46 protein-coding genes and 1 pseudogene (2 of these 47 cut by a window edge) are annotated in these 57,671 nt (G+C 30.2%); 3 read left to right on the forward strand and 44 right to left on the reverse strand.

What is annotated here, in order from left to right; translation table 11 throughout:
• The 12 genes and pseudogenes from KQI42_RS10345 to KQI42_RS10405 all read right to left on the reverse strand — a co-directional run.
• Nucleotides 1–1,618, reverse strand: partial view of a phosphoenolpyruvate carboxykinase (ATP) gene (locus tag KQI42_RS10345; RefSeq protein WP_216519509.1) — the 5' portion only. It extends 35 nt beyond the left edge of the window; only the first 1,618 of its 1,653 coding nucleotides appear in the window; its start codon is at nucleotides 1,616–1,618; its stop codon lies off the left edge, out of view.
• A 174-nt stretch (nucleotides 1,619–1,792) separates the two neighbouring features.
• A complete protein-coding gene (gene recQ, locus KQI42_RS10350; RefSeq protein WP_216519511.1) occupies nucleotides 1,793–3,952 on the reverse strand; it encodes a DNA helicase RecQ in 2,160 nt (719 codons plus the stop codon).
• Between the two features lie 199 nt (nucleotides 3,953–4,151).
• Nucleotides 4,152–4,655, reverse strand: a complete 504-nt coding sequence (locus tag KQI42_RS10355) for a gamma carbonic anhydrase family protein (RefSeq protein WP_216519513.1) — start codon at nucleotides 4,653–4,655, stop codon at nucleotides 4,152–4,154.
• 48 nt (nucleotides 4,656–4,703) lie between these two features.
• Nucleotides 4,704–6,890: a DNA topoisomerase III gene (locus KQI42_RS10360; RefSeq protein WP_216519515.1), complete on the reverse strand. Its 2,187-nt coding sequence runs from the start codon at nucleotides 6,888–6,890 to the stop codon at nucleotides 4,704–4,706.
• A gap of 35 nt (nucleotides 6,891–6,925) precedes the next feature.
• Complete coding sequence (locus KQI42_RS10365) at nucleotides 6,926–8,809, reverse strand: ABC-F family ATP-binding cassette domain-containing protein (RefSeq protein WP_216519517.1); 1,884 nt, start codon at nucleotides 8,807–8,809, stop codon at nucleotides 6,926–6,928.
• 210 nt (nucleotides 8,810–9,019) lie between these two features.
• Nucleotides 9,020–9,361, reverse strand: coding sequence for a hydrogenase maturation nickel metallochaperone HypA/HybF (locus KQI42_RS10370; protein WP_216519519.1), 342 nt, complete (start codon nucleotides 9,359–9,361; stop codon nucleotides 9,020–9,022).
• A gap of 80 nt (nucleotides 9,362–9,441) precedes the next feature.
• Complete coding sequence (locus tag KQI42_RS10375) at nucleotides 9,442–12,141, reverse strand: FAD-dependent oxidoreductase (RefSeq protein ID WP_216519520.1); 2,700 nt, start codon at nucleotides 12,139–12,141, stop codon at nucleotides 9,442–9,444.
• A gap of 37 nt (nucleotides 12,142–12,178) precedes the next feature.
• Nucleotides 12,179–12,847 (reverse strand): hydrogenase nickel incorporation protein HypB, encoded by a 669-nt coding sequence (hypB, locus tag KQI42_RS10380; RefSeq protein ID WP_216519521.1) that lies wholly within the window; start codon nucleotides 12,845–12,847, stop codon nucleotides 12,179–12,181.
• Nucleotides 12,848–13,160: 313 nt separating this feature from the next.
• Nucleotides 13,161–14,279 (reverse strand): iron ABC transporter substrate-binding protein, encoded by a 1,119-nt coding sequence (locus KQI42_RS10385; protein WP_216519522.1) that lies wholly within the window; start codon nucleotides 14,277–14,279, stop codon nucleotides 13,161–13,163.
• A gap of 60 nt (nucleotides 14,280–14,339) precedes the next feature.
• Nucleotides 14,340–15,092: an ABC transporter ATP-binding protein gene (locus KQI42_RS10390; protein WP_216519523.1), complete on the reverse strand. Its 753-nt coding sequence runs from the start codon at nucleotides 15,090–15,092 to the stop codon at nucleotides 14,340–14,342.
• A pseudogene (locus KQI42_RS20950) lies at nucleotides 15,089–16,174 on the reverse strand (FecCD family ABC transporter permease). The gene KQI42_RS10390 and the pseudogene KQI42_RS20950 overlap by 4 nt, the downstream one beginning before the upstream one ends.
• Nucleotides 16,175–16,261: 87 nt before the next feature.
• A complete protein-coding gene (locus tag KQI42_RS10405) occupies nucleotides 16,262–16,786 on the reverse strand; it encodes an FmdE family protein (protein ID WP_216519525.1) in 525 nt (174 codons plus the stop codon).
• Nucleotides 16,787–17,255: 469 nt separating this feature from the next.
• Between KQI42_RS10405 and KQI42_RS10410 the strand changes: the two genes are divergently transcribed.
• Nucleotides 17,256–18,170 carry a DUF5692 family protein gene (locus KQI42_RS10410; RefSeq protein ID WP_216519527.1) on the forward strand — a complete coding sequence of 305 codons (915 nt, stop codon included), beginning with the start codon at nucleotides 17,256–17,258 and terminating at the stop codon, nucleotides 18,168–18,170.
• 62 nt (nucleotides 18,171–18,232) lie between these two features.
• On the opposite strand, the gene KQI42_RS10415 is transcribed toward KQI42_RS10410, so the two are convergent.
• From KQI42_RS10415 to KQI42_RS10520, 22 genes are all read right to left on the reverse strand, one after another.
• Nucleotides 18,233–19,486 carry an FAD-dependent oxidoreductase gene (locus KQI42_RS10415; RefSeq protein WP_216519529.1) on the reverse strand — a complete coding sequence of 418 codons (1,254 nt, stop codon included), beginning with the start codon at nucleotides 19,484–19,486 and terminating at the stop codon, nucleotides 18,233–18,235.
• Entirely contained in the window at nucleotides 19,479–20,543 is a 1,065-nt protein-coding gene (locus KQI42_RS10420; RefSeq protein WP_216519531.1) for a helix-turn-helix domain-containing protein, read from the reverse strand. Before KQI42_RS10420 ends, KQI42_RS10415 begins: the two co-directional genes overlap by 8 nt.
• 75 nt (nucleotides 20,544–20,618) lie before the next feature.
• A complete protein-coding gene (locus tag KQI42_RS10425) occupies nucleotides 20,619–21,788 on the reverse strand; it encodes a zinc metalloprotease (protein ID WP_216519532.1) in 1,170 nt (389 codons plus the stop codon).
• Nucleotides 21,789–22,125: 337 nt separating this feature from the next.
• A complete protein-coding gene (locus KQI42_RS10430) occupies nucleotides 22,126–22,338 on the reverse strand; it encodes a hypothetical protein (RefSeq protein WP_216519533.1) in 213 nt (70 codons plus the stop codon).
• A gap of 123 nt (nucleotides 22,339–22,461) precedes the next feature.
• The gene (locus tag KQI42_RS10435; protein ID WP_216519534.1) at nucleotides 22,462–24,288 is read right to left on the reverse strand and encodes an ABC transporter ATP-binding protein; all 1,827 of its coding nucleotides are present in this window, start codon (nucleotides 24,286–24,288) and stop codon (nucleotides 22,462–22,464) included.
• Between the two features lie 181 nt (nucleotides 24,289–24,469).
• Nucleotides 24,470–25,783 carry a lanthionine synthetase LanC family protein gene (locus KQI42_RS10440; protein WP_216519535.1) on the reverse strand — a complete coding sequence of 438 codons (1,314 nt, stop codon included), beginning with the start codon at nucleotides 25,781–25,783 and terminating at the stop codon, nucleotides 24,470–24,472.
• Nucleotides 25,784–25,798: 15 nt separating this feature from the next.
• Entirely contained in the window at nucleotides 25,799–26,542 is a 744-nt protein-coding gene (locus tag KQI42_RS10445; RefSeq protein ID WP_216519536.1) for a flavodoxin family protein, read from the reverse strand.
• 277 nt (nucleotides 26,543–26,819) lie between these two features.
• On the reverse strand, nucleotides 26,820–27,767 hold the full coding sequence (locus KQI42_RS10450; RefSeq protein WP_216519537.1) for a CPBP family intramembrane glutamic endopeptidase: 948 nt from the start codon (nucleotides 27,765–27,767) through the stop codon (nucleotides 26,820–26,822).
• Nucleotides 27,768–27,863: 96 nt separating this feature from the next.
• The gene (locus tag KQI42_RS10455; RefSeq protein ID WP_216519538.1) at nucleotides 27,864–28,112 is read right to left on the reverse strand and encodes a hypothetical protein; all 249 of its coding nucleotides are present in this window, start codon (nucleotides 28,110–28,112) and stop codon (nucleotides 27,864–27,866) included.
• A gap of 280 nt (nucleotides 28,113–28,392) precedes the next feature.
• A complete protein-coding gene (locus tag KQI42_RS10460) occupies nucleotides 28,393–31,500 on the reverse strand; it encodes a lantibiotic dehydratase (RefSeq protein WP_216519539.1) in 3,108 nt (1,035 codons plus the stop codon).
• A gap of 567 nt (nucleotides 31,501–32,067) precedes the next feature.
• On the reverse strand, nucleotides 32,068–33,447 hold the full coding sequence (locus KQI42_RS10465) for an MATE family efflux transporter (protein ID WP_216519541.1): 1,380 nt from the start codon (nucleotides 33,445–33,447) through the stop codon (nucleotides 32,068–32,070).
• 320 nt (nucleotides 33,448–33,767) lie between these two features.
• Nucleotides 33,768–34,160, reverse strand: a complete 393-nt coding sequence (locus KQI42_RS10470) for an FxsA family protein (protein WP_216519543.1) — start codon at nucleotides 34,158–34,160, stop codon at nucleotides 33,768–33,770.
• 61 nt (nucleotides 34,161–34,221) lie between these two features.
• The gene (locus tag KQI42_RS10475; protein ID WP_216519545.1) at nucleotides 34,222–34,644 is read right to left on the reverse strand and encodes an acyl-CoA thioesterase; all 423 of its coding nucleotides are present in this window, start codon (nucleotides 34,642–34,644) and stop codon (nucleotides 34,222–34,224) included.
• A gap of 14 nt (nucleotides 34,645–34,658) precedes the next feature.
• Nucleotides 34,659–36,416 carry a pyruvate kinase gene (pyk, locus tag KQI42_RS10480; protein ID WP_216519547.1) on the reverse strand — a complete coding sequence of 586 codons (1,758 nt, stop codon included), beginning with the start codon at nucleotides 36,414–36,416 and terminating at the stop codon, nucleotides 34,659–34,661.
• A gap of 16 nt (nucleotides 36,417–36,432) precedes the next feature.
• Nucleotides 36,433–37,392: a 6-phosphofructokinase gene (gene pfkA / locus KQI42_RS10485; RefSeq protein WP_216519549.1), complete on the reverse strand. Its 960-nt coding sequence runs from the start codon at nucleotides 37,390–37,392 to the stop codon at nucleotides 36,433–36,435.
• A gap of 28 nt (nucleotides 37,393–37,420) precedes the next feature.
• Nucleotides 37,421–37,615 carry a hypothetical protein gene (locus KQI42_RS10490; protein ID WP_216519551.1) on the reverse strand — a complete coding sequence of 65 codons (195 nt, stop codon included), beginning with the start codon at nucleotides 37,613–37,615 and terminating at the stop codon, nucleotides 37,421–37,423.
• A gap of 85 nt (nucleotides 37,616–37,700) precedes the next feature.
• Nucleotides 37,701–41,174 (reverse strand): DNA polymerase III subunit alpha, encoded by a 3,474-nt coding sequence (locus KQI42_RS10495; protein WP_216519553.1) that lies wholly within the window; start codon nucleotides 41,172–41,174, stop codon nucleotides 37,701–37,703.
• Nucleotides 41,175–41,296: 122 nt separating this feature from the next.
• On the reverse strand, nucleotides 41,297–41,653 hold the full coding sequence (locus KQI42_RS10500; RefSeq protein ID WP_216519555.1) for a hypothetical protein: 357 nt from the start codon (nucleotides 41,651–41,653) through the stop codon (nucleotides 41,297–41,299).
• 120 nt (nucleotides 41,654–41,773) lie between these two features.
• Nucleotides 41,774–42,160, reverse strand: coding sequence for a GrdX family protein (locus KQI42_RS10505; RefSeq protein ID WP_216519557.1), 387 nt, complete (start codon nucleotides 42,158–42,160; stop codon nucleotides 41,774–41,776).
• Between the two features lie 142 nt (nucleotides 42,161–42,302).
• On the reverse strand, nucleotides 42,303–42,569 hold the full coding sequence (locus KQI42_RS10510) for an HPr family phosphocarrier protein (RefSeq protein ID WP_216519559.1): 267 nt from the start codon (nucleotides 42,567–42,569) through the stop codon (nucleotides 42,303–42,305).
• Nucleotides 42,570–42,576: 7 nt separating this feature from the next.
• Complete coding sequence (gene whiA, locus KQI42_RS10515; RefSeq protein WP_216519561.1) at nucleotides 42,577–43,530, reverse strand: DNA-binding protein WhiA; 954 nt, start codon at nucleotides 43,528–43,530, stop codon at nucleotides 42,577–42,579.
• A 26-nt stretch (nucleotides 43,531–43,556) separates the two neighbouring features.
• Nucleotides 43,557–43,961: an NUDIX hydrolase gene (locus tag KQI42_RS10520; protein WP_216519563.1), complete on the reverse strand. Its 405-nt coding sequence runs from the start codon at nucleotides 43,959–43,961 to the stop codon at nucleotides 43,557–43,559.
• Between the two features lie 155 nt (nucleotides 43,962–44,116).
• Between KQI42_RS10520 and KQI42_RS10525 the strand changes: the two genes are divergently transcribed.
• On the forward strand, nucleotides 44,117–45,154 hold the full coding sequence (locus tag KQI42_RS10525; protein ID WP_216519565.1) for a M42 family metallopeptidase: 1,038 nt from the start codon (nucleotides 44,117–44,119) through the stop codon (nucleotides 45,152–45,154).
• A 29-nt stretch (nucleotides 45,155–45,183) separates the two neighbouring features.
• Here the strand turns inward: KQI42_RS10525 and KQI42_RS10530 are convergent, their stop codons facing one another.
• Nucleotides 45,184–45,720: a DUF2284 domain-containing protein gene (locus KQI42_RS10530; RefSeq protein WP_216519566.1), complete on the reverse strand. Its 537-nt coding sequence runs from the start codon at nucleotides 45,718–45,720 to the stop codon at nucleotides 45,184–45,186.
• An 80-nt stretch (nucleotides 45,721–45,800) separates the two neighbouring features.
• Between KQI42_RS10530 and KQI42_RS10535 the strand changes: the two genes are divergently transcribed.
• On the forward strand, nucleotides 45,801–46,319 hold the full coding sequence (locus tag KQI42_RS10535) for a hypothetical protein (RefSeq protein ID WP_216519569.1): 519 nt from the start codon (nucleotides 45,801–45,803) through the stop codon (nucleotides 46,317–46,319).
• Between the two features lie 11 nt (nucleotides 46,320–46,330).
• On the opposite strand, the gene KQI42_RS10540 is transcribed toward KQI42_RS10535, so the two are convergent.
• The 9 genes from KQI42_RS10540 to uvrC form a co-directional block, all read right to left on the reverse strand.
• Complete coding sequence (locus tag KQI42_RS10540; protein WP_216519571.1) at nucleotides 46,331–47,590, reverse strand: gluconeogenesis factor YvcK family protein; 1,260 nt, start codon at nucleotides 47,588–47,590, stop codon at nucleotides 46,331–46,333.
• 12 nt (nucleotides 47,591–47,602) lie between these two features.
• Nucleotides 47,603–48,460, reverse strand: coding sequence for an RNase adapter RapZ (gene rapZ, locus KQI42_RS10545; RefSeq protein ID WP_216519573.1), 858 nt, complete (start codon nucleotides 48,458–48,460; stop codon nucleotides 47,603–47,605).
• A 13-nt stretch (nucleotides 48,461–48,473) separates the two neighbouring features.
• Nucleotides 48,474–49,214, reverse strand: a complete 741-nt coding sequence (locus KQI42_RS10550) for a PHP domain-containing protein (RefSeq protein WP_216519575.1) — start codon at nucleotides 49,212–49,214, stop codon at nucleotides 48,474–48,476.
• Nucleotides 49,215–49,218: 4 nt separating this feature from the next.
• Nucleotides 49,219–50,130: a UDP-N-acetylmuramate dehydrogenase gene (murB, locus tag KQI42_RS10555; RefSeq protein ID WP_246566373.1), complete on the reverse strand. Its 912-nt coding sequence runs from the start codon at nucleotides 50,128–50,130 to the stop codon at nucleotides 49,219–49,221.
• A gap of 74 nt (nucleotides 50,131–50,204) precedes the next feature.
• Nucleotides 50,205–51,509 carry an ABC transporter substrate-binding protein gene (locus KQI42_RS10560; protein ID WP_216519579.1) on the reverse strand — a complete coding sequence of 435 codons (1,305 nt, stop codon included), beginning with the start codon at nucleotides 51,507–51,509 and terminating at the stop codon, nucleotides 50,205–50,207.
• 214 nt (nucleotides 51,510–51,723) lie between these two features.
• Nucleotides 51,724–55,251, reverse strand: a complete 3,528-nt coding sequence (gene nifJ / locus KQI42_RS10565) for a pyruvate:ferredoxin (flavodoxin) oxidoreductase (protein WP_216519580.1) — start codon at nucleotides 55,249–55,251, stop codon at nucleotides 51,724–51,726.
• Nucleotides 55,252–55,585: 334 nt separating this feature from the next.
• Complete coding sequence (hprK, locus tag KQI42_RS10570) at nucleotides 55,586–56,530, reverse strand: HPr(Ser) kinase/phosphatase (protein WP_216519581.1); 945 nt, start codon at nucleotides 56,528–56,530, stop codon at nucleotides 55,586–55,588.
• Nucleotides 56,531–56,542: 12 nt separating this feature from the next.
• Nucleotides 56,543–56,734 carry a PspC domain-containing protein gene (locus tag KQI42_RS10575; protein ID WP_216519582.1) on the reverse strand — a complete coding sequence of 64 codons (192 nt, stop codon included), beginning with the start codon at nucleotides 56,732–56,734 and terminating at the stop codon, nucleotides 56,543–56,545.
• Between the two features lie 12 nt (nucleotides 56,735–56,746).
• Nucleotides 56,747–57,671: the 3' end of an excinuclease ABC subunit UvrC gene (gene uvrC, locus KQI42_RS10580; protein ID WP_216519583.1), read on the reverse strand. The gene runs 935 nt beyond the window's last position; the window shows 925 of its 1,860 coding nt (coding positions 936–1,860); its start codon lies off the right edge, out of view; its stop codon occupies nucleotides 56,747–56,749.

Consider the following 57,671-nt stretch of genomic DNA (forward strand, 5'->3'; position numbering starts at 1 on the left):
CTATGGCTTCATTAGGTAGCTTGTCCCTGCCACCTTTAAAAGTTTCCATAGATTTTAGAAAATCTATTCTATATTTAATACTATTTTCTAGTAATTTCTTATAATCTTCGTCTTCCATAACAGGAATAAACCCTTCAACTTCTAAATACTCTAAGTCTGTAAAGCTTCCCCATTGTTTAAATTCAGCTTTCTTTGTTACAATGTCCTCTAAAATTCCTAGAGTTACTTCCTTTGGTATTTTCTTATCTAAAAAATGCCCTGTATTTAGTATATAACATTCCACTTTTCTATTTTCAAACAATTCTTTAAATTTGCTATAATCATTTTCTAAAGGATATGTTCTAAAAGGATTTGCATAAGGTTCTATAACTAAAGCATTTATATCCACATTATCTGCTAATCTTTCTGCTGTACTTCTCTTGGTTGCTAAAGTTGCTCCCATTACTGATGCTAATACTGGATTGTTAATTTTAAGTACAGGGGGTAAAGTTGAATCCTTCATTAGCCACGCTATAGCATCTACAGGTTCATCTATTTTATCTACTCTATTTTCTGCCCAAAGCTTAGACTTTACTGCTCTACCATTTCCATTTCTTAAATCCTCTGTAACTATAACCTTCTTTCCTTCTTCATCCAATGTAACACCACAATTTTGTACTGTTATTAAATATTTATTGGATTCTGAGTTAAGAGGGTAATCTTGAGTTTTATCAAAATAAGATGGCTCTAATGCTACTGATGATCCATCTTCTGTAGATATTACATAGGCATCATCATGTAGAATTGTTATATCATATTTTCCATCATGTTTCTCATGGGTAATAGTAGATTTACCAGAACCCGATAAACCAAATACTCCTATAGTATATTTTTCATCATTATCAAAATTGTATCTTTTCATTCCACCATGACAAGATGCGAACCCATTTCTATTAGCTATTCCCCATCCTAAAGTTAAAGTACCTTTCTTATGCTCACCAAGATATCTCATACCTAAAAGAAGGGCACAATTATGTTCTGGATCAAACAGAGCAAGTCCATTTTGGTGGCTCTCTGGCTTATAGTCTGGATCAGAGTAGATATAAATATCTCCTTCATTTAATTTTATAGAATCTTTATACATTCTCATATATTCTTCAGTTATGTATTGGAAATTTAAAAGCCAACTATACATTATATTTTCATGGTTTTGTGGAATAAGTAGGTGAGCCTTTACCATAAAGTCCTTATCCAAACCAATTAGAGCTTCTGCATGGTATAATTTCTTGTACCTTCCATGGTACACTGCTTCCCTTGCTATTCCTGCAAGTTCTGGTACATTTATATTCGGTTCTCCTAGGATGACCCTTGCACCTGCAAATCTTCCTGTAATTGTACCATCATTAAATAATAAAATCTTCGAATCCTCAGTCAACCCTATTTCTTCAGGTTTATAAACAGGCATATCTGTAACTATAGTACCTGGTGAATCCTTTGCAAGCTTATAAGCTTCACTAACTGAATTAACTTTTACTACATTATTTCCGTAAAAAGCCGTTTCAATAGTAGTACGTATCTGAGAAAAAACTGGATTATCTTTTATTATATCATCTCTTTTAAATTTTGATATAGTTGCCATTTTGTTCCTCCATTAGATTTATCTTTTTTAATTAGATTTTAACAACCTTATTGTAGCATAAATAATAGACTTTTAAAAGAGAATTATGCTGTATTTTTGTTTTTTATGTTACTCTATTTGCCTCATTAATATACAATAGTATATATTATTGATTTCCAATTCAATATTTCTTAGTTATAATCCATTCTTTGCCATAACTAATCGAATATCCTCATAGCTTATTTCTTCAGGCAGAGCTTCCTTTATAGCTTTTAATCTTTCTAACCCTACTTTTTTTATAGCATCTAGTATTTTTTCTTCTATAATAGGATCTTCTATAAATTTAGACCAGTCAACATCTTGTCCATTATCTTCACATCTTTTCAAATGTTCTATAATTGTATTTGTAGTAAAATGTCTTTCTTCTGATATTTGTTTTAAAGATAGTCCCTCTAAATATAGATTATATGTTAACTCATATCTATTTGTATTATTATCCTTTATCACTTTATCTTTCTTAAATTCAATAGGATCTAGCTCTTTCTCTTTACAGTATTCGCTTATGATTTGAATAAATTCTTCTCCATAATTTTCATATTTCTTTATTCCTACCCCTTTTATCGTTAAAAGTTGTTCCTTACTTTGTGGAAAAAATGAAGCCATTTCTTTTAGTGTTGAATCGTGAAAAATCATAAATGGGGCTAAGTTTTTTTCTTGGGATAGGGAATACCTTAACTTTTTTAATTCGTTAAATAATTCTTCGTCAAATCTATCTCCTATGTCACCACTGTTTTTTAACTCTTTCCCAGTTATTGATGCTTTTCTTTCTACTAAATGTTTTTTATGATAAACTTTTATTTTCCCTCTTAAAACTTGAAGGGAATCCGAAGTTAACTTTAATAAAGGAAATTTATCTGCCGTCATGTAAATATATCCTTTAGATACTAAGGTCATAATAATTTCCCTTAAGGCTATTTCTGTATATTCTTTCATAATCCCATAAGTGGAAACCTTATCCAATCCTAATCCTAGCACCTTTTTATTCTTTGATCCTCTTAAAACATCTATGATCATATTTACTCCAAATCGTTCCTCTGTTCTATATATACAAGAAAGTATTTTCTGTGTTTCTATTGTAATATCTACCATCTCTGATTTATCTAAACAGTTACCACAATTGTTGCAACTCTGATTTTCTATTATCTCTCCAAAGTATGCTAGTATATTATTTCTTAAACAATCATTGGTATGACAATAGTCTACAAGATATTGTAGATTCTTATATAGCATAGTTTCACGATTAGGCGGCAAATTGTTGTTCTGAATTATAAGTTTTTGTTTCACTATGTCTGATGGGGAATACAACAATATACAATCACTAGGTTCTCCATCTCTCCCGGCCCTACCAGCTTCTTGATAGTATGCTTCCATGTTTTTAGGCATATTGTAGTGAATAACAAATCTTACATCTGGTTTATCTATTCCCATACCAAAAGCGTTAGTAGCTACAATTATTCTCCTTCTATTAAAAATAAAATCATCTTGATTTTTTTGCCTAAGATTCCCATCCATGCCACCATGATATTCTACAGCAGAAAAACCACCTTCATTCAGTTTTTCTACTAAAGACTCTACAGTTTTTCTAGTTGCACAATAAATTATTCCTGATTCTTTCTGAAAATTGTTTTTTAAGTAATCAATTAAGTAAGAAAACTTATTACTTACTTTAACTACCTGATAAAATAGGTTTGGTCTGTCAAAACCAATTATGGATTCTAAAGGATTTTTCAGCCCTATTAGTTCTTTTATTTCTTCTACTATTTCCTTTGTAGCCGTCGCTGTATACGCTGCTACAACAGGTCTAACCCTTAAAGAATTAATAAACTTAGGTATTTCAAGATAACTTGGTCTAAAATCATGACCCCACTGACTTATACAGTGAGCTTCGTCAATGGCAACCATAGAAACTTTTATGTCCTCTACTAAATTTATAAAAAAGCCAGTATTTAAACGTTCTGGTGCAACATATATTATTTTATATTTTCCTTCTCTTATTTCCTGGAGCCTTTCAATAAGTTCACTTTGATCAAGAGTACTGTTTATATAGGTTCCACCTATGCCAATTTCATTTAATGAATCAACTTGATCCTTCATTAAGGATATTAGAGGCGAAATAACTATGGTTAGTCCCTCTAATAAAATAGCTGGCAATTGATAACAAAGAGACTTTCCTCCACCAGTAGGCATTATACCTAAAACGTCTCTTCCCTCAATGGTTCCTCTGATTAACTTTTCTTGACCTGTTTTAAATTCATCATAACCAAAGTAGGTCTTTAATAGACTATGAATATCCATCTCTTTCCCCCTATATCAAAAACTTTTAAGTTATATTATCTTGTTCTTTCTAATTTAGTACTTAAATTATTAACATCTATATGTTCTATTTTTATCTTATCATATTCCAATATAAAGTTCTTCTAGAGTGAGTCTCTTTTGTCAAAAAATTAATCTTCTTATTTAAATAAGAAGATTAATTTTCAATATAGCTATTTAGTTATATATGTTCATTTTTCCACAATTCTTCATATCTAACTGCATTATATTTTACTGTTTCAATTTCATCTTCCCTTAGTTCTCTTTTAACTTTTCCCGGAGCACCCATAACTAAAGAATTGGAGGGTATAACTGCTCCCTCTGTAATCAAAGAACCTGCTCCAATTATACAATTGTCTCCAATAACAGCTCCATTAAGAATTACTGCCCCCATACCTATTAAACAGTTATTTCCCACTTTACAGCCATGAACTACTGCATTATGTCCAACAGTAGTATAATCACCGATTTCCAAAGGATCATTTGTATCTACATGTAAAGTAGCATTATCTTGGATATTAGTATATTTTCCAACAGTAATATAATTCATATCACCACGAGCCACTGAACCATACCACATACTACTACCTTCACCTATAGTCACATCTCCTAAAACATCTGCTGTTTCAGCAATAAAAGCATTTGGATGGATATTGGTTTTTTTATCTTTTAAATCTTTTATCATATGAATTCTCCTTTCATCTATTCTCATGTAATTCTATCACTAATTCTATTATTTTAGTTTAAGCTTAGCAAGTGCATCTGCTAATTCAGTATTTATTGATTCACTCTTTGTCTTATTTTGTTCTTTTAAATATCTAGAAACATCTTTTTTAGAAATATTATTCTTTTCTTTTTTTCTTCTCTCATTAAATGTAGAAAGCTTTTCTCTATAACCACATTTACAAGTAAATATTTGTCCTTCTCCTTCTCCTTGCAGCTCTAATCTCTTATGACAATTAGGACATCTCGCATTGGTTTCTTTAGAAATATTTTTTCTATAACCGCATTCCCTATCTTGACAAACATACATCCTGCCTTTTTTCCCTTTTACTTCTAACATATATTTTCCACATTCAGGACATTTATTTCGTGTTAAATTATCGTGTTTAAATACTTCTTCACTATTTTTTATTTCATTTACAACAGTTTTGGAATATTCTTTCATCTCATTTATAAAGATTTTTCTATTTAGTTTTCCCTTAGCAATTAACCCTAGTTTCTGTTCCCATTCTGCTGTTAAGGCTGGTGATTTTAACTCTTCTGGCACTAAATCAAGAAGTTGTTTACCTTTGGAAGTAATAAAAATATCTTTACCTCTCTTTTCGATTAGAAAAGTATTAAAAAGTTTTTCAATTATATCTGCCCTTGTAGCTACAGTGCCAATTCCACCAGTTTCTCCAATTATCTTTATTAAATCCTTGCTTTCATTAGCCATATATCTTGCTGGATTTTCCATTGCTGAAAGTAATGTACCTTCATTAAAAGGTTCTGGAGGCTTGGTCTTTCCTTGAGTTTGTATTGTAGAAGATATCTTTAGAATATCCCCTTTATTTATTAATGGTAATACCTGTTCAGTAATATCTTCTTCTTCATCTTCCTGAAAGTTGTTTGAATAGACTTCTTTCCAACCTTGAGCTACAACTCTTTTACCTTTAGCTATAAAGTTTTCATCACCAATCTTAGCTTTAATAGTTGTTTGTTCATATTCAAAAGGAGGATATAGAACTGCTAGAAATCTCTTTACAACTAAATCATATATTTTTCTTTCCTTATCATTTAATTGACTTAGAGGTACTCTTTCTTCTGTTGGAATAATAGCATGATGATCTGTTACCTTACTATTATCTACAAAAGATTTATTCCCCTTTATAGGTTTATTTAAAACTTGTGATGCCATTTTGCTATAGGGTCCAATATTACAAGCCTTTACTCTATCCTCTAAAGTCTCCACCAAATCATCAGATATATATCTAGAATCAGTTCTTGGATAAGTTAGTACTTTATGACTTTCATAAAGTCTTTGCATTATAGAGAGAGTTTCTTTTGCAGAATATCCAAAGATTTTATTTGCATCTCTCTGAAGTTCTGTTAAATCATATAGTCCAGGTGGAAAGCTTTTTTTGTGTGTTTTCTCTACATCTATTACTTTACCATCTTTTCCTTTTATATTGGTAAGAATCTGATCACATTTATCCTTATTAAAAGTTTTCGTATCTTTATTATTGCTATCCTGCCATATTAATTTTAAATTATTTGTAGAGGCAGTGATACCATAGTATTCTTTGGCTTTAAATTTTTTAATTTCTTCTTCCCTTTTTGCAATCATAAATAAAGTAGGAGTTTGAACCCTTCCACAAGAAAGTTGAGCATTATATCTACAAGTTAAAGCACGAGTAGCATTGATTCCCACTACCCAATCTGCTTCTGCTCTTGCCTGTGCAGATTCATAGAGATTTTCGTAGACTCTACCATCCTTTAAATTGTTAAACCCATCTTTAATAGCCTTATCTGTAACAGAAGAAATCCAAAGTCGTTTAATTGGTTTCTTTACACCTGCCTTCTCTATAATCCATCTAGCCACCAGTTCTCCTTCACGACCAGCATCTGTAGCTATAACAATTTCGGATACATCTTTCCTGTTCATTTGTTCTTTGACAATATAGAACTGTTTACTGCTTTGCTTAATAACTACCAGTTTTAAATAGGGTGGCAGCATTGGTAAATCTTCAATTCTCCAAGACTTATATTTTTTATCATAGGCTTCTGGATCAGCTAAAGTCACTAAATGACCTAAAGCCCAAGTAATAATATATTTATTTCCTTCTAAATAGCCATTCCCTTTTTTATTACAGTTTAACACTCTTGCAATATCTCTAGCTACAGAAGGTTTTTCTGCTAGTACTAGTATTTTACTCATAAAAACATCCTTTCAATTAAGCAAATTTTATACTTTTAAGAATTATTTTGCTCATTAATTTTGTCAGCTAACTCATTGAGATACAGCCATCTTTCCATTTTTTCATCCAATTGAAATTCTAATTTTTCTTTTTCTGCAAGTAATTCTTGTAGAACCGTATATTCACTAGAGGATTCTTCAATTTTATCGTTAACCTTTTTAATCTCACTCTCAAGTTTAGCAATTATATCATCTATCTCTTCCCATTCTCGTTGTTCATTATAGGAAAATTTTAAGGTTTTTTTAGTTTCTCTCTCCTTTTTCTTTGGTTTATTGCTATGAATAGAGACTTCTTCTAAAGTTTTCTTATTCTTCTCTTTAAAATAAGAATAATTCCCTGTATATTGAACTATTTTACCTTTTCCTTCAAAGACAAATACCTTTTCTACTAATTTATCTAAAAAATATCTATCATGGGACACTGCTACAACGGCTCCTAGAAATTCTTCCAAATAATCCTCTAAAATCGTAAGAGTTTGTATATCTAAATCATTAGTAGGTTCATCTAAAAGAAGTACATTGGGAGCTTCCATAAGTACTCTAAGTAGATGTAATCTTCTCTTTTCTCCTCCTGAAAGTTTTCCTATTGGAGTCCATTGAGCTTCTTTAGAGAATAGAAATCTTTCTAACATTTGAGAAGCACTTATCTTATCACCTTCAGCTGTTGTAAGATATTCTCCACCTTCTCTTATATATTCTATTGCTCTCATATCATTATCCATATGATAGGTTTCTTGAGAAAACACTCCAATCTTTACGGTTTCTCCTATGTCTACTGTACCAAAATCAGGTTCAATTTTCCTTGACATTATATTTATCAATGTAGATTTTCCACTACCATTGGGTCCTAATATGCCTATTCTGTCATCTCTAAGTATAATATAATTAAAATCATTTATTACCTTCTTATCATCAAAGGATTTACTAATACCTTCTAATTCTATTATTTTTTTACCTAACCGTCTACTTCCTACAGATATTTCAAGTTTTTCATCTGGAGAATCTAATTTCTTTTCACTTAATTCATAGAAACGATCTATTCTAGCTTTTTGCTTAGTAGTTCTAGCCTTGGCTCCTTGCTTCATCCAAGCCAATTCTTGTCTAAATAAGTTCTGCCTTTTTTTCTCACTAGCAGCTTCCATATCTTCTCTTTCTAACTTTTTTTCTAAAAAGTAGTTATAATTACCTTTATAAGAATAAATATTGCTATTATCTAATTCTATTATTTGGTTTACTACTCTATCTAGAAAATATCTATCATGAGTAATCATTAATAAAGCACCTTTTCTCTTGCTTAAATATTCTTCTAACCAATCTATGGTATCATTATCAAGGTGGTTTGTAGGCTCATCTAATATAAGTAGTTCTGATGGGTTTATTAAAGCACTGGCTAAGGCTACTCTTTTTCTTTGTCCTCCAGATAAATTTTCTATCTTTTCTTGAAAATTAGTAATTCCCAACTGATTTAATATAGATTTAGCTTCACTTTCTAAATCCCATGCATTTGCTATATCCATTTCATGAGTAAGTCTAATGATTTCTTCACTTGATGTCTGAGGATTACTAATGGCTTCTTTATATTTTCTAATTATCATCATGTTTTTAGAATTTCCTTTAAACACTTGCTCCACAACAGTAGCATTAGGATCAAAGGAAATATCTTGAGGAAGGTACTCAATTCTAACAGAAGTACCTTTAACAATCTTTCCTTCATCAGCCTCTTCTAAACCTGCAATTAATTTCAATAAAGTAGTTTTTCCTGTACCATTTATACCTATAAGACCTATTTTATCTCCTTCACTAATGCCAAAATTTATATTTTTAAATAATTGCTTTTCACTATAAGACTTTGAAATGTTTTCTATGGTTATAAGATTCATATTGATTCCTTTCTATATAATTTCTTTTCTTACAAATAGTATTATAACACATATGGACAAACAAGCTTATCAATTTTAAATTGCATAAAAATCTTTGTCCTGATAATTTCCAATCTCATCTATACAATAAGTATAACTTTCTTATTAAACCAAAATACCTAATTACCTTCTAAGAAGGTAATTAGGTATTTTTTCATAATAATCTCCCTTTTAATAAGCTATAATCTCTTTAATTAATAATTCTCTACCACTGAGCAACTCCCAATCCTGACTCCTGCAATCTGGACATTGTTTATTATGCTGGATCAAATTAAATACTTTATCACATTTATGACATATACAATTACCTGGCAATATCTCAATTTCCAGTTTTGTATCCTGCAATAGCGTACCATCAACTGCAGCAGGATAACAGTCTTCAACATATTTTGGTATTACGGAAGATAACTCGCCAATTTGAAGCACCAATGTATCAATATTTGTAACTCCATTTTCTTCAGCAAATCTTTCAACTGTTTTAACGATTTGAATTATAATTCCTAATTCATGCAAATGAATCCACCCCTATTTCTTTGCATATAAAGAATATAGGGTGAGTTTCCATACCCACCCCTCTTCCATTTATTGCAATATCAATTTGTCTTACTGTCTTTATTTGAACCACGGAAAGATTTTTTAATACTATGAGTAACCATTCTACCTTTACGCCCAATCATATTCTTAATAATTACTGGTTTAAGCTTTTCAAAAGGTACATTTTGAGCATCATATTTTCTTACAAGTGATATAGCGTCAAATTTACATCTAGTTGTGCATGAACCACATCCTACGCACATATATTCATCTACTGTTGTAGCACCACAACTAAGGCACCGTTCTGTTTCCTTTCTAACTTGCTCTTCTGTAAGTGTAGGACGCAAATCCTTGAAAGACGCTTTAGCCTTAGCACCATCAACATGGTTTGTTCTTTGTCTTGGGATGCGGTCATATCCTTCAAGATCTAAGTTTTCTTTATCAAATGCACGATATTCTCTTCTGTCACGTCCGAGAACCAAATCCTGTCCTGAGTGCACATAACGATGGATTGAAATCGCACCTTCCTTACCTAAAGCAATAGCATCAATGGCAAATTTAGGACCTGTTACTGCATCTCCACCTGCAAATACATCAGGCTCTCCAGTCTGAAGAGTAAAGGAATCCACTTTGATTGTATTGTTTGGATTTAATTCCATTTTTGAGTCCTTTAACAGCTCTCCCCAATCTATCCCTTGACCTATTGAAAGCAATACCTTATCTGCCTTAACAAACTTGGTTTCATTTTCATCAAATTTAGGACTAAATTTTCTATTCTCATCAAAAACTGAAACACATTTTTTAAATTCTACACCAACAACATGACCATTTTCTGTAACAATACATCTCGGACCCCAAGAATTGTTAATTCCAATATCTTCTGACAATGCTTCTTCAATTTCTTCATCAAGGGCTGGCATTTCCTTTCTACTTTCAAGACAGAACATATTAACTTTTGAAGCTCCAGCTCTTGTAGCTGTTCTTGCAACGTCAATGGCAACATTACCACCACCAATTACAATAACTTCTCCTTCAAGTTTTATGCTATTACCTAAGTTAACGTCTAATAAGAAATCAACACCTGTGATAACACCTTCTGCGTCTTCACCTTCAATACCAAGTTTTCTACCTGCTTGAGCACCAATTGCAAGATAAAATGCTTCATATCCTTGATTTCTTAAATCTTCAAGGCTTAAATCTTTACCTACTTCGACACCCATTTTAAACTCTACACCTAATTCTCTTAAAATATCAATTTCAGCATTTACTACATCTTTTTCTAATCTATAAGATGGAATTCCAAGTGTTAACATACCACCAAGTGCCTTTTGTTTTTCAAACACTGTTACCTTATAACCATCAATTGCTAAGTAGTAAGCACAAGAAAGACCTGATGGACCGGCACCAATAATGGCGATTTTATTTCCATAGTTATGTCTCAATTTTGGTACATACTGGTTATCCATGTTTAAATCTTGTTCTGCAATAAATTTTTTGATATCATCAATAGCAATTGGCTCATCAACATCGCCTCTGGTACATACAGATTCACATGTCCTTGGGCAGATACGTCCACATACTGCAGGAAAGGGATTTTGCTTCTTAATAAGTTCAAGTGCTTCTGTATATCTTCCTTGAGAAGCTAGCTTGATATAGCCTTGAATCGGAATATGGGCTGGACACTGTGTTATACAAGGACTTGTTCCAGTTTCTACAACATTTTTTCTATTGGTACGATAATCTGGATTCCATTTGTCTGGACCCCATTTCGTATTGGATGGAAAATCTTCTCTCTTCTCAATGACTTGTGCTTCAGCACATAATTTTTGACCTAATTTCAATGCATTAACAGGACAAACTGCAACACATTCTCCACAAGCAACACATTTCTCTTTATCAACATGGGAAACATAATTTGAACGCACCATGTCATTGTTCAAAAACATTCCAGCAGTTCTTAAAGATAGGCAACTACATCCACAACAGTTACAAATTGCGTGGGTTTTTCCTGGACCATCTGTATTGGGGATTTGATGCATTAAACCATTTTCTTCTGCTTTTTTTATAATTTCAAATGCTTCTTCACGGGTAATCTCCCTACCTCTACCTGTACGAATATAGAACTCAGCAGCATGACCCAGTTGAATACACATATCTTCCTTTAAATGTCCACAACCTTCTCCCATGACTTCTCTAGCTGTACGACAAGAGCAATCTGAAACTGAGAAAACTTCATGTTCATAAAGATATTTAGAAACTTCCTCATAAGATGCCCTTCTAGTTTCACCGTCAATGGCCATTTCAATGGGAATAACACGCATAAGACCTGTTCCTACAGGAAAAACACCTGCTGTTTGAGGTCCTCTTACCCTTCCATAGGCCTCAAAAGCCTCTGCAATTTGAGGGTACTTTTTAACATTTTCCTTATTGTTAACCATCATTTCCATAATGCCTGGAACCCAAATCTCAAGCCAGTATTTATCAACCCCATCCTTTTCACCAACAAAGCAAGCTCCAGCAACGGCTAATTCCCATAGAAGTTTTTTTGTTTCTTCCAAGGATTTCCCGCATAAAGGGGCCACCTCTTCTGCACTCATAGGTTTACGGAATTGCAAGCAAAGTCCTACCTCTGCCATCTCTTCTGTAACAACAGGTTCTAAAATCATATATTCAGGGTCTTTTGCCGTATATGCTGATTTTGAACCAGACTTTTTTCTACCAATATGATTAGCCAGATCCAATACTTTTTGTTTAACCATATATTTTCCCCCTAATTTGATTTTTATTATGTTCCTACTACTCTTTCCAATTTTTCACTTCAGTACGGATCCAATCTGCCCATTCATCAATACCTTCACCTGTTCTTGCAGAAATAGGGATAATCTTAATATTGGGATTCAATTTCTTTACACGTGCTTTAACTGCTTCTAAATCAAAATCAAAATAATCTATTACATCAATTTTATTAATCAATAAAACATCGACAACTGAAAACATTAAGGGATATTTTAGAGGTTTATCATCACCTTCTGGCACACTTAATATCATAGCGTTTTTGGATGCACCCGTGTCAAACTCTGCTGGACATACTAAATTTCCTACATTCTCTAAGATTATAAAGTCAGTACCTTCTGTACCAAGCCCTGATAAACCTTGCTTAGTCATATCAGCATCTAAATGGCACATTCCGCCTGTATGCAACTGGATGACCTTTGTACCAGTTTTAGCTACCGCATGGGCATCCACATCAGAATCAATATCTGCTTCCATGACACCAATTGTCATATCTGACTTCAAAGCTTCAATAGTTCTTAAAACTGTTGTCGTTTTACCTGACCCTGGCGATGACATGAGATTCAATAAAAAAGTCTTATTCTTCTTTAATTCATCCCTTAGTAGATTAGCTTGACGATTGTTGTCTTCAAAGACACTTTCTTTGATTTCTAAAACTTTAAAAGTTTCCATATGCTATCTCCACCTCTCCATAAGTTTTCATTGTGTTCTAATGCTATCTGAAATCTCTATAAAAATTGTTATTATTCTGTCATTCTTATTGTATTTAAAATAAAAACGACTGTCAAAGACAAAGAAATATTGAAATTTCAATACATTTTAACTTTATCTTTCAAGTTTGGTTTACATTTACTATATGTGATGAACTTAGGTTCTAACACTTATCTCAAAGGTTTTTATAGCACTATATGTAAACACAACTTGAAAGTAAAAAATCAGCCAAAATATTACGTATTATTGTCTCCATTATTTATATATCAAGCACTTATTCTAAATTTATCTGCACATATCCACCATATTTTTCAGCCATTATATTATATAATGGTTTACCTAACATAAAAGCATATATTTCATCTGCTTTTTCTATAACATCAATATCTTTAAATTCATTGGGATATAGTATCTTTCCTAAAAAATATATATCAGCCATAGCAGTCTCAATATTATTGTAATATGAAACATATGGTAGTTGTCCGTAGACTTTCCCATTTTTCACAGCAGATAAGGCATTATAATAGTCTGGGTTCTTCTGATAATCCTCTTTTACAAGATTAAGTCCATTTTCATCAATTATAAGTATGTCAGGATCCCATTTTATTAGTTGTTCCTTATCAATCATTACAGAGCCAGATTTTCCTACATCATCTACAACGTTTTTTGCACCAATAACATTTAATACAGGCGAATTACCTGATGTACTTTCAATTCCATGAACCCCTTTGTAGCTTAATCCGCCTATATATATACTTGGCTTTTTATCTTCTGAAATATCTTTTGTAAGATTGGTAAGTTCAGTTTTACAGCCTTCCATATATTCAATCAATTCTTTTGATCTCACTTCCTTTCCAACTACTTTCCCAATAATAGTCAAAGCGTTATACATATCTTGGTCAAAGACTGCTGAAGAACCATAGCTTATAACTACAATTGGTACTCCTATCTTTTTTTGAAGTTCTTCAATTTGATTCACATCTAAAATATCTCCAGCAATAATAACATCTGCATTTACATTCATAAGCAGTTCTGGATCTGGATTAGCTGGAAATCCTTCTCCCACTAAAGGAAGTTTTTCTAATTCAGGGTTCGCAATTATATAAGGACGTCCAGTTTTTGCAGATTGTTGTCCCTTTTCAATGCCTACAAGCTTTTCAGTGCCATTAACATAAGTGTAAACTCTAAGTGCAGATCCTATAGCCACCACTCTATCAATTGGACCCTCTAAGACAACGTTACGCCCTGCCATATCTGTTATTTCAATAGGGTTAGAACTGTCATTAACTACATCTCCCTCAACATTTACTAATTCCTTCGTTTGAGTACATCCAGTTAATATTGATATAACAAATATCATTATTGCTAGTAACATACTTAACTTTTTCTTCACCGTTCATCTCTCCCTTCGTTCTTTCTAAGTAAAAATCTTAATACTTAATATTTAAATAGTTCACATAGGAATAACTACTGGAATACCTAAATATTCTTCTATTACAACATCTACGTCATATACACTCTTAATTGATTCTTTATTTAAAATTGTTGCATTACCAAAAGCGAAAAGTTCACCTTCTTTTAGCAAAAGAAATTTATTGGCAAACCGCAAGGCTAAGTTTAAATCATGCATAGTAATCACTGCTGAAATTTTTTGTGTATTAATTATTTCCTTAATTATACTCAGTACCTCTATTTGATTTTTTAGATCAAGATTACTAGTGGGTTCATCCATTAATAGAACTTTTGGCTGTTGAGCAAGGGCACGAGCTATAATAACTTTTTGCAGTTCACCACCACTAAGTTCATCAGTATAACGCATAGAATAACTCTCTAAGTCTAATAAATGTAAAATATCTTCTATAATGTCAATATCATTTTGACTTACATCCCATTTTATATATGGCTTTCTTCCAAGTAAGACAGAATCAAAGACTGTTTTTTTGGAATAATCATGACTTTGTGGTACATAAGCTATATTTTTTGCAAGTTCTCTTCCTTTTAATGTAGAACTATCAATACCATTTATATATACTGTTCCTAATTGAGGTTTCAATATTTTACTTAAGCATTTTAAAAAAGTAGATTTACCTGCTCCATTTGTTCCTAGAACTGCTAAGTAATCTCCTTCTTTTAATGAAAATGTTATTTTTTTAATAACATCATTTTTGGGATATGAAAAACTTATATTATCAGCTAATAAAGTCATTTGTCTGCATCTCCTTTTATAAGAAAATAGAGAAATAATGGTGCTCCAAGAAAGGATGTAACAGCCCCTACTGGTAAAATTTGTGGAGATAATATTATCCGTGATAGTGTATCAGATATAAGTAGTATAAGAGAACCCATAATTGCTGATGCAGGTATAATGTATCTATTATCATTACCCATTAATTTTTTTGTTATTTGAGGACAGATTAAACCTATAAACCCTATTATTCCTAAAAAGGATACAATGACAGCGGTAATAATTGATGCTACAAACATTCCACAAAGTCTTATTCTATCAACATTTACTCCAAGACTCTTTGCAGTATCATCGCCACTATCCAATGCATTGTAATCCCATCTGTGATATATAAAATAAATTATAGATACAGCAATTAAAATACCTATTATTAGGATTTCATTTCATGTTGCTCGTCCTAAATCTCCAAAAGTCCAAAAAATAACGGAAGCTACTTTAGTTGTGTCACCAGAAAAATATTGGATAATCATAGTACCTGCTGAAAAAAGAGAACTCAGTGCTACTCCTGCTAAAATAATACTCTGTGTAGAAAAATGACCTATTTTTGATAAACTAATGATTAACAAGGTAGACACTATTGAAAAAAACATTGCACAAATTGTAACTATATATGGATTAAAAATTTGTATCTCTCCTAAGCCAGTGCTTTCTATAGTACCTGCACCTAACAGGATAATGGCAACATTGGCTCCAAAAGCAGCAGCATTTGATATACCAAGGGTAGAAGGAGAGGCTAAAGGATTTCTTAAGTTATTTTGCATAATACATCCTGCTACTGATAATCCTGCACCTGCTAATATACCTGCCACTGCCCTTGGCATGCGAATATTCCTTACAATAGAATTTAATTTAGCATCTCCTAATCCCAAAATAGCTAAAATCACCTGCTTAGGTTTGGTATTTATCGCCCCTATATTCATGGTCCAAAAAAATGCAATAATTGTACAAGTAAGTAAAGCAATAATAATAAACTTTTTTCTAACTATATAGTGTTTATATGCATCATCTTGCAGCGATATTTTTCTATTTTTCTTAATATTCATCACATCCTTAATTCTAACTTACTTATTTTTAGAATTATATAATGTAAATCTCTTAGATAATCTATATAGCAATTTCAATTTTCATGGTTACCATCCCCTTGAATATTCATCAACACAATCTAAGCAAACCTTCTTTCCTTCTTGAAGTCGTATTTTGTGTTCTGGTGCTCCTTCATTACATTTTTCACAAATTACTGTAGTAAATATCCTTGCCTTCTCTGGCAATTCAATATTAACCCATTCAATCTTAAACACATCTTCTGCTGGTGCTTCTAGAATATACTGTTGTCTTTCTTCACGCTCCATTTCTTTTTCATCATATTTTAACATTAATCTAATGCTATCTCTATTTTTTCTGCTAACAAATGTAAAAGCCATTTTTCCAGTATCTTTTAAAATTAAGTTTCCTTTTCCCATTGTACATCCAGTTATGACTTGAACTGCATCGACTCCACATGCATCATTTTCTGTTATACACACAATTTCTTCATCTTGTGAAAAGTCTAATTTCATCTTTTCCACCGCTATTTCACACGCTCTAAATCCAATGGCTAATCCTGGACATTGATGTCCATGAAATTCAACACATTTGTTCCATAGTTCTTTGTTCATTTTTACTCCTCCTTAAACATTAGATTTATTCTAATCTTATATCCATTCTTTTCATTGTGTCCCAAGTATCACAATGCATCTTCATTGGATTTGTTATTATTTTGTCACTTTTATTGTATCTAAATTAAAAATAACCGTCAAAAAACATAAACATTGAAATTTCAAGGTTAATCAACTTTCACTTTCAAGTTTAATTTACACTTTTAATATAATTAAATCGCATATTCACCACATATTTTAAATATTCTTACTGTATCGTGTGTAAATCTAACTCAAAAGTAAAAAAATTCCTTAAATTAATTGAAATACTATGGATTATTTTTCTAATAAATGATAAAATATGGATATTACTACCAAACTTGTTGGCTATTCTTAATTCAATATGTCATTTTTTTAACATAGGTTTTAAAAATGATATAGGGATCCAAATGTACAAAAAATAATATTTATCTGAAAGGAGTTTTAGATTATGTTCTTTTTTGAAGCAATCCCCTGGTATAATGTATTAATGTGGTTTGTTGTTCTTGGTATTCTTATTGGCTTAAATGAATTTACACGTCTAGGTAAATGGCCAAGCCTTTTTATGTTTGTAATCTTACCAATAATCCTTACCATAGTTTGGATAACAAGAGGCAGTAATGAAATTACTTCTTGGTTTACTTGGGTTAAGGTGTATTCAGCTCTTACAGGCAGTATCATTTATATGGTAGTTAGATTTACAGATTTTCATAAAGAAAATAAATGGTATCTTGTCCTTATACCAGCTATCTTGGGAATTAATATTTTAGAAGCAGTCATACGGGAATTTCAGGTTGGTATTGTAGGCTTCAATGGAATGGTTGACGGTATGTATTATATCTCTGGTGGCTGGAACTATGCCAACGCCATAGCAGGAATTTTAAATCTATTGGCAATATGTGGCTGGTATGGCATCTACGCTACTAATGATGGTAAGCATAAAGATATGATATGGCCAGACCAGTCCCTTCTATACATTATAGCCTATGGACTCTGGAATATATCCTATGTATACTCATGTGCACCTGGTAATTCCTTATATTCAGGGATAGCATTAAACCTTGCTCCTACTATTCCTGCTCTCTTATGGGCAAAAGGAACTTGGATGCAAAATCGTGCACACACCCTATCATTTTGGATGATGTGGGTTATGACATTTCCATATTTCTTTGCAACGGGCAGCACTTTTAATGTTCGGGTAAGTTACAATCCTAAGGCTAACTGGGTCCTTGCATTAATATCCTTGATCTTTAATATGGCACTGATTATTTGGCAAGTATGCAGAATTATTAAATACAATCTCAATCCACTAAAAGATGAAATTTGGAACAATGAAAAAATAAATTCACAATTGAAATCTAAGTAATAGAAAAAATCTCCTTAAGCATGACCAGCTTAAGGAGATTTTTAAGAAAATAAATACATTATTTAAAAAAAACGATTTAATAAATCTTGAGAATACCAAATACAGTTTTCTATTGAAAGTGTACTCATGATTTCCCCTGCTAGAAAAACATTGTTCTTCCCTTGCATTGATTCCATCTTCTCATAAAATCCACTTTCTAATGCAAAAGTATCTACATAGGGACAATGCCGCCAATTCTTAGCTTGATAAAGTCTTGGATTCTGTACACCTAGTTTCAATAAATCATCTTTAATAAGATCCAGAGAAGACATTTTAGAATTATCAGGAGAATTATAGGCATAAATAATTGCCATTCCTTCGCCATCCCATACTTCCCATCTAGAGTCACATATCATAATATGTCCTTGTCTGTTAGGTGACAAATTTTCCAACACACATCCGCAACCTTTGGGGATTTTATCTCCAATGAATGCATAAACATTAAATGATTGATATTTTATACTATTTAAGTGTCGCTTCATATCTTGGTCCCAAAAATGAAGGTCTGAAAATTCATCTAAAGGTGCAGTAATAACAACTTGATTAAATTCAAGGACTTCAAATTGAGTTTGAACCCACAGAGTTCCTTGCTGGGACAAAGAAATATCTACTACTTTTTGACCTAATCTAATATCTTTGATTTCCTGTTTCAAACATTCTATCAATGAAGAAACTCCATACTCCCATGTAGAAAATTGTGGAAATTCCATAAAAGACATTAAGTGATCATAGTTTAGGATTCTAAGTACATAAAGGGCTGGAACCTCATCAATATTTCCTAGTCCAAAAATGGTAAAATATTGCACATAAACAGTTTTTAAGATTCGAAACTGGTGTATATCGCACCATTTCGAGAATGGAAGCATTAATGAAGGCTCAATATTTTGAATGCTGGCATTTTCTAGTGATTTATACATTGCTAAGATATTAGGCAATCGATCTAACTCATCTACAAAGTCTCCCAATTCCGTCTTAGGTATCGGCATGATTTTTTTTCCATTAGCATCGTAATTGATACGGGATAATTTTGGTCCATCCGCCTTAATATTTAATCTTTTCATCAGTGATTTGAGATTAGACTGAGAGGGCAAACCGAAAATCGCTCCCAATTCATAGGATCTTCCATTGTACCATATGGTATGTAACTTACCGCCTAAACGTTCTTCTTTTTCAAAAACAGTAACATTTTTATATCCTTTCTTTTGAAGCCCCTCAGCTATGACCAGTCCCGAAATCCCTCCTCCAATAACTGCAATTTTACAGTCTGACTTATTCATTCTTATCACTCCGCTTTGAAGAATTTATCAACGCTGAAATCCAAAGTGGCAATGTATCTAAGTCTGCATTATTTTGTGATGCTCTCTCAAGAATAACCTCAACTGGCGTCTTTCCTAAATTACAACCATCAGAAATCACACTGTAAAAATTATACTGCCTTACAAATTTATTAAGTTCCCGTTCAACTTTTATAAAAGAATCGAGATTACTGTTTAAGTCAATTTTATTATAAAATTCTGTGACCAAAAACTCATTAAACGTCCTCATATCATCTAATACAGTATCATTCTCAGGTGAGATAAACACGTGGTTGATATGAAAATTCTCTATAATCTCCTTATACTTGTTACCTTTTACAAAATAAGGCAAAAAAGTTTTTTCTTTTTCAGTAATTAAATTCTCAATGTTTAAATTAAAAGTCTTCAGTAAATAGACAAGCTTAATCTCAAAATAATGCCAAATATCTATGTCTTGCTTTTTATTATACAGCTTTACCGCTCCCCATTTTGAAGTGGTATCATAGAGACTGTACTGATATATTTTACCGATTCCATCGAAAGTGCCCATAAAATCGATTCGTTGGATTACTAAATACCCTGGATAAGTTTCCTGTGTATTGAAGAAACTAGGTATTACCTTGTCATCCTTTCCTTTGGTCTTAATATGCAGTGCTTTGTTCATAGAATATTCTATCCTCTGAGCTTTTCTTGTTAGATTATTTCGCTTTAAAACATTATAAATGCCAGTCTCTCCGATATCAAAGCCTTCAGCTCTTAGTTCATAATAAATTCTCTTGGGACCATCCGCCGGGTATTTCGCTACATATGATAATATTTCTTGCTCGATAGCTTTACTAACTTTATTAGGCATTTGAGGCTTTTTAGGTTCTTTGTTTTCCAGTCCCATCATACCATACTTCTCATAAGCCCTTTGCCAGTTATAGAAGGTCATCCTTGAGATTCCGAAAAGCTCACAGGTTCGAGAAACATTATTCTCTTTTAGAGCATGTCTTAATATCATGTACTTGTTATGTGCATTAAACCCTTTAGACTTCATAACAGTACCTCCTTTAGAACTAATACTCCTATTACTAAATAAATATCGAAAATCATCCTAATAGAATATACTGAATTACAGCCTTTCTTTAATCCAATTTGAGATCATTAACTCCATATCTGCATCCCCTTTTATAGGATATTCTTCAGCTAATTTTCTTATATCTTCATAATGTTTTAAAGCTTGATTCTTGTCTTCATTATAAAAGCCTTCATAAGCCATAAGAAGTCTTTTCTTTCCAAGCATAAACTTTGCTGCCCTTATATATTTTTTAAGATTCTTATCATACAAATCATCAATAAACTTTTTATCACAATCTCCAACAAGTTCTAAAAACATTCTCTCACAATTAATCTCATTTTTAAACAAAGGAACTACTTTATCAAGATAAGGTATAAAAGAATCAATACATTGTTTTGCACTATCCAAATCCATATTGTCCAGATGCCAATTATATTCCATTAGTACAATAGCAGTATTTAATGGATTACAAAGATCTGAACCCTCTTTCAGCTTAAAAGTTTCAATAGGCATATCCTTAATTCTTGTTCCCAGACTTTGCAGCCCATTAACCCTAAGTTGAATATAAAAGCCTCTTTTAGCCTCTTCATCTCTAATCATGGATAGTACATTATATGCATCATTTGGAACTCCTCCAAGCTTCATTGGAATTCCATTGGTTAATACAATAAGTAATCCAGCTAAGCTAAAAAGAATCAATATAGTATTAAAAGGAAATATCAATTCTTTTACCAAAACCACAATCAATATCCCTATTATGGAAACAATTAAATTCATTATAACTCCACCAAAATTATAAATAACAAAAGGATATTTGCCATCCTCTAAATCTGGAGGCATCATAAGACACTGACCAGCCGTACCTGGTATGTTAAATTTTTTATATTTTATCTTTCCATCTTCTTTTACTATAGTAAAAGAAAAAATTCTAAAAGATATAAAAGAATATCCTGTCATAAGTCCAAAGATAAGATGTCCTGCTTCATGGAGAATTATATGAACTATATATCCTACAAAAAATATTAAGAATAATCCATAAACCTTTAAAAATTTCATAAATAAATTGTCATTTTTAGAATAAGTATCCATAAAACCCTTTAAATAAGGAGCTAAAACAAAACCTATAATAGCACCAATAATTCCACTAATTACGAGAAATATTACTGTATTTAAGAACTTGTTCTTCTTTTTTGGTTTTATGTTTATATTTTTATTACTGTTCATAAAAACCCCCTATTATAATTGTCCCTATGCTTGCAATATATCAATAGCATTTTTATCTATTTTTTTGCATAATCCTTTTATTGTCATGAAACGAAAGGCTAAAACTACCTTTGTATAACCATTGTATTATTTCTATCTGTTAATTTCAATGAATTTGTTATAGAATTTCCCTTAGTTACATTGAAAAGTACATTACTCTTACATAAGAGTAATGTACTTTTCAATGTAAGTTATATTCATTTATTATTTCCATGTATCTTCAACATCATAATCATTATCAAGCATAGACACAACTCACAATCTTATTATATAATTTGATATTGATTATATTGTTATTTTAAACTTTCTCTTTAGACTGCAATAATACTTTATCAAAGATATTTTTAACAGGTACATATATTATAATCCATAAAATTAAGTCTATTATCAGCTTTGTATTTAATATTCCTTCAGAAAAGCTATAATTAAATCCTGTTAATTTATAAACAATGCGGACAATTATGTATGTTGTTATGATTATTAATATAGATCCATAAGATTTCTTATTCATTTAATCCCTCCCCTTTTTCATCTTTCAAATTAAAATTTCACCATATTTGTATAAACCCCTTATAACTAGATTAAATTCTAAAAGAAATAGTATTACAATATTATTAATCTTAATAAAAAACTATTAAGCTATTGATTCAATATCATCTACTAAATCAATAGTGTTTTGTAAATTATAAAGATATTTATAATGTCCATTTAAATCCATTAACTCTTCATGGGTTCCTTGTTCTATTAGCTTACCTTCTTTTAATACGAGTACCTTAGATGATATCTTTCTTAAGTTATATAATCTATGAGATATAAATATACTGATTTTATCTTTGGTTAGATCTGAAGTTTTTTGAAAGATTTCATGTTCTGATACTGGATCTAGAGATGCACTTGGTTCATCTAGTATATAACAATCTGCATCTCTTAAAAATGCACGAGACAATGCTATTCTTTGCCATTGTCCACCTGATAGCTGAACTCCTTCACTAAACCATACTCCTAACTGTGTTTCAATTCCATTGGGTAAACTATTAACCATTTCATTTGCATGGGCTTTGTTTATTGCAGCCTGCAGTTTATCATCCTGATTAATTAAATCTATATTCCCTAAAGCAATATTCTCTCTACATGTTAATTCATATTTGTTAAAGTCTTGAAATATGATTCCTATTTTATTTCCTAAGTTTTCTTGATTTATTTGTCTCATAGATATTCCATTAATTAATATTTCTCCTTCATAATTATCATAGAATCCTGATAATAATTTTACTAACGTTGATTTTCCCGAACCATTTTCTCCTACGAGAGAAAGGTTTTCTCCTTTTTTTATTTTAAAACTTATATCCTTTAATGCATATTCTTGCCTATTTGGATATTTAAAGCTTACATTTATAAATTCTATTGTCTTTATTTCTTCTATTGATATACTGGATTTTTCCTCTTTAACAGGCATTTCTAGAAAATCAAATAATTGCTTAATATATAAATTATTTTGATAAATTGCAGATACTGAACCTAGTAGACCCTGCATATTTCCTTTTATATTTGAAAGACTCCTTATATAGGCTACTGTATTTCCTAATAATATTTCACCTATATATGCAGATTGTATTATTAGATATAATATAAATCCTCCTACTATTTGGTCTAAGACTTCAAATATAAATGAGGCTATTGTTGTTTTTTTGATTATCTTTTTATCTTGCTTAATAAAATTTTTATTTAATTTTTTGTATCCTTTAATAAGATAATCTCCCAATCTATATATCTTTATTTCTTTAAACGCTATATCATTTGTCATTAGATAGCTAAGGTACCAAGACTTTCTTTTTTCTTGAGATCTTTCATACTCTATTTTATATTGCATATGTCCCATTTTAGCCATATAAATAGTTGATATAATTGGCATAATTATTACTAAAAGTATTATCCAAGGTTTCCAATATAACAATATGGCTAATGAAGAAATAAGTCCTAGAAATTGACTTACTATACTTAATACTATGGAGAATACTGCATAGGGCCTTTCTACAGCTTCACTTTGCGCTCTTCTTAGTTTGTCATAAACTTCTGAATTCTCAAAATCACTTAAACTAAGAGTCCTTGCCTTTTCTAGTATCATTACACTCATCTTATAATTTAGATCTATTCTAAATATACTTTGTAGATATGAGTTTAATTGTGAAATTATATATCCAAAAGAATTTAAACTTAAATATATTATTAATGGATACAACACATAAATAAAATCCTTACCCCTACTTGTTTGTATGGCATTTAAAAGAGATTGTGTAGTAAGTATTGAGATTGCGGGAAGTATACCATTTATTATATAAAATATGGTTATTAATATTAGATGTAGTTTCCTAACACTCCACAATAGTTTAAATACCTTTGGAAATGACTTTAAGGATTTTATTGCATCTTTTAAATTGAATGAGTATATTTCTTGATTCATAGTATCCTCTCCTAATATATCTTCCTTTTCTATGCTGCTATAATTTCTTTCCGATTATTCTTTATATATTCTAGCCTTACCATTATCATTACTATTTCTTCTTTAAGTACCCTATTAGACAAAAAGCTTTATATCTTTTTTTATTTCTAAACTTATTTGTCTATGACTCACGGTATTTATTTTAATCAATTAATAATAACTTCCCATACTCTACATCTTCTGATATGACACTTAATAGAGCTAATGATATTCCTAATGCCCCGTTTAATAAAGATAAATCGTCAAAATATCCTTCAATAAAATTATCTCTATCTTCTAATACTTCTTTATGTTTTTCTATATATTCATTATTTTCTTCAAATACTTTAATAATAATATCAATATTCTCTTCGATATTATTTATATATCGATAATCTCTATCATTCATATATGAAAAAGTTTTTATAGACAACACACTTGAATAACCATGACACAATGCTGGACTTAACAAATTATAATTTGCATTTGGCTGATTTATTATATTAATTAAATCATCTTTATATAAATTTTCTTTTTCACTCCAACTCATATTTTTAGCAACTTTCTGCAACCCTCTTGCTATACTTATATTCCCATAACACCAACTTGAAGCCAAATGATAATGTTCCTCTTCACATTTACCTATTAGGTATTCTTCAAGTGAAAGCTGAGAAGGCCACAACGCAATATTATCTTTATAAACTTTAAATTTCTCATATAGTCCAAATAATTCCACTATTGATTCTTTTAGTCCATCCACCTTATATCCAAGACTAAATGCCTTAGATAGTGCAATAAGAGGACCTATCATTCCATGAGAAATTCCAAAATTAAAATTCCCATTAGGAAATTCTTCTTTTTCATCATCTCTAAATTGATTTTCTCTAGTTATATGAAAATTCATTACAGAATTCCCTTTGTAATTATAATATTTAGTTAAATCAACTAAATAGGAAATAACATCTTCTAGTTTTTTTAATTCATCTTCACTCCAGGATAAATCCAAAAGATAATAAAGACTTCCAGAAAGTCCAGAAATAACATCATATTTACTCATAAAAGTTTCAGGATCTTTCTTAAATACTTCTGCCTTATTTGTCACAAAGTCAAATAATAGCTTATTTAAGCTATTAGAAAACCTTTTTAAATTCCCTGTTCTTCTACTATATTTCGATACTACAAAACATGTATATCCAAAGCCTGAAATCATTCCGATATCATTTTCTACAACACCATAATTCTCCAAATCTTGTTTAATTGCTTTACATATATCATATCCAATTTTTTCCCATTTTTCTTTATTTTTTAAACAGGGGAACCCTTCGGAAATCAATAAAATTATATCTCTATAATAAATAGGATTTAAAATTCCTTTATCATATTCAGTTTCAATATAAGAATATATATCACCAAGAAATTTTTCTAACTTTACTCTTGTGTTATCAGATAAATTTATATAATTTCTATTATATTCCATATTTCCTCCTTAAGCTTAATAAGTTTGATTTCCAATCTCTTTATTCTTCACAGCAAATTCTTGAAAAGATCTACATTCTTTAATCCATTTCTCATTCCAATACTTCCATTCATAGGTGTTTATCTTATTTATAAGCAATGATTCCTCATCTATCTGTCCATACATATTTCTAAATTTATTAAAATTCTCTTCTAAATATCTATCTGTGTATCCAAAGTTTAATTCTATATCCTTAAAAAACTTTAGAGTATTAATTTCAACAAATTCACTAATTGAATCTATAGCCCTAACATATTCATAATTATTTAAATTCTTAATTCCCATAGATCTTTGCAAATCTTTCAAATATAATTTTACTTTTTCTTGACCGTTACTATAAGTTGTTGTAAGTGTAAATCCCAGCTTACCTGCAAAATCTAATAAATGACAGGAAACTGTCGTTCTATCAAAAAATGTCTTCATTATGCCAGATACATTATGTCCGTAGACTGGGCTTGCAAAAAAAATTATATCTGATTCTTTTAATTTTCTTCTAATTATTGCAAAACCATCTTTTTTATCAACTGGACAAAATCCCCGCTTAAAACATGTTTCACATCCCTCACAATATTTTATATCATAGTCGCTAAAACACAGAATTTCATAAGTATAATTTTGATTTTTATTTCTTATATTGCTCAACAACTTAGACATAACTAAATTAGTAACTGAATTCTTGTTATTACTTCCAACTATTGCTACTATTTTCGTCTTTGACATAAAAACCTCCTTATCCAAACTTAGATTTAACTTCTGTTTTAAATTTCTATAATATAATTTAATTTTATACTTAACTCTTTTACTTTTACTATCTTCTCTTATTTCAAATTAAAGGGATTTAAAATCTGAATATTCCAAATATAATAAAAATTATGATTAAAGGTGATGTAATAAAGATTCTATATTTATCTTTATCTCTTTTAAACTGATCCATTACACTTTTCCGTCCATTAGATATAGAAATTAATAGGATGTCCCATTCAATATATCTACTATTTTATAATCCCAACATAAAGAGTGGAATTAATTGTATGAAAATCCAACCTACAGTCAATATTGCAATTCTTGGTTCATTGATAAAAATTATATATTTTTCTTTGTCTTTTTTAAATTGATTAATTATATTTTTAATATTCATTTTCTTATGGAGTTCTTTAAGTTCTTTATCTTTTATACTCGTTATTAGGAAAATTAAAAGTAATATAATTCCTATAATTAATTTTCCAATATTATGGCTCATATTTGAAAATAATGGTAAGAACTGTTTCTCAATTAAGGTCAATATTAAATTATATATAAAATGCATTATAATTGACCATCTTATATTTCCTGTTAAAACACAAGCAGATCCAAGTATTAAACCTATAATAAATGAATGTAAAAATCCAATTCCATGAATTGCACCAAAATATATAGATGACATTATAATGGAGAATAAATAACCAATACATTTTAAATGATTCAAAATAATTCCTCTATGTAGAATCTCTTCAATAATAGGCGCTACAAGTATTGCAAAAATTGATAAAAATAATGTTGTTTCAGGTACAGGTATATCCGAAACATACTTAGTATAGGCCACCATTATGGGACTACTTACTATGGCAGAAAAAAGCGCTATACTTATAAAAAATAATGTTAGCTTTATTTTAGTCTTTAAACTTAATTCATATATTTGATTTTTATTTGAAAATATATCTTTAATATTTACTTTAAAAATAAATAAAGCTACAATTATTAAAGATAAACTTGATAGAGAACTTCTGACTAACATATCAATTTCAATGGGATCACTTTTACTTAATGACTCATATCTATGTAATAAATTAACTAACGGCTCATTCAGAAATATTACAAAAAAAACTTCAATAAAAAAACCTATAATAATAAACTTCCCCATTTTATTTGCAATTCTGGGAATATCATTTTCATTTAATTCTTCCATATAATTTCCTCCCTATCAGATATAAAAATTAAATAGAATATATTAATTCTTGGGGCTTTTATATACTATTTATTTTTTAATATTTACAATTGTCTATTAGCAATTAATTTGTACTGTTCCAGCATTCATTCTACGACAAGAAGGATGATCGTAGTCTCTTGAAGGCACTCTACAATCATTTTGAGTGCATTCTTTATAAGACTCAACAACTTTACTTATAGAATAATCTACACTCTTAGTTATAATATAAGTACAAACCACTCCAGCAGTAGCCGCTGTTCTTATATCCGGATCATTATTTTTTATTTGCTTAAGATCTAGGTCAAAATCATCAAAATTTCCCATTAATATACCCCCTTAAAATTTTGTATTCTCCTATCATTAAAAAATCTTCTTAAAATTAAGTAGATTCATAACTACAAGCCCCAAGAATTAATTAACATTGGTAATAAGTCATTGTACATTTTCGGTTAACTCTTTATTACTTAATCTATATTAAATATCTTAATAAAGCATTTTAATGGAGTTTAGCTCACTATCCTACTTCAAAATAATATCTTTTCATTAATATAATTTTCAATTATTTTTCTATATTAATCAAACTTTATCTGATATTTAAATATCCTTATAAGCTTACCCTCATATGCTTCTTCTTTTCTATAAGAGAGTATAATGCATGTCTAATTAAAGCTAAGTATTTTTCTTCATATCCTCTTATCCCAGTTAATCTATTGCAATACATATGCATTAGAGATAAAATTATGCCCTTTCTATAATTCGTATTTTTTCTATTGTTCACTACCTTAAATAACTTTTCTTCTAAGTTTTTTAGTGCTTTTTCCCTAGCTAGTATACTATTTTTTATTTCTATCATTCTGTCATCAATAGATTCAATTTCATCAATTAATATATTTTCTACCATATCCATATACTTTTTTCTATTCTTCTTAAATTCTTCTCTATAAACTTTAGGATAATAATTAGTATCTACAATTTCAAACATATCTACTTCATTTTCTGTTAATCCCTTTAACATCATACATAACCCTATAATATAAGCTTTTTCTAATTCGCTTTCTTCTTCTATGTCAAATAAATTTAATATATTAATAGTAAAAACACTATCTTTATTAAATAGATCTTCTATTCCATCTATTAAATCAATTCCCCCATATCTATTAATTTCTCTTTGGTAAACATCAAAAATCCATCTATTGATTAAAGCTTTCTTTTGAAGTTCCCATAGCCAAGCATTTAAGACCAGCATTTTTTCTAAAGCTTCTTTTTCACCACTAAATTTAAATCTAATTCTTAAATGTTTTCCTTCATTATCAAAATATCTTAAATAGAAAAATTTAGGATTATTTAAACTTTCTAATATATTATATGTACTTTTAAGCACCTCATCTTCTCTATTTCCAATACCATATAACTTTATATATATCCATCCATCTTTAAATGGTGGAAATATTCTATTTTCACTTTGCAAAATTAAATTGTCTTTTACGTAGTTTTCTATATTTGCTTTAGCCGTTTCTTTTTTTTCAGAATTTAATATAAAAGAAAATACCATTTCAGAAACATAGTTTCTTCCCTTTTTATCTTTAGCGATACTTCCACTAAACAATCCATTTTCTAATTCACATAATTCTAATTCTCTATTCTTCTTAGCTGAAGAATACATTATCTCCATGGATTCTTCTCTTTCTAAATCAAGAATTAATCTATTATCGTATTCACATAGATAAATAAATTTATCTATGTGATATTGATGTTTACACTTTTCAAAGCTCTTTTTAAATTTTTCAAAAGTAGCTGATTCTAGCATTTCGTGTGTTAAAATCCATTTTCTTGGATGTATTGTGATTCCTTCAAAGTTTATTCTAGGCGTATAAACATAGTTATTGTCATATAACATATATAATCTATCAATGAACTTATCCTCATATCCATTTGAAATTTCTTTTAAAAAACTTAGCATTTTACTATTTATAGCTGAATTCAACATATTATCTGCAACTACTTTACATATTCTATTTTTACTCTTTGACTTTATATATAGTTTTCTTTCTTCAGATAATCCAATTAGTAAATCTTCTATTGTAATTTGGTCAGAAGTATTTTCCTCTGTCAAAGCTATTGGAAGATAATAGTTGTGATTTTTAAATCTATTGGTCACATTATTTGATCTACCTGTAACAGTCAATTCTCTTGATTCTACTAAGATGTATTCATCCTCTGAAAGATTTGTTTCATCTTTATAAATTTCGTTGTACTTTTCTAAAAGATTTTCATCAAAGAGATTTGCAAATCTTTGAAACATATTTCCAGCCTTTGATGAACCTTTATTTGGCCCTACTACTATATTGTATTCTTCACCAACTTTTGTTATAAAAAAGTTTATATCAAAAGATTTAGGAGCTTTACTTTTTGGATATTCTTCTATAATTTTTGTAAAGTCATCCTTGTTTAACATTACCTCCTTCTCATTATTCATCAATGCAGATATAATTTTATTGTCTATAATTTTTCTAATTTTCCTCTCTCTTTCCGATATTGGTCTTGATTTAACTTCTATTAACGACAATCCATTAAATCCATTAGGATCAATTATTTCTTTCAATGGAACTTCTACATTCGATCCATAGTTTTCAGAAAATGCACTTATGAATTTATCAAGTTTTGAATAATTTTCAGATTCTACATAAACATCACTTAATGCATTTGCAAAATTTTCAATCCTTGTTTTTAAGGATGTAGGTAATTTATTTTTTTCTAAAACTAACCCTCTATTAACTTCCATATAATCTTTAGCCTTATGTATCTTCTCCATAATTTCATATATGTTTTCTATAATCTCAATATCAACTACATCACTTTCATTCTTGCTATATATATATATTAATCTTTTCAATTCTTTTAAATTATTTGTTACATCTTCAATTCTTTTATTATTTTCTAATTTTTTGATAACATGTTCTAAACTATCATTACAATAAGCTGGAAGTCTTAAATCTGTTAATAGATACTCGTTTTCAACTAACATACCAAGTGTTTTATCTACCACTTCCTCTGGTATTCCCTCATATTTTTTACATATTTTGAACTTTAAATCTTCATAAGATATAAATGATTTTGAGTTATCTTTTATAATATCAATTAGTGGAGAATATTTTATATTATTTTCCTCTACATAATTTTTAAGATTATCAATGCTTCCATGATTGGAAAAATATGGATTCTTCATTCTATCTCCGTACTTATAACAAATTGTATTAAACTGTAATTGTAACTTTGATAGTACTTCATGATTTTTTTCTAATTCATGTATTAGATTACATATCCAATAAGTATCTACTTTCGCATCTCTAATACACTTACCTTCATCGATAATAATACTATCTTCCTTTTCATAATCTAAAAACTCTCCCAATGCTACACCAGCAAACAGCCCATAGGGGGTTGGTCTTGTTGATGCTCTAGTTATGTACTTTAATAAGCTAAGATTATAATCTTTTTCTTTTTTCTTATTTTTTATATCCCTATTGAGAGCTTTCTGCAAAGATTTGCTTGATACTAAAAAACTTTCATTAAGAAAACTATGCATATCTTTCTCATTAACAAATTCTAATATATCCTCTTTAAAATTATTACATTCTAATAGCTCCAAAAATTTTTCTAATGGTAAAGTTGGTGTCCTTATCATAAAAACATCATTACACCTATATTTCAAAGATATCACCTCTTCAATTTTTGATAGATTTCTTTTTTATTTAGTAAAGTGTAAAATATTTAAATTTACTGGAAACCAAATCTTAGTTTGAAATAGAATTTAATATAAGAGATCGTATTTTCTTTTATGATTTTTGAAAGGCTTGTCCAAGAGATTTGGATATTGTTTGGCTGTTTCAACATTTTTTTACTTATTTGTATGTGTTTTAATTACTATGGATATTTTAAGTATTTATTACAAATCTTACTTTTCCTTATATTTACATTATAGCATGTAATATATCAAAAAGCATTAACTATTTATGCATTTAAAAACTTTTTCCAATTTTATATTTCTAGTCTAATTAATAAGTCTTTCGAATCATCTATTCATTACTATCAACCCTAGATTCCATTATCATTTTATTTTCTTCTTGATGAATTAAATTCTCTTTTTCAATAAAAATAAGGAAACCTAATAAACGATAAATGTTATATCAGATTTCCTTATTTTTATGAGGTTATGTTATGTGCTAGTATTCACAGCATAATAAAAGAATCTGATTTAAAAAATCAGATTCTTTTATTATTAAACATTAATAGGATCTTCTAATTTTATTACTCTCTTCTGCCATCTATTTTTTCTATATACCCAATAGCCATAAATACATACTATTAAATTGCTAAAACTCATAGAAAACCATATTCCTACTGGTCCGAAATCTGTAAAGTACTTAAAAATAAGTATCATTGGTAGCCTAACAAACCACAATCTGCCAATTTCCATAGCCATAGAATATTTTGTATTACCTGAACCCTGGAATATCCCTTGTAAAACACTAAATATTCCCATTAAAGGCATGGAAAAAGATATGTATTGTAAATAAGTTATACCTTGATATATTACTGTAGGATCATCCTTTGATTGTATAAAGAAATCTATTATTGCAGCATCTTTCCATAACATCAAGACACAACCAACTATTCCAAATATCAAAGTAAGTTTTATAGCTTTCATAAAAGCTTCTTTAACTCTATCAACTTGATTAGCACCTATATTTTGACCTACTATTGCTGTTAATGCTGCTCCAATTCCCATGGCTGGCTGCATTACTAAAGAAGTTATTCTATTTACCATTCCAAAGGCAGCTATAGTTGCTGTTCCATAAGAAGCTATAAACCCATTTAATACTATAAACCCTAAAGAAGAACCAGATTGACCTATAGAAGATGGTAATCCTACTTTGACTATTTCTTTTATTATCTCTTTATTTAATTTAAATCCTTTTAACTTTGGCTTTATTTTGTTGTTTGAATTAAATAACATATAAAAGCCTACTATGGCTAATAATGCTCTTGATAACAGAGTAGCAATGGCTGCCCCTGCTATGCCCATGTCAAAAGTAAATATAAATATTGGATCTAGCACTACATTTAATATAGCAGATATTCCGCTTAATATAGTAGGTGTCAAAGTATTTCCTTGAGCATTCATTATAGAATTAATATTAAAGAATAGAAATAAAAACGGCATATCTAAAAAAGTTATTTTTAAGTAAGTATTACTGTATCTTGCTAAATCTCCTGTGGCACCCATAGCCTTTATTATAAAAGGGCTTACTAAGTAACCTAGAAGAGCAAAGGATATAGAGCATATAAAAGATATTACTATTAGCTGATTTCCATATTCATTGGCTTCCTTAAGTCTTCCTCCACCTACTAACTGGGATAGTATGGATGTTCCTGCAATAGATAGCCCGATTCCTAAGGAAATAAAGAGAAAATTAACAGGCCAAACGAAAGAAGTAGCTGCAAAATGGACTGAACTTATTTTGCTGACCCATATTCCATCGGCTAAATTATATAGAGTTTGTATCAGATTGTTAATCATTATGGGCAGAGATAATGTTATAAGAACCTTATAAATATCCCCTGTTAAAATTAATTCACTTTTATCTTGTTTCTTCATCGCATCACCTTATCCCAATATATTTAGAGTCGCTAAATATATTATATCACGATATTATGAAATGGGAAGTAGTAAAGAGGGTAAATTATTTCCCCTCTTTACTACTTTATTATATTATAATACAAAAAAAGAAGCACAGATAACTGTGCTTTAAAAAGAATCAGTGTCCCTTTTTCTAATATTACGATTTTAACCATTTTTTTCTAGTATATACCTATCTTAAATTATTTATTATTTTTTAACGTCCTTCTGATTAAATTATAAGAATATTCGATGATTACAAATTCTCTAATAAAACTTTCTTATTTCTGCTATATATCTTACCATCTTATTATAATATTAGTGTACCCTTTTCTAATCCTATCCTCAAGTTTTCTTTTAGCATATTGTTTAAACATTTCTCTAGTTCCTGGAAGAATCATTGTTATTCCAATAATATCAGTAACTATTCCTGGAAGCAGGAGAAAGAAGCCTCCTATCAATATACATAAACCTGTTAGTAAATCATCTCCTGGCATATTCCCTTGAGATAGCTCTCTATTTATTTTGCTTATAACCAATTTTCCTTCACTTTTAGCTAAATAATATCCAGCTATGGCTGTTAAAATAATTAGAGCTACTGTTGTCCAAAATCCCATAGCTTGGCTGGCTTTTATTAGTATATAAAGATCTAATATAGGAGTTATAATTAATAATGGAATAATTTTTTTCATTTCTATTCACTCCCTTTTATCTTTAGGGGTAAAACTCAGACTTTCAAATCAGAATAAATAATTATACAGCTGACACCTGTTTCTGTAAAATTTCCCACATTTCTTTATAATTTTTCTTAAAATTAAAAGGTGTCAACTCTTTATCAACAAAAGCATGTGTAGTGTACCCTTCTGCTATTAATATATTATCTTCTTTTCTAAATAATTTATACTGAAATTCTAAGCGTACACCTTTTAACTTTACAAGTTCGGTCTTTATAATTATTTCATCATCATATTTAGCAGGCTTTATATACTTACAATGGCCTTCTATTACTGGTAAAAGTACTCCTTTTTCTTCTAAGGCTTTATTTGATATATCCATAGTATTTCTTAAAAAGTCTGTTCTTCCTATGTCAAACCATGTGAAATAATTACCATGATACACTACTCCCATTTGATCCGTTTCTTTATATCTTACTCTAATAGATGTAATATGCTCCAATACTTTCTCCTCCTTTACAGGACTCTAGCTTCACCTCTATAAACTAACCCAGTGATACTATCTACTGTAACAGTATCTCCGTCTTTGAGTAAAGTTGTAGCACCTTCTGTTCCTACTATAGTGGGTTTTTCTAAATTTAATCCTACTATGGCAGCATGAGAAGTAAGTCCTCCTTGTTCAACTATTATAGCCGAAGCTTTTTCCATGTATTGCACCATTTCTCTATCAGTACATACACTTACTAGTATATCACCATCTTTAAATTTATTCTTTATCTCTTCTGCACTATTTCCTATGCATACTTTTCCAGATACAGATTCTTTACCTATACCAGCACCACGTAATAATACCTTACCTATAGTATGAACTTTAATTAAATTAGTTGATCCCGAAACCCCTACAGGTATTCCAGCAGTTATAACTACTAGATCTCCTTCTTTAATATATCCCTTTTTTAATGCACTATGAATAGATAAGTCTATTACTTCGTCTGTTGAATCACTTACTGTTGATAATACTGGATAAACACCCCATACTAAGGATAACTTTCTCATTACTCTTTCTGATGTAGTAGCTGCTATAATTGGTGATCTAGGCTTAAACTTTGATATAGCTCTTGAAGTATATCCTGAAGAAGTGGCAGTAATTATAGCACTTGCCCCTAGATCTTGAGCTGTTGTACAAGTTGCTTTACTGATGGCATTAGTTGTAGATACTTCATTTGCTATTGTTTTAGATTTTAAGATCTCATTATAATTTAAGGATTCTTCTGTCCTTGTAGCAATATTATACATAGTTCGCACAGATTCTATTGGATATTTACCAGCAGCCGTTTCTCCTGATAGCATTATAGCATCACTGCCATCAAGAATAGCATTAGCTACATCTGTTACTTCTGCTCTTGTTGGTCTAGGATTTCTCATCATTGAATCAAGCATTTGAGTTGCCGTTATAACTGGCTTTCCAGCAATATTACATTTCTTTATAAGCTCTTTTTGAACTAACGGTATTTCTTCTGTCTGTATTTCTACTCCTAAATCTCCTCTAGCTACCATTATTCCATCAGATGCATTTAATATTTCATCTATATTGTCTACACCTTCTTGATTTTCAATTTTAGATACTATTTCAATATATTCTCCGTTGTTCTCTTCTAATATTTTTCTTATTTCTAGTACATCTGAAGCTTTTCTAACAAAAGAAGCGGCAATAAAATCTATACCATTTTCAATCCCAAATATGATATCATCAATATCTTTCTTTGTGATAGCTGGCAAGTTTATCGAGACGTTGGGTATATTTACTCCCTTATGGTCTTTTAGTGTCCCACCATTTAAAACAATACACTTCACATCTGTATCGTTGAGAATTTCTAGAACTTTTACTTCAACTAATCCGTCATCTATTAATATAGTATTATCCTTTTTTACATCACCTGGTAACCCCTTATAGGATACACTTACAATATCTTTGTCTCCTAATATTTCTCTAGTAGTTAAAGTAAATATATCTCCTTCTGCTAATTCTATGATTCCTTCTTTAAAGTTTCCTAGTCTTATCTCTGGTCCCTTAGTATCAAGCATTATTCCTATAGGAAGTTCTAATTCTTCTCTTACTTTTTTAATAGTGTCTATTCTTCTTTTATGTTCTTCATGGCTTCCATGAGAAAAATTAAGACGACAAACATTAAGCCCTTTTAAAAATAATTCTCTTAAAACTTCTTCTTTCTCAGAAGATGGTCCAATAGTACAAACTATTTTTGTCTTTTTCATGTTTTCTATCCCTCCGTTAAATTGATAATACTTTAGTAGTATCATACATCTCCATATCAAAAACTTTCTTCATATTTAAAGCTTCATCTATATCCATATCAATTATTTGGTTACATTTAATTCCTAAAGCTCTACCGCCTTTATCATTAAGTAAAAGTTCTATTGCTTTACCTCCCATTTTACTAGCAATAATTCTATCAAAGGCTGTAGGTGTCCCTCCCCTTTGAATATGTCCTAAAATAGTAACTCTAGTATCTGTCCCAGTTTTTTCGATTATAGATTTAGAAACATCATAAGCATTACCTACTCCTTCAGCTAAAACTATAATATGGTGTAGTTTACCTCTATTTCTACCCTGAATCACCCTTTTACATACTTCATCTATATCAAATTCCACTTCTGGAACGATTATACTTTCAGCACCACCAGCTAAACCTGCATATAAAGCTATATCTCCACAGTGCCTCCCCATTACTTCAATAATATTAGCTCTACCATGAGAAGTAGAAGTATCTCTAATTTTACTAATAGCATCTACAACGGTTTCTACGGCAGTAAAAAAGCCTATAGTATAATCAGTATACCCCATATCATTATCTATAGTACATGGAATTCCTATAGTTGGAATTCCTGCTTCTGACAGTTTTTTAGCTCCCTTAAAGCTCCCATCTCCACCTAATATTATTAATCCATCTATTCCAAAAATCTCTAACACATTTACTGCTTTATTAAAACCCTCTTCTGTTCTAAATTCATCACTTCTAGCACTTCTTAACATAGTGCCTCCTCTATGAATTATGTCTGCAACAGAAGATAGATTCATTTCTTCAATACTTCCATTTATTAGTCCATTATACCCTTGTTTTATTCCCATTACTCTTACTTTATTAAAAATTGCTGCTCTAACTACAGCTCTTATAGCTGCATTCATTCCTGGAGCATCGCCACCACTTGTTAGTACTCCTATAGTCTTCATTTTTAGTCCTCCTTAATCATATACTATGTTAAATTATGCCCAAATCTAATAATGCCAATTGAACATCTTGAGCTTCAAATTCTGGTGCTAATATTTCATAAAGTTCATATTCTCCTTCTTTAGAAAAGAACTTTCTTTTTACAAGAAAACCTTCAGATTTTAGTCTATTCTCCACTTCCATTGCTGATTCTAGTCCCGTAGCCATATAAACAACTGTCCACATTTGTAGCACTCCTTTAATATAGAATAGAAAATAATTATAAATATTATATCATATATAGCCTCTAATTTCCCCTTAAACCTTAGATTTAAGAGATTTTAACGCAATTTTTTCCAAGTAGATTTTCTAGCTCAGATATTAATTGTTCACTTTCTCCATCTACCCATAAATTTCTATCGGCAATAACTGTTTTATTATCTCCTTCAATATATACGTAGACTGGAACCTCGCCTTTATATTTTAATAAAACACTTTTCAATTTTTCAAAATTATAATTTGTATTAGTCTTTGAAACCTTTACATATATTTTTTCTCTTCTATATTTATTTAATGAAGCAATTCTTTCACAAATTATTTTCGGTTCTTCTTCTTCACTTAAACTAAGTTTTCCTTCTACTACAATTATACTATCTTCCTTTAGTTGTTTGTTATATTTTTCATAAGTAGCAGGAAATACAATACACTCAATAGAACCATATAAATCTTCTAATGTTAAAAAAGCCATCATATTGTTATTCTTTGTTATTTTATTTTTCTTTTCTACTACTATACCACCAATAGTAATTCTTTGACCATCTTTTAATCCTTGAATCTTCTCTCCCATTTCTTCATCTAATTCAAAAAGCTCTGTTGTCGTAACAGTAGATATTCTTTTTAAATCTTCTTCATAAGGTTGCAGTGGATGACCACTAATATATATTCCTAACATTTCCTTTTCCATAGTTAGCAACGCTTTTTGTGGAAACTCTTTTAAATCTGGCAAACTATCATAGGAAACCTCTGTGTCTATAGTTTCAAACATGGAGAACTGTCCCTCTACATTTCTCTTCCTATCTGCGTGAATTCCATCTATAGTCTTTTCAAAAATGGCTAATAATTGAGCTCTATTACCACCTAGACTATCCATAGCACCACATTTTATCAGGCTTTCTACTGCCCTTTTATTCATTACTGAGGAATCAGTTTTTTCTATTCTCTCTACAAAGTCAGTAAAGCTTTTAAATTTTTCTTCTTCTCTAGCCTTAACTATGGCTTTTATAAAACCTTCTCCTACATTTTTTACTGCCATAAGACCAAATCTAATCTTATTATTAGAAACAGTAAATTTTTCGTAACTCTCATTTACATCTGGAGGAAGAATTTCTATGCCGAGTCTTTTACATTCCTGTATATACAATGATACAGAATTGGTATTCCCCATGACACTACTGATTAAAGCTGCCATAAATTCTACAGGATAATAATATTTTAACCATCCTGTTCTGTAAGCTACTACTGCATAGGCAGTTGAATGTGCTTTAGGAAACGCATATTTAGCAAAATCAATCATTAAATCATATATTTTATTTGCAGATTTCTCATCTACACCATTTCTTATTGCACCATTTATGATTACTTCTCCATTTTCATCGGTTTCCCCATATATAAACCGCTTTCTTTCTTTTTCCATTACATCCATTTTCTTTTTACTCATAGCACGTCTTACTAAATCTGCACCTCCGATAGTAAAGCCGCCTATGTCCCTTACAATCTTCATTACTTGTTCTTGATATACAATACAACCATAGGTCATATCTAATATAGGTATAAGCTTTGAATGTAAATATTTAATTTTTGAAGAATCATGTTTACAGGCAACGAACTGTGGAATTTGATTCATCGGTCCAGGCCTAAATAAAGCATTAGCAGCTATTAAGTTTTCAAAAATATTAGGCTTTAATTCTTTTATAAATGCTCTCATTCCAGGACTTTCAAATTGAAATATACCTAAAGTTTCTGCTTTAGCAAACATTTCAAGAACTCTCGGATCATCGTAATCGAAGTTGGAAAAATCTATTTTTATTCCATGGTTTTCTTCAATTAAATTTACTGCATCTCTAATTACTGTTAAAGTCCTCAAACCTAGAAAGTCCATTTTTAATAAGCCCAGTTCTTCTAACTCTGTCATATTAAATTGGGTAGTTATAGCATCATTATTTCTTAAAAGTGGAACATAATTTGTTATAGGCTCTTTGGATATAACTACGCCTGCAGCATGAGTTGAAGTATGTCTAGGTAATCCTTCTACAGCCTTTGCTAAATCTATAAGATTTTTAACTTCTTCTCTTTCTTCATAGACTTCACTTAAAGTTTTATTAACTTCTAAGGCTTTTTCTATAGTCATGCCTAATTCCATAGGAATTTGCTTCGCTATAAAATCAACTTCACCATAAGGCATATTTATAGCCCTACCTACATCTCTAATAGAGCCTCTTGCAGCCATAGTACCAAAAGTAGCTATCTGGGCTACCTTATTTGCACCATACTTCTTGACTACATACTCGATAACTTCCTCTCTTCTTTCGTAGCAAAAATCTATATCAATATCAGGCATAGTGACTCTTTCTGGATTCAAAAATCTTTCAAATAGAAGCCCATATTCTAATGGATCTATGTCTATAATCCTAAGAGCATAAGAAATAATACTTCCAGCAGAAGAACCTCTTCCTGGACCTACCATTATGCCATTATCCTTAGCAAATTTTATAAAATCCCATACTATAAGGAAATAGTCTGTATATCCCATTTGCGTTATAACATTAAACTCATACTCAAATCTATCTTTTATTTCTGGAGTAATTTCTTTATATCTTTCTTGCAAGCCTTCAAGACACAGTTTCATTAAATATTCGTCATTAGTATATCCTTCTGGAATCTCATATTTAGGTAAATGTAAATTATTAAAGTCAATATCTACATTACATCTTTCCCCTATTTTCACTGTGTTTTCTAAAGCTTCTATTGCTTCTCCAAATATACTTTTCATTTCTTCATAGGATTTTAGATAAAATTCATTAGTTGGAAACTTCATTCTATTAGTATCATCAATAGTTTTAGCAGTTTGGATACATAAAAGTACATCATGAACTTCAGCATCTTCTTTTCTTAAGTAGTGAACATCATTAGTAGCTACCAAAGGTATTCCCGTTTCTTTACTCATTTCAATTAACTGTTGATTCACTTGTTTCTGATCAGAAATACCGTGATCTTGAAGCTCTAAGAAAAAGTTATTTTGTCCAAATATATTATTGTACTTTAAAGCTATCTCTTTAGCCCTTTTATAATTTCCATTTAACAAATGCTGTTGTACTTCTCCACCAAGACATGCACTTAATGCAATAATACCTCCATTATATTTTTCTAATATATCATGGTCTATCCTAGGCTTATAGTAAAATCCATTTACATAACCTTCAGATACTATTTTCATTAAATTCAAATAGCCTTGATTATTCTCTGCTAATAACACCAAATGATACTGATTCTTATCTTTGGGCTCCTTTTCCGTATATTTATTCATAGCTACATAAACCTCAGAACCCAAAATTGGCTTTATGCCTCTCTCCTTTGCTTCCTTATAAAATTGAATAACTCCAAACATGGATCCATGGTCAGTTATAGCCACTGCATCCATTCCTAATTCCTTAGTCCTATCTAAAAGACTTTTTATTCTACTAGATCCATCCAATAAGCTATACTCTGTATGGACATGAAGGTGAACAAATTTATCTTTATAGTTCATGAAATTATCCTTTCTATAATTAGTTATAACTTATTTTATCACAAAAAAAGAAAAAAGTTCCCTGATTTCTTAGGAAACTTTTTTTCTTTTTAGTTATAGGATCCTTTCACCTAAAATATTTATTATTCATTTGAAGCTTTGATTTGTTTATCTCTTCTAGATAATTCAATAATCCGATTCTCATTATAGGCTGTTCTTGCTGTCAGACTATTTACATCTACTTGAAGCTTATCTAATTTTCCGTCCATTTCTTCTAGTTTATCCTTTACTACTTCTCTATTATCATATAATCCTCTTATTTTCTCCGTTAAATTATTTTCCATATTGATTATAGCTTTTCTATTTTCCCGTATTTCTTTCGAATTTTCATCTACTTTTATTTCTACACTATCAAGTCTTCCTTCTACTCTATCAAACCTTTGATTCATTTCTATATACATGGTTTCAAGTAGTTGTAGTATTTTATCATCATTACTCATAGGTTCACCTCCTAATAACTTTTTCGATTATTATGTTATTATAATTATAACATAATAGTATAGTAAATATTATTAATTATTGATATATTATAAAAAAATCCCTAATAATAGGGATTTTTTCTATAAATGTCCTAGCTTTTCTATTACGTTTTCGATTAAAGACAAGTCTATAACTCTAAAATCATCTAATACTCTTTCTACCCAATTTGGAGTAGGCTTATTAGATATAAACTTTTTAGCTGTGGCAATGCTTTCTTCAATGATCTTAGTACCATCATAATCTAAGCTTCCTTTTTCTTTACTTATCATTATAGTTTTATAAGGTGTTTCATTTGGCTTTATACTTCCTGATAGGGGATGGGTCATTAATTTATGTCCTTCATGAACTTTATCCCTAACAAACTCTAGAATTTCTAAATAAGTAGCATCTTCTTTAAATATAATTTCTATTTTGTCTTTAAATTTATCATAAACATATTTGTTATTAGTAATAATTATATTTGCCATTGTATACCTCCAAATTTTATTAAGATCATAGATTATTTTTTTATATAAAATTAAAATGCAACCAAACCCCTCATATATTTTGGAGGGGTTTGTAATTTATATATTTTATTACATTTTTATTTTCTTAGCCATAAGCCTATTTCTAGACTTCCTTTAACCCATTTTCAACTAGATATGTTAGTTCGTCTATTGCTTCCTTTTCATCTTCTCCTTTAGCAATGATAGATATTTCTTCTCCATGAAATGCTCCAAGAGACATAAGCCCTATTATACTTTTACCACTTACTTGTGTACCATCAAGTTCTAAATATATATCGCTTACAAACTTGCTAGCAGTTTGTACGAAAAGGGCAGCAGGCCTAGCATGTAACCCTACTTCATTATTTAATTTTACCTTTCTAATTTCCATCTTTAATTTATACCTCCTTTTTTAGATCTTCAACTAATTGTTCTATTTTCCTAAAACGATGATTTACTCCAGATTTGCCTACTGGGGGATCTAACATCATGCCTAATTCCTTTAAGCTTGCTTCTTTATATTCTAGCCTCAATTCAGCTATTTCTCTAAGGCTTTTAGGCAATTTTTTAAATCCAACTGTGTTTTGGATGTATTCAATATTTTCTATTTGCCTTAAGGAAGCATCTATTGTTTTGCTTAAATTTGCAGTTTCACAATTTACTATCCTATTAATGTTATTCCTTACATCTTTTAAAACTCTAATATCTTCTAGTTTTAATAGGGCTTGATGAGCACCAATAATATTTAGTATATCAACTATTTGCTCTCCTTCTTTTATATAAACTACATAATTGTCTTTTCTCATTACGATTTTAGAATTTAAATTAAAGGAATTTATTATTTGTGATAAGTTTTTACTGTGCTCTTCATTATTTGTGACAAATTCTAAATGGTAAGTTTTTTCTGGATTACTTATAGAACCTCCGCCTAAAAAAGCCCCTCTTACATAGGATCTCTTACAACACCTATTTTTAATTAATTCTTTTGGGATTTTATAGTTAACATTAAAAATACTGTTTTCTCCATGATTAATGAATCCTACATCTTCTAATATCTTTTTTGAAATATCTATATCATTTACAACTATAAGATAATTATTATTCTTCTTCAGTTGTTTATTCTTTCTTACCATTACTTCTACTTCTGTGTTATAAATCATTTTTAATATAGAAAAAATTCTTCTTGCTATAGCCGCATTTTCTGTTGTAAACTTTAAATTAATCTTTTTCATACCGCTAATTTGGATAGTACCACTCATTCTAACTATGGCTGCTAATTCTGCTATAGCACAACACTTATCACTAATGGGTAGCCGTGATAATTCATTTTTAGTTACTGCTGAAAATGACATACTATCTCTCCTAAATCAATAATTCTCTACTTATACATCCTTAGTCCTTTTATTATAATCTTTCTCTCATCTTCATACTTGACTAGATCTATAGCCTTATCTATATGAACAAATAATGCATCCACAAAACCTTCTTTTTTCTGAGGAACACAATCCATATTGTTAGTTTTCATCAAATACCAATGGACAGTTTTGAAAACGGTTTCATTTTCTTTGAGATTCTTATAGTTATAGTGAACCATTCCAATATATTTTATTATTTGTCCTCTAACTCCACCTTCTTCATATACTTCCCTAAGAGCGGTATCTCTAATATCTTCACCTTTTTCCACCCGTCCTTTTGGCAGTACCCAATCACCATTAAATTTCTTTAGTAACAAGATAGTATTACCAAATACTACAACACCTCCAGAACTAACTTCTTCTACCATTGAAACCAACTCCCAATATATAGTTGAATTAAATCATCCTCACTTACTAAAAAGTATTATATCAATTATACTATATTTTCTATAATTTTGGTAAAGGATTTTTCGTATTAATATAGAATATAATATATAAACCAAAAAATCAAGGAGGATTCATAATGGAAATTTCAATAAACTATGTTATAAAAAAGCTAGAAGAACTTTTGAGGATTCCTAGTCCTACTGGAAATACTGAAAAAGCTATCTCTTTTGTGGAAAACGAATTTAAAACTTTAGGAATTTCTACTTATAGAAACAATAAAGGAGCTTTAATAGCTACTATAGAAGGTAAAAATAAAGATAAGGAAGTTACTTTATCTGCTCATGTAGATACTTTAGGTGGGATGGTTAAAGAAGTTAAAAATAACGGCAGGCTAAAAATCACTCAGCTAGGCGGTTATGTTTGGAGCACTATTGAAGGTGAATATGCGACTATTGAAACCATGGATGAAAAAGCTTATACAGGAACAGTTTTAACTACTAAAGCTTCATCTCATGTTCATGGTGAAGGAACAAAAAATATTGAAAGAAATATGGATAACATGGAGATTAGAATAGACGAGAAAGTTTTAAATAAAGATGATGTTTTAAAATTAGGCATAAATGTTGGTGATTTTGTAGCCTTTGATCCAAGAACAACTGTTACTGATACAGGTTTTGTTAAATCAAGACATTTAGATGATAAGGCTTGTGTTGCAGCTTTATTGGGCATAGCTAAATATTTAATAGATAATAATATTAAGCCTAATTACACAACAAACTTTTTCATTAGCAACTATGAAGAAGTAGGCCATGGAGCAAGTAGCTCTATTCCAGAAAAAACTTTTGAATTTATAGCAGTAGATATGGCAGCTCCTGGAAATGGACAAACTTCTGATGAATATAGTGTAACTATTTGTGCTAAAGATAGCTCTGGACCTTATGATTACGAATTAAGAAAAAGATTAATTAATTTAGCAAAAGAAAATAATTTAAACTATAAAATTGATATTTATCCTTATTATGGTTCTGATGGTTCTGCTGCTTTAAGGGCAGGATATGATTTTAAAGTTGGTTTAATTGGTCCTGGAGTAGATGCATCTCATTCCTTTGAAAGAACTCATAAAGAAGCCATCGAAAATACAATTAAATTAGGATTATTATATTTAACTGAATAAAATAGAGATGATTTTTCATCTCTATTTTATTAAACCAATATCATTCCAATCCAAGTAACTTTATCTTGTCTAAATTCTATAGATATGCCCATATTTTCTAAAGTTTTTATAACATCTACACCTAAACTTTCTGAAGAAGGTCTAGACTTTTCTGGATAAGGACACTTTTTATATCCCTCATTTATCTTACAAGGCTTACAATTTCTGCAATTACCTGCAAACAAAGCCATAGCTTTATTATATCCTTGATTTTTAAGTTCTTTTTCTATGTCTAACAATATATGATTTAAAACATCTGCTGGTCTATAAAATTCTTCTTTATCTTCAGATTTACTTATTTTTTGTTCATATAATAATATGATACAATAGCTATAATCTTCTAAAGATTTTTTAAAAATATTTAATCCTATATTATTAGGAGGACACATGAAGTTTTTTCCATACTGACCACATTTGTTCTCCTTACAATATTTGATTACTTTTTCATCTATGACTAAATCTGAAGGTTTAATTACTCCTTTTAATTCAACATTTTTAGTTTTAATACAATCTAATAGTGTATCCATATTTTTCTCCTTTTTGCATGGTATTTCCATGTTTAATTATCTATAATAAATGGAAAGTATATAATTGGAGGTGTTTTTTTATGACTATAAACGAAAAATTTATAATAAATCTTCAAGGTAAAAATTTTATAACCTACGAAGGCTTACTAGATCTAGCTCATCAGAAAAATTTAATTTCTATCGAAGTTGAGCTAATTCAAATACCAAATAAAGAAAATAGTATGACTGCTATATGTAAAGCAACTGCTACTACAGATAAAGAAACTTTTACAGATATTGGTGATGCTAGCCCCCAATCTGTTAACGCTACAATAGCACCCCATTTAATTAGAATGGCATCTACTAGAGCTAAAGCAAGAGTCTTAAGAGATTTAACTAATATGGGAATGACAGCTATTGAGGAATTATCCCTCGATGATGGCGTTAATGAACCTGAAGAGCCTTATCAAATTAGCCAGCAAGAGCCTCCTACAAAAAGACAAGTTGATACTATAAAGAAACTTGCAGATGATTTAAATTATCCTGTAAACTATGATGCCTTAACTAAAAAGTCTGCAGCTAGTTTAATATCTAAAATGTTAGATGAAAAGAAAAAATAAGCAGTCAAAGCTTATTTTTTCTTTTTTACTATATCCATAAGAAGTTTACTTAATTCTAAATTATCATGGCGTATATAATCTTTTTTTACATCAATTAACTTACCTTTGATTAATTTAATATTTTTAGAAGCTAGTATTCTTTCATCTTCTATGCCTAAAACTACAGGCATAGAACCATCATTGGTATATTTATTTAAAGTTTCATTAGGTATTTCTTCTATATTGGCTATAACATAGTCTAATAAATCTTCCCTGCTATGCTTTAATATAGCTTCTACATGATCTATAACCTTATATTCATCAGTTTCTCCTGGTTGAGTCATAACATTAGAGATATATACTTTAGTTCCTTTAGCATTATATATGGTATCTACAATATTATTTACAAGTAAATTAGGAATTACACTGGTATATAAACTTCCAGGTCCAAAAACGATTAAGTCTGCTTCTTTTATAGCATCTACGGCTCCACTTAAAGGAAAACTTATTTTAGGTTCCATATATACGTAATCAATTTTACTGCCTATTTCTTTATTTTTTACTGGTATATCAGATTCTCCTTGGATAATACTGCCATCCTCTAGAACTGCAATTAATTTAACATTTTCTAAAGTCATAGGTAGTACCTTCCCAGTAACTGCCAAAACATTACTAGTCTCCTTTACTGCCAGTTCAAAACTGCCATAAATTTCATTCATAGCTGCTATAAAAAGATTTCCAAAGTTCTGGCCTTTTAATATACCTTCACTAAATCTATATTGTAATAATTTTTCCATTGTAGGTTCAGTGTTTGCTAAAGCAAGAATACAACTTCTTATATCTCCTGGAGGAAGCATTCCTAAATCTTCTCTTAATATACCAGAGCCTCCCCCATCATCAGCCACGGTAACTATTGCTGTTATATTGGAAGTATACTCCTTCAATCCTCTTAAAAGAACGGATAATCCAGTACCTCCTCCTATAACTACTACCTTAGGTCTTTTGGATAAAACTTTTTCCTTATATATTATATTGTTTAAATCGTTTCTACTTATTCCACCATTAGAATTATGTTTATTGATCCCATTAAAAATACTGCTAAAGAATTTTTTCATTGAAAAAATAATCAAAAATACTCCAATACAAGAAAATATTATCTTAATATCTTTTTTATAGGAGACAACTATCTCATACATAAAACTTGATATGCCTATAGAAAACAAGAATATCCCTAATATGCCTAAAGATATCCACCCAAGTATTATAAGTGTAGGCTTATATTTTTTACTCATATTTTTTCCCCTTTATTTTAATCTAAAATCTCTATGACTTACTATTGTTCTGTGGCCATTATCCTTTAATATTTCTCCTATTTTATTGGCTATAGCTACAGATCTATGAACACCCCCTGTACATCCTATTCCTATAATAAGTTGAGTTTTTCCTTCCGTAATATAATAAGGAATAAGAAACTCCAACATATCTATAAGTTTATTTATAAAGCTATGAGTTTGATCCCATTGAAACACATAATCTTTAACATTGCTATCTTCTCCAGTAAAGTCTTTTAATTCTTGTATATAGTAAGGATTAGGAATAAATCTTACATCAAATATTAAGTCTCCATCCATTAACATTCCATGTTTAAAACCAAAAGAAACTACAGAAATAGATAATTTTCTTGATTCTAACCCTTCTGTGAAAATATTAGACATTTCTTCTTTTAACATACCAATAGTTAAGTTAGATGTATCAATAATAAAGTCAGCCCTTTTCTTGACTTCTTTCAGCAATTCTCTTTCTTCATTAATCCCATCTATTATTCTGCCTCCAGGATTTAAGGGATGCGGTCTTCTCAACTCTTTATATCTTTTAATTAGTACATTGTCTGATGCATCTAAAAAAAGAATTTTATAACTAGTTCCTTTCTCTTTTAATTCTTCTAATCCTTTAAATAAATGATCAAAAAATTCTCCGCCTCTAATATCTATAACTACTGCTACTTTATTGATATCTCTTTTTGATTCATGGCATAACTCCGCAAATTTAGATAATAGTACTGGCGGAAGGTTGTCCATACAATAATAATTCATATCTTCCATTACTTTCATTCCTTGACTTTTCCCTGCTCCTGACATTCCTGTTATTAATAAAAATTCCAAATTTACCACCACCTTAGTTTCTTAAAATATTTCTTATCCTTTGCAAAGGTACTTCTGCTTCAATAGCTCTTTTAATTCCTTCTTCTACATTCCCTACATCTTCAGGTTTATGGGCATCACTATTTATCATAAATTCAACTTTTTCCTCTAAAGCTATCTTTATATTATCTACAGATAATTGACTATGACTAGAGTTTATTTCTAATGCTGTGCCATGTTTATAAGCTTCTCTGGCTAATTCTTTTATATCTAGTTTAACCTTAGATCCAGGATGAGTTATTAAATCTACAGGATATTTGTTTATTGCCTTTATAAACGCTTTAGTATTCAACTCCAAAGAGCTTTTTCTTCCTAAAGGTAATCCCTTAGATATGGGATTTAAGATGTACATTCCTAAACCATTCATTATAGAATTAGGTGTAACGCCATAATGATATCCTAATAATAAAATATCTATTTCCTTAAGAAGTTTTTCATCTACATCTATAGTCCCATCAAACCCTATAATATTTGCTTCAACACCAAGTAAAATTTTTATTCCCCTGTCCTCATATTCTTCTTTTAGTCTTTCTACTTCTTCTCTCATTTTACTTATATCTTTCTTCTTTATCCCATATAAATAGTGCTTTGGACCATGGTCACATATAGCAACTTCCTTAAGACCTTTATTTAGAGCTGCTTCTACATTATCTCTTATTGTACCAGTTCCATGGCTATATATAGTATGAGTATGGTAATCTCCAATTATTCTCATATCTCTAATCCTCTCCTAAAATCCTTATCTCAGGTTCCAATTTAACTTGAAATTTATCGTTTACTACCTTAGTAACTACACTAATTAATTCTAGAACATCCTTGCAGCTTGCATTTCCTAAATTTACTACAAAGCCACAGTGTTTTTCAGATATTTGAGCATCGCCTCGTCTCAATCCTCGTAAACCTGAATCTTCTATTAGTTTTCCGGCAAAATTACCTACTGGTCTTTTAAATGTGCTACCACCACTAGGTAATTCTAAGGGCTGCTTAGAATTACGTTTAAAAGTTAAATCTCTCATAGTTTCTTCTATAGTAGAATAATCTCCTTTATTAAGTTTCATTTCTACTCCTAGAACAACCAAACCTTCATCTCCTACTTTACCACCTCTATATCTAAAATTCATTTCTTCATTTTTATATTCTACAATATTATTGTTTTTATTCAATACTCTAACTTTAGTAATTACATCCTTCATTTCTCCTCCATAAGCACCTGCATTCATAGTTACAGCTCCACCTATAGTTCCTGGGATCCCACTAGCAAATTCTAGTCCAGTTAAGGAATCTTTCAAGGCTAATTTACTTACTACACTAAGAAGTACTCCACTCTCACAGTATATTATGTTATCTTCAAAATGAACCTTGTTTAATCCATCATTTATTTTAATTACTACACCTCTAATACCACCATCTTTAATTAACAAATTAGTACCATTTCCCATAACTAAAAAATCTAAATCACTCTCTCTACAAAACTTAATACATTCTATTACTTCTTCTTCTTTAGAAGGAATAACCATTACATCTGCTGGACCACCTATCTTAAATGAAGTATGGTTTTTCATAGGTTCATTAAATAAAATTTTTCCAAAGGATTTATTATTAAATATATTAAATAATTCTTCTTTCTTCAAAAGTACCACTCCTAACATAATCTTTGAATATTTATATTTATAATATCAAATTTCTAATTATATTACTAATATTTTTATTCTTTGAGTCTGTGAATCCTTATCTTTGCTTCCTCAATGACTTCATAAGAAGGTTTTTCTAATAGCAATCCACTTCTGATTTCTTCATAAAGTATATTATCTATTTCTTTCCAATTCTTCATAAAAGGTATATAGTAAGTATAGGAAAGAGTCTCTTCAATCTTTTTCATTTTATGATTTTCCATATACATATCTTTTATTCCTCGTTTTACAGTGAATATACCAATATCCTCAAGACTTTTTTGATTCTGAGTATTAGTTAGAAATTTTAAAAATTTTACACACATTTCCATCCTCTTTATATTGTCGTCTTTTACTACCCCGTAAGAAACTAGCCCATCACTTAAAATTACAGGTATTTTCTTGCCTCCCATAGGATAATTAACTATATCAAAGTTAAATCCTTCTCCATTATTATAAAGGTTATCAAGAAAGTTTACCTTTCGGCTATCTGTTGGATAAACTGCTATTTTCTTTTCCTTATAAAATAATTCCCAACTCTCTTTTTTACTTATCATTCCGAAATAATCCGGAGCTACTCTATGTTTATCTTTTAAATCTATGGCTTTTTCCAATCCTTTTATAGCCTTCTCTCCATAAAAAGCATACTCTCCTCTTTTTGGATTTATAAATTCTGCACCATCTGATAGAATTATTCCCCAAATACTATAGTCTCTATTACCTATATAGGACATAAATCCATAACTATCAATAATTTCATCTCCATCTTCATCAATATTAAGTCGTTTTAAAGCTTCAATAAACTCTTCATAAGTCCAGTTGTTATCAGTAGGTGGACTAACTCCGGCTTCATGGAACTTATCTAAGTTTAAATACATACAATAAGTTGTCATACCTATAGGTACAGCCATCATTTGTTTCTCATAAGTAACCCCTCTTAATGCCTGATACTTAAACTCTTCTAGTTCTTGTTTTTCAAAATAGTCATCTAAAGGCTCTAATCGGTCAAAGTTATTAAAATAGTTATTTATAGGTAAAATATTAGGTAAATCTCCACTAGATAAATTCTTTTCAAAGTCATTATATAAATTATCTTCGTCCATAGGAACAAATTCAATATATACACCTGGGTTTTTCTTTTCAAACGCTCGTATCTTGCTTTGAATCCACCCATATCTACTTCCTGATGCAATACTTATTTTTGGAGAATCCCAAATTTTTATTACTCCTTTATAAGGCTCTTCTTTTACTTCTTCCATGTTAAATAAGCTATCTATAAACAAATGATACGACCATATTAAAATAAATCCTACCAACAGGATAGAAATTATTTTCTTCATATTGCCACCCCCTAGAATATAATATTCTTAGGTTTTTATCTTTATGTAAAAAAGGCTTCTAAAGACCCGTTTTAAGGTAGCCTTTTTTGAAACTCATTCAGGTCAAAACAAGTTCTTACATTGAAAAAAGAAAAAAAGTAGAACTTTCCTATTCGTTATAAAATAAAAGGTAGAAGCCTTATTTTATAATAGCTTCTACCTTCTTAGTTAATTTTTATTGTTCTGCCATTCTTTTATATTTTTCATATCTATCCTTAGCATCATTTTCTGCCGCCTTAAATAGCTCGTCAGCTATTTCTGGGAATGTTTGTCTTAAGGAAGTATACCTTACTTCTGAATTGATGAAATCCATAAATGGTTCAGTTGGTTCTTTTGAATCTAATACAAATGGATTCTTTCCTTCTTCTTTTAATCTTGGGTCAAATCTATATAAATGCCAGTATCCTGTATCTACAGCTTTCTTTTCTTGTTTAATACTTGTACCCATACCAGTTTTAATTCCATGATTAATACATGGAGCATAAGCAATAATTAGTGCTGGTCCATTGTAGCTTTCTGCTTCTTTTAATGCTTTCATAAGTTGATTCATGTTAGCTCCTAGAGATACTTGAGCTACATAAACATATCCATAAGAAGCTGCAATCATACCAAGGTCTTTCTTTCTTACCTTCTTACCAGAAGCTGCGAACTTAGCTACTGCCGCTGTTGGTGTAGATTTTGATGATTGACCTCCAGTATTTGAATAAACTTCTGTATCGAATACTAATACATTTACATCTTCCCCTGATGCTAATACATGGTCTAATCCACCAAATCCTATATCATATGCCCAACCGTCTCCACCAAATATCCATACAGATTTTTTGATTAGGTAGTCTTTTAGGTCAGCAATTTCTTCTAGAATTTCTTTTCCTCTCTTATTAACTATATCTTTATTTAATCTTGGTAAAATTCTTGCTGTAGCAGCTTTTGAAGCCTTAGAATCATCCTTACCTTCAATCCATTCATTAAAGAATTCGCTTAATTCTCCATCTATATTTAAGGAAATAAATTCTTTCATTAATCTTTCTATTTTATCTCTCATTTGTTTTACAGCTACTGCCATACCATATCCGTATTCAGCATTATCTTCAAATAATGAATTTGCCCATGCTGGTCCTTTACCTGCTTGGTTCTTGCAATATGGTGTTGATGGTGCACTTGCTCCCCAAATAGATGAACAACCTGTAGCGTTAGCTATAATCATTCTATCTCCAAATAATTGAGTCACAAGTTTTGCATATGGAGTTTCTCCACAACCTGCACATGCTCCTGAGAATTGTAGAAGTGGTTCTTTAAATTGACTTCCCTTAATGCTAAAGGCATCCATTACTTCTGGTTTAGCCTTAACAGTCATTGCATAATCCCAATTCTTTTCTTCTAATTCAAATTCTTCTTCAAATGGTTTCATAACTAAAGCTTTTTCCTTAGCTGGACATACATCAGCACAGTTTCCACATCCAGTACAATCTAATAGACTGATTTGAATACGGAATTCTAAACCTTCTAATCCCTTTCCTAAAGCTTTCTTAGTTTCAAATGTTTCTGGAGCATTTTTAACTTCTTCTTCATCTAATAAAAATGGTCTTATTACTGCATGTGGACAAACATAGGAACATTGATTACATTGAATACAGTTTTCTTTAATCCAATGAGGTACATCTACTGCAATACCACGTTTTTCGTAAGCCGATGTTCCATGAGGGAAGGCTCCATCTTCTCTACCAACAAAAGTGCTTACTGGTAGTTTATCTCCTTCTTGTCTATTCATTGGAATTAATACGTCTTTTATAAATTCTGGTATTTCTTTTTTGCATACCCCTGCATCTTCTTTAGCATCTTTCCAACTTGCTGGAACTTCTACTTTAACTAAAGATTCAATTCCTCTATCTACTGCCTTGTAGTTCATTGCTACAATTTCTTCACCTTTACTACCGTAGTCTGAAACTATTGATTTTTTTAAGTGATCTACAGCTTCATTTATTGGAATAACATTAGCCAATTTAAAGAAGGCAGATTGCATAATCATATTGATTCTTCCACCTAGACCTATTTCATTTGCTATATGAGTAGCATCTATAGTGTAGAAGTTAATATTGTGGTCAGCAATATATTTCTTCATAGTCGCTGGTAAATTTGCTTCAAGTTCTTCTTTATTCCAAGTACAGTTTAGAAGGAAAGTTCCTCCGTCTTTTAATCCACTTAGTAAATCATATTGATATACATAGGACTGTTTTGAACAGGAAGTAAAGTCAGCATCAGTTATTAAATAAGTTGATTTAATTGGTTCTTTACCAAATCTTAAGTGAGATATAGTAACTCCCCCAGATTTCTTACTATCATATGCAAAATATCCTTGAGCATACATATCAGTATCGTCACCAATAATCTTTATAGCACTCTTATTAGCTCCAACTGTTCCATCAGAACCAAATCCCCAGAATTTACATTTAATTGTTCCTTCTGGTTCAGTTTTTATAACTTCTTTTATATCTAATGATGTATTTGTAACATCATCTATTATTCCTATAGTAAATCTATCTTTAGGTTTTTCTTCTTTTAAGTTTTCAAAAACAGCTTTAATTTGAGATGGAGTAGTGTCTTTTGAACCTAATCCATATCTACCACCAACGATTACCGGTTGCTCATCACAAGTATAGAATATACTTCTTACGTCTAGATATAGAGGTTCCCCTACTGCTCCACGTTCTTTTGTTCTATCTAATACAGCAATTTTCTTAACTGTCTTTGGTAGTACATCAAAGAAATATTTTGGTGCAAAAGGTCTATATAAATGAACTTTTATAACTCCAACCTTTTCTCCTTGAGCCATTAAGTAATCTATAGTTTCTTCTATAGTTTCAGTTACTGATCCCATAGCAACTATGATTCTTTCAGCTTCTGGATGTCCGTAATAGTTAAATGGTTTATAATCTCTTCCAGTTATTTTGTTAATTTCTTGCATGTAATCGTTAACAATTTCTACAATGTTTTCATAGTATGGATTTGCTGCTTCTAAAGCTTGGAAATAAATATCAGGGTTTTGTGCAGTACCCTTTGTATATGGACGTTCTGGATTTAATGATCTATTTCTAAATTCATTTAATGCATCGTAATCGATTAATTTTTCTAGATCTTCATAATCCATTACTTCAATTTTTTGAATTTCGTGACTTGTTCTAAATCCGTCAAAGAAATGTAAGAATGGAACTCTTCCCTTAATAGCACTTAAGTGAGCAACTCCTGCTAGATCCATTACTTCTTGAACACTACCTGAAGCAAGTAAAGCGAATCCAGTTTGTCTTGCAGCCATTACGTCTTGGTGGTCACCAAAAATACTTAATGCATGGCCAGCAATTGCTCTTGCAGTAACATGGAATACTGCTGGTAATAACTCTCCTGCCATTTTGTACATATTAGGAATCATAAGCAAAAGTCCTTGAGAAGCTGTAAAAGTGGTAGTTAATGCACCAGCTGATAGGGAACCGTGAACTGCTCCAGCAGCCCCTGCCTCAGATTGCATTTCTGTCACTAATACTTCTTGTCCAAAGATATTTTTTTTGTCGTTTGCAGACCATTCATCTACTAATTCTGCCATTGTTGAGGATGGTGTAATTGGATAAATTGCTGCTACATCTGTAAAAGCATAAGCAACATGAGATGCAGCTGAGTTACCATCCATGGTTTTCATTATTCTTGCCATTTATAGACCTCCTTTTATTGTAAATACTTTATTATAAAGTTTGTAGAAAGTTTAACACTCTACTAATTGAAATAAGGCAATAATACTTTATCCTCACTACATTTTAAGTATATTAAACATTAATAATAAAGTCAACCTATCATAGTAACCATAATTTATATACACCTATTAAGTAATGTAAATTTTTTATTATTGTGACTATATTCTCAATTTTCTGATATTATTTTTATTAGACATATATTATAAAATATACTCCTAATAATAATACTAAAATCCCCTAGTTTTAAAAACTAAGGGATTTTTCTATATAATAAAATATTTAAATTAAATACTCCTATAAATCCTCAATTTTGTTCCTCTTTCTGCTCTTTATTTGGTCTTTTATTCTATTGTTTAATTCTTCGGCTGCATTATAGCCCAATTTCTTTTGTCTTGTATTTCTAGCTGCAACTTCTACTATCATAGCTAAATTTCTTCCCGGTCTCACAGGTATAATTAATTTCTGGACTCTAATGCCTAACAAGTCAATACAATCTTCATCTAATCCAACTCTATCATATTCCTTTGTTTCATCCCAAAATTCCAACTCTACTACTAAATCAATAAACTCATTTTTCTTAACAGCACCTACACCATATAATCTTTCTATATCTAGAATTCCAATTCCTCTTATCTCCATAAAGTGACGAATTAAATCAGGCGCTTGTCCTCTCAGTTCATCTTCTACCCTCTTGATCTCAACTGCATCATCTGCCACTAACCTATGTCCCCGTTTAACTAATTCAAGAGCAGTTTCACTCTTTCCCACACCACTCTTCCCAATAATTAATATTCCCATACCATATACCTCAACTAATACACCATGAACTGTCATCTCAGGAGCCAGTAGATAATCTAAGTGATTTATCAATTCATTAACAAATTTCGTTGTAGGCAAATTAGTTCTTAATATACTTCTATTATATTGAATAGCTAGTTCTATCATTTCTGGAAATATAGGCAGATCCCTTGATATGACTAAAGCAGGTATAGGAAAAGATAGCATTTTTTTAGTTCTTTCATATCGCAATTCTTCAGATAGCCCATTAAAAAAATGCCATTCTACATTCCCAATAATTTGTACCCTTTCATAAGCAAACTTATCAAAATAACCCGCCATTTGAAGTCCTGGTCTATTTACATCACTACCAGTTATTTTAACTTCATCCATATTATTAGCACCGTAAACTACTTCTAATTTTAAATCCTCAATTAATTTATCTAAAGTTATATACTCCATACTTTCTCCTTTCTAAGATCTTTCTGGTATAATTATGCAAGCTAGTAAATAGGCTAATACTCCACCTATCATAACAGTAAATACCGAAAGCAATACCCATGCCAATCTAATTACAGTAGGATCTACATTACAATATTCTCCTATGCCTCCACACACTCCACAAATCTTTTTATCAGTTTGAGATAGAAATAATTGTTTTGTCATAATATTTCCTCCTTAACTTTTATGAAAATGATTATATAATTGTTCTGCCGCTAATCTATTCATTCCTTTTACTTCAACTAATTCTTCTATTGATGCTTGCTTTATTTTATCAATACTTTGAAAATGTTTTAAAAGCTCTATTTTTCGTTTTTCTCCTATACCTTTTATATCGTCCAACTCAGATTTAAACATTTTTTTAGACCTTAAGCTTCTATGATAATTAATAGCAAATCTATGGGCTTCTTCTTGAATTCTATAGATTAACCTAAATTCTAAAGAATCTTCTTCTAAATTTATTTCTTTGTTATTATATATAATACCCCTAGTTTTATGAAAGTCATCTTTTACAAGACCACATACAGGAATACTTAAACCTAATTCCCCTAAAACTCTAAGAGCGACATTAACTTGGCCTTTCCCACCATCCATCATTATTAAATCTGGAAAATTAGAAAAACCCTTTACTTCAATTTCATTATTTTTTATAAGTTCTCTTTCTTCTATTCCCCTCTTAAATCTTCTTTTTAAGATTTCTTCCATACTTCCGTAATCATTAGGAGTATTGATCGTCTTTATTTTAAATCTTCTATAATCAGTTTTTTTAGCCTCCCCCATTTCAAATACTACCATGGAACCAACAGACTCTACTCCACTAATATTGGATATATCAAAAGCCTCTATTCTAATTGGTGTTTCTTCAAGATCAAGAATATATTGTAATCGTTCCAAAACCTTTTGATTTTCTCTTTGTTTTTTTAAGAATCTATCTCCGTATTGATTTAACATATCCAAAGCATTTTTTCTAACCATTTCTATTAGATTTACCTTATCTCCACGTTTTGGTACTAAAACAGATACTTTTGATCCTTTTTTCTCGGATAACCATTTAGACACTATATCTATATCTTCTATCTCCTCTTCTAAGAGAATTTCCTTT

Source organism: Tissierella simiarum (assembly GCF_018917865.1).
GTDB classification, from domain to species: domain Bacteria; phylum Bacillota; class Clostridia; order Tissierellales; family Tissierellaceae; genus Tissierella_C; species Tissierella_C simiarum.

Coding starts and splice junctions, on each gene's coding strand:
- recQ (WP_216519511.1), bottom strand. CDS start 3,952: ATGGATATTCATAGTCTATTAAAGACCTACTTTGGTTATGATGAATTT.
- KQI42_RS10355 (WP_216519513.1), bottom strand. CDS start 4,655: ATGATAAAAGATTTAAAAGATAAAAAAACCAATATCCATCCAAATGCT.
- KQI42_RS10360 (WP_216519515.1), bottom strand. CDS start 6,890: ATGAGTAAAATACTAGTACTAGCAGAAAAACCTTCTGTAGCTAGAGAT.
- KQI42_RS10365 (WP_216519517.1), bottom strand. CDS start 8,809: ATGAATCTTATAACCATAGAAAACATTTCAAAGTCTTATAGTGAAAAG.
- KQI42_RS10375 (WP_216519520.1), bottom strand. CDS start 12,141: ATGGTTAAACAAAAAGTATTGGATCTGGCTAATCATATTGGTAGAAAA.
- hypB (WP_216519521.1), bottom strand. CDS start 12,847: ATGGAAACTTTTAAAGTTTTAGAAATCAAAGAAAGTGTCTTTGAAGAC.
- KQI42_RS10390 (WP_216519523.1), bottom strand. CDS start 15,092: ATGACTTTATTAGCTGATAATATAAGTTTTTCATATCCCAAAAATGAT.
- KQI42_RS10405 (WP_216519525.1), bottom strand. CDS start 16,786: ATGAACAAAGAACTATGGAACAAATGTGTTGAATTTCATGGACATCAA.
- KQI42_RS10410 (WP_216519527.1), top strand. CDS start 17,256: ATGTTCTTTTTTGAAGCAATCCCCTGGTATAATGTATTAATGTGGTTT.
- KQI42_RS10415 (WP_216519529.1), bottom strand. CDS start 19,486: ATGAATAAGTCAGACTGTAAAATTGCAGTTATTGGAGGAGGGATTTCG.
- KQI42_RS10420 (WP_216519531.1), bottom strand. CDS start 20,543: ATGAAGTCTAAAGGGTTTAATGCACATAACAAGTACATGATATTAAGA.
- KQI42_RS10425 (WP_216519532.1), bottom strand. CDS start 21,788: ATGAACAGTAATAAAAATATAAACATAAAACCAAAAAAGAAGAACAAG.
- KQI42_RS10430 (WP_216519533.1), bottom strand. CDS start 22,338: ATGAATAAGAAATCTTATGGATCTATATTAATAATCATAACAACATAC.
- KQI42_RS10435 (WP_216519534.1), bottom strand. CDS start 24,288: ATGAATCAAGAAATATACTCATTCAATTTAAAAGATGCAATAAAATCC.
- KQI42_RS10440 (WP_216519535.1), bottom strand. CDS start 25,783: ATGGAATATAATAGAAATTATATAAATTTATCTGATAACACAAGAGTA.
- KQI42_RS10445 (WP_216519536.1), bottom strand. CDS start 26,542: ATGTCAAAGACGAAAATAGTAGCAATAGTTGGAAGTAATAACAAGAAT.
- KQI42_RS10450 (WP_216519537.1), bottom strand. CDS start 27,767: ATGGAAGAATTAAATGAAAATGATATTCCCAGAATTGCAAATAAAATG.
- KQI42_RS10455 (WP_216519538.1), bottom strand. CDS start 28,112: ATGGGAAATTTTGATGATTTTGACCTAGATCTTAAGCAAATAAAAAAT.
- KQI42_RS10465 (WP_216519541.1), bottom strand. CDS start 33,447: ATGAAGAAACAAGATAAAAGTGAATTAATTTTAACAGGGGATATTTAT.
- KQI42_RS10470 (WP_216519543.1), bottom strand. CDS start 34,160: ATGAAAAAAATTATTCCATTATTAATTATAACTCCTATATTAGATCTT.
- pyk (WP_216519547.1), bottom strand. CDS start 36,416: ATGAAAAAGACAAAAATAGTTTGTACTATTGGACCATCTTCTGAGAAA.
- pfkA (WP_216519549.1), bottom strand. CDS start 37,392: ATGAAGACTATAGGAGTACTAACAAGTGGTGGCGATGCTCCAGGAATG.
- KQI42_RS10490 (WP_216519551.1), bottom strand. CDS start 37,615: ATGTGGACAGTTGTTTATATGGCTACGGGACTAGAATCAGCAATGGAA.
- KQI42_RS10495 (WP_216519553.1), bottom strand. CDS start 41,174: ATGAACTATAAAGATAAATTTGTTCACCTTCATGTCCATACAGAGTAT.
- KQI42_RS10500 (WP_216519555.1), bottom strand. CDS start 41,653: ATGAGTAATGATGATAAAATACTACAACTACTTGAAACCATGTATATA.
- KQI42_RS10505 (WP_216519557.1), bottom strand. CDS start 42,160: ATGGCAAATATAATTATTACTAATAACAAATATGTTTATGATAAATTT.
- KQI42_RS10510 (WP_216519559.1), bottom strand. CDS start 42,569: ATGGAAATTAGAAAGGTAAAATTAAATAATGAAGTAGGGTTACATGCT.
- whiA (WP_216519561.1), bottom strand. CDS start 43,530: ATGTCATTTTCAGCAGTAACTAAAAATGAATTATCACGGCTACCCATT.
- KQI42_RS10520 (WP_216519563.1), bottom strand. CDS start 43,961: ATGGTAGAAGAAGTTAGTTCTGGAGGTGTTGTAGTATTTGGTAATACT.
- KQI42_RS10525 (WP_216519565.1), top strand. CDS start 44,117: ATGGAAATTTCAATAAACTATGTTATAAAAAAGCTAGAAGAACTTTTG.
- KQI42_RS10530 (WP_216519566.1), bottom strand. CDS start 45,720: ATGGATACACTATTAGATTGTATTAAAACTAAAAATGTTGAATTAAAA.
- KQI42_RS10535 (WP_216519569.1), top strand. CDS start 45,801: ATGACTATAAACGAAAAATTTATAATAAATCTTCAAGGTAAAAATTTT.
- KQI42_RS10540 (WP_216519571.1), bottom strand. CDS start 47,590: ATGAGTAAAAAATATAAGCCTACACTTATAATACTTGGGTGGATATCT.
- KQI42_RS10550 (WP_216519575.1), bottom strand. CDS start 49,214: ATGAGAATAATTGGAGATTACCATACTCATACTATATATAGCCATGGA.
- KQI42_RS10560 (WP_216519579.1), bottom strand. CDS start 51,509: ATGAAGAAAATAATTTCTATCCTGTTGGTAGGATTTATTTTAATATGG.
- nifJ (WP_216519580.1), bottom strand. CDS start 55,251: ATGGCAAGAATAATGAAAACCATGGATGGTAACTCAGCTGCATCTCAT.
- hprK (WP_216519581.1), bottom strand. CDS start 56,530: ATGGAGTATATAACTTTAGATAAATTAATTGAGGATTTAAAATTAGAA.
- KQI42_RS10575 (WP_216519582.1), bottom strand. CDS start 56,734: ATGACAAAACAATTATTTCTATCTCAAACTGATAAAAAGATTTGTGGA.